Below are 50087 nucleotides of genomic sequence, written 5' to 3'. Positions count from 1 at the left end.
TGACAGTTCTACTTTGCCCAGATGAGACAGTTCTACTTTGCGCCTACATCCAAAAGTCGCATAAGATATATTATGTAAAGTAAGGCAGCCCGGGAGCAGTGGATACACTAGGTCGGCACTTGGATTCGACCGCGTCGCTCGGCTAGAACGTAGCTGGGTCAAGGGAGCGCGCCATGAACGTGCTGCAGCGGAACAACGTCAAGGTTTCGGGCAGCGGCACGCGCCCGATCGTCTTCGCCCACGGCTTCGGGTGCGATCTCAACGCCTGGCGCGGTGTGGCGCCCCGGTTCGAGGGCGACCACCGCGTGGTGCTTCTCGACCATGTGGGCGCCGGCGGCTCGGATCTCGGTGCCTACGACGCACAGAAATACTCAAGCTTCGATGGCTACGTCGACGATCTGCTGGAGGTTGTCGCGGCGCTGGACCTTCACGACGTGATCCTCGTGGGCCATTCGGCGGCGGCGACCATGGCCATGCTTGCCGCCATCCGCGAGCCTAGCCGATTCGCCTCGCTGGTCCTCGTCTCACCGTCGCCGTGCTTCATCGACGATGGCGACTACGTGGGCGGCTTCTCGCGCGACGACATCGAAGGCCTGCTCGAGGTGCTCGACAGCAACTTCCTGGGCTGGTCGCGGGCCACGGCGCCTCTCATCATGGGCAACGTGAACCGGCCCGAACTGGGCGACGAGTTGACGGGCAGCTTCTGCCGCACCGATCCCGACATCGCGCGCCGCTTCGCCCGCGTGGTCTTCCTGTCGGACCACCGCGCCGACGTGCCGCGCTGCCCCGTCCGCGCGCTGGTGCTTCAGACCCAGCAGGACATGATCGCGCCCATCGAGGTCGGCCACTACATGCACCGCCACCTGCCGCAGAGCGAGCTGGTGCTGATGGAGGCGACCGGCCACTGCCCCCATATGAGCGCCCCCGAGGAGACCACCCGCGCCATCCAGGCCTTCCTGTCGGCCTGAGCATGACCGCGCCCGAGCCGCCCGAGGAGACGCGCGAGGAGCTCTACGACCGCGCGCCGGTCGGCTATCTCGCGCTCGACATCCAGGGGCGGATCGTGCGGTCCAACGCCACCTTGGCCGGATGGCTGGGGACCACGGCGGCCGAGCTGCGGGGCCGGCCCGTGGCCCAGCTCCTCACCCCCGGAGCCCGCATCTTCTACGAAACCCATTGCGGCCCGATCCTGCGCATCGAGGGCGAACTTCGGCAGGTCGCGCTCGACCTGCGCCGCTTCGACGGCAGCCGCCTGCCCGCCCTCATCGACTGGCGCCGCGTGACAGGCGCGGACGGCACGCATCTGGGCTATCGCCTTCTGGTCGTGGACGCGAGCGAGCGACGCGCCTACGAGCGCGAGCTCCTGGCGGAGCGCGAGCGCGCCCGCAGCGCCGCCCAAGCCCTGTCGGCGCTCAACGCCGAACTGGAGGCGCGCGTGCAGGCCCGCACCGCCGAGCTGGTGCAGCTCCAGAAGATTGAGAGCCTGGGCCAGCTGACCGGCGGCGTCGCGCACGACTTCAACAACCTGCTCACCCCCATCGTCGCCTGCCTGGACATCCTGTCGCGCCGCAGCCAGCTCGATCCGCGCGGGCAGCGGCTGGTCGCCGCGGCATCGGAAGCCGCCGAGCGCGCGCGCGTGCTGGTCAGCCGCCTTCTCACCTTCGCCCGCAAGCAGCACCTGGAGGTGCGGACCGTCGATCTCACCGAATTGGTGGATGGCCTGCGTGACCTCGTGGTCCGCTCCGTCGGACCCATGGTCGCGCTCGGGATCGAGGTCGAGCCCGCCCTGCCCCCGGCTCGTGTCGATCCCGGCCAGCTCGAACTGGCGTTGCTCAACCTGTGCGTGAACGCCCGCGACGCCATGGACGGATCGGGGCTGCTCGCGCTCCGCCTTGGGTGCGCGACGGCCGAGGACCTGCACCGTTCGGGCCTGCCCGCAGGCGCCTACGTGGCGATCGAGGTGCGCGATCGCGGCTGCGGGATGACGGCCGAGGTCCTGCGGCGCGCGACCGAGCCCTTCTTCACCACCAAAACCTCGGGCCGAGGCACGGGGCTCGGCTTGTCGATGGTCCATGGCTTCGCGCGCCAGAGCGGCGGGGACCTGCTGATCGACAGCACGCCCGGCGAGGGAACCCGCGTCCGCGTCCTGCTGCCAATGGCCGAGGACGCGCCCGCCCTGCCCCGCCCGACACTGGCGATTCCCGTCCCAGCCGCACGCTCCCTGCGCGTCCTTCTCGTGGACGACGACGGCCTCGTGCGCGCCAGCATCGCCGACATGCTGCGCGAACTGGGCCACGAACTCAGCGAAGTCACCTCCGGCGAGGCGGCGCTCGCCCGGCTGGAGCTGCAGCGGCCCGACCTCCTGGTCACGGACCACGCCATGCCGGGCCTGACCGGCACGGCGCTCGCGCGCGAGGCGCGCCGGCGCTGGCCCGGCTTGCCGGTGCTTCTGGTGACGGGCTTCGCCGACGGCTCGGGGGTGGAGCCGGGTGACCTGCCGCGCCTGAGCAAGCCCTTTGGCCCCCGGGACCTCGCCGGCGCCATCGGGCTCGCGCTGGGCAACCACGGCGGGAGTTGATCTACGCCGCGAAATGATGTGCCATGGCACGGCATCGGGTGTCGGGGACCATGCAGGATCTTGTTGTCCATTTGGACCGCGTGAACAACGCAAGTTCGGTCGAGGCGCTCTGGCGGCTGCACCAGGACGCCATGGCGTCCTATGGTTTCGACCGCCTGCTCTACGGCTATACACGCTATCGCAGCGGCCGTTCGCTGGGGGACCCGCAGGACTGGGTGGTGCTGACGAACTTCCCGTCCGCCTACATGCGCCCCTACATCGAGGACGGGCTCTACGCCAACGCGCCCATGATCCGATGGGCGCTGGAGAACGATGGCGCCTGCTCCTGGTCGTGGCTCCACCAGATGGTGGCCAAGGGCGCCTTCACGCCGCCCGAGCTCAAGGTGCTGGAGTTCAACCGCAAGATGGGCATCACGGCGGGCTACACGATCAGCTTCCGCTCGGTGTCGCAGCGCGCCAAGGGCGGGATCGGCCTCTGCGCTCATCCCGGCATGCCTCAGGACGAGGTGGACGCGCTCTGGACGCAGCACGGGCCCACGATCCAGGTGATGAACAACGTGTTCCACCTCAAGCTTCTCACCCTGCCCTACAGCGGCGCGCGCCAGCTCACGCAGCGGCAGCGAGAGGTGCTGCAATGGGTGGGCGACGGCAAGACGGCGCAGGACATCGCCCTGCTGATGGGCCTGACGGCCGCGACGGTGGAGAAGCACCTCCGCCTCGCCCGCGAGGCGCTGGACGTCGAGACGACCGCGCAGGCGGTGCTCAAGGCGGCGTTCTACAACCAGATGTTCACGATCGACGCCTGAGCCGCGCGAGGTCAGGTTTCCCTGACTCGGCAGGTCGGGCCGATCGTGGCACATCCATGTCCGTTGAGAACGAGCAGCCGGCCCTGGCTAGGATGACGGATCGGGACCTCCCTGCGGCTCTGGCCGCAGCCCCGTCCACGGATTCGCCCCGCATCTGCCGCACAGGGACCGCGACGATCCGGCCGTCTGTCCCTCGGGCGGGTCGCGAGGCGGCACCGGACCACTGTCCCGGTCCGGTGCCGCCCCACTCGGGTCGTGTCAGGCGCCCGCGTTCATCTTGGCGACCTCGGCCGCGAAGTCTTCCTGCGCCTTCTCGATGCCTTCGCCCACGGCGAGACGGACGAAGCCCGTCACGGTGACGCCGGCGTCCTTGGCGGCCTGGGCCACGGTCAGGTCCGGGTTCACGACAAAGGCCTGGCCCATCAGGGTCGATTCGGCCATGAACTTCTTCATCCGGCCTTCGAGCATCTTTTCGATCACGGCATCGGGCTTGCCCGATTCCTTGGCGATGTCGAACTGGACCTGACGCTCCTTGGCGACCAGCGCCGGATCGAGCGCGGCCTCGTCCAGCGCGGCGGGGTTCGCGGCGGCGACGTGCATGGCGATCTGGCGGCCGATGCCGTTGTCGGTGCCCGACAGCGCGACCAGCACGCCGATCTTGCCCAGGCCCTCGGCGGCGGCATTGTGGATGTAGGAGACGACGGTTTCGCCTTCGATCCGGGCCATGCGGCGAAGCGTCATGTTCTCGCCGATCCTGGCGATCGCTTCGGTCACGGCCGTCTCGGCGGTCTGGCCGTTCACGTCGGCCTGACGCAGCGACTCGATATCCTGCGCGCCCAGGGCGGCGGTGGCGACGTTGCGCACGAGCGACTGGAACTCGCCGTTCTTGGCGACGAAGTCGGTCTCGGAGTTGACCTCGACGGCCACGCCCGTGCCGCCCGAGACGGCGACGCCCACGAGGCCCTCGGCCGCGGTGCGGCCCGACTTCTTGGCGGCCTTGGCGAGGCCCTTGGTCCGCAGCCAGTCGATGGCCGCTTCCATGTTGCCGTCGGTCTCGGTCAGCGCCTTCTTGGCGTCCATCATGCCTGCGCCGGTGGTCTCGCGCAGTTCCTTCACCATGCTCGCGGTGATCGTCATCCTATCCTCCTTGAACGGATTCGGGCGGGTGATGCACCCGCCCGATGTCAGTAACGCGACAGTCCCCTCGCGGGCGTCAGGCGGTCGCGCCGGCGTCCTCGAGCGTCTCCTCGGCGTAGTTCTCCATGGCGCCGAGATCGACGCCGGCGGCGCCAAGCTGGGCGCTCATGCCGTCGAGCGCGGCACGGGCCACGAGGTCGCAGTAGAGCTGGATCGCGCGGGCGGCGTCATCGTTGCCTGGGATCACGTAGTCCACGCCCTTGGGCGAGCAGTTGGTGTCCACCACGGCCACGACCGGGATGCCCAGCTTCTGAGCTTCCTGGATGGCGAGGTCTTCCTTGTTCACGTCGATGACGAACAGGAGGTCCGGAACGCCGCCCATCTCGCGGATGCCGCCCAGCGTGGCCTGGAGCTTGGCCTGCTCGCGCTCCATGCCGAGCCGCTCCTTCTTGGTCAGGCCCTCGAAGCCGCGCTCGGCGGCCTCGTCGATGGCCTTGAGGCGGGCGATCGACTGCGAGACGGTCTGCCAGTTGGTGAGCGTGCCGCCCAGCCAGCGGTGGTTCATGTAGAACTGGGCCGAACGCTCGGCGGCGTCGGCGATGCCCTTGGCCGCCTGGCGCTTGGTGCCGACGAACAGGATGCGGCCGCCGCGGGCGACGGTGTCGCGGATCACGCGCAGCGCCTCGTCCAGCATGGGGACGGTCTGCGTGAGGTCGAGAATATGGATGCCGTTGCGCGAGCCGTAGATGAACGGCGCCATGCGCGGATTCCAGCGCGCGGTCTGGTGGCCGAAGTGCACGCCCGCTTCAAGCAGCTGGCGCATGGAAAACTCGGGGAGAGCCATGTCCTGTCCTTTCCGGTTTGAGCCCTCGGCGGAGGATCAGGGTTTCCCCCAACCGGTGGACGGACGGGGATGTCTCCCCCGAACGCCCGCCTCCGCCTGCGAAGTGGGGGGGACCTAGCCATATCGCCGCCCGATTGCAAGGGCCAGAACGCCCCACCGGTGCGCGGGAGGACCGGTCGGATTGCGTATTTGGACCAAGTTGATGGGGCGGGACCGGGTTGACCCCAGGGGGCGCATGGAGGCAACTGCGGGACCATGACGCCTGCTCCCGACATCCTCTGCATCGGCTCGGTCCTGTGGGACATCATCGGGCGCACGCCCTCGCACATGCGGCTCGGGGCCGACGTGCCGGGGCGGATCACCCGCGTCCCCGGCGGCGTCGCCATGAACATCGCCATGACGCTGCGCCGCTTCGGCCTGCGCCCCGCGATCCTGACTGCGGTGGGCCGCGACGCGGAGGGAGACCAGCTCGTGGCCGAGGCGGCGCGCATGGGCCTCCTGACCGAATATGCTTACCTGTCCGAGGACTTGCCGACCGATCGCTACATGGCGGTCGAAGGCGGCAACGGGCTCGTGGCCGCCATCGCCGACGCGCATTCCCTGGAAGCTGCGGGCGACAAGATCCTGAGACCCCTGGAGGATGGGCGCCTGGGCAGCCCGGAGACGCCCTGGGCCGGGCCGGTGGCGCTCGACGGCAACCTGACGGCCGACCTGCTGGCCCGCATCGCCGTCTCGCCTCTCTTCGCCCGTGCCGACCTGCGCGTGGCCCCCGCGAGTCCCGGCAAGGCCGAGCGGCTCCTGCCCCTCCTCGGCCATCCCGGCGCGACGATCTATGTCAACCGCGAGGAGGCGGGCCTTCTGTGCCACCGCGACTTCGCCGGCTCCGAGGAGGCCGCGCAGGGGCTCGTGGCGCGCGGGGCCCGCCGGGCGCTCGTCACCGACGGGGGTCGGGGCGCCTCGGACGCCGACGGTTCGGGCGTGCTGACCCAGATCCCGCCCGAGGTGCTGGTCACGCGCGTGACTGGCGCGGGCGACACCTTTATGGCCGCCCACATCGTGGCCGAGCGCGAGGGCGCCGGCCGCGACGAGGCGCTCTCGCGTGCCCTCCGGACAGCCGCACTCTACGTTTCGGGAGACAACCCTACATGATCCCCATGATCTTCGCGCCCGAGGTGGAAAAGGCCCGCCACGAGGGCCAGCCCCTGGTTGCGCTCGAATCGACCATCATCACCCACGGGATGCCTTGGCCGCGCAACGTCGAGACCGCGCGCCGGGTCGAGGCCGAGGTGCGCGCCCACGGAGCCGTGCCCGCGACCATGGCGGTGATCGGGGGCCGGCTCCATGTGGGGCTGTCCGACGGGGAGCTGACCCGGCTTGGGCAGACCGATAACGTGGCCAAGCTGTCGCGCGCCGACTTCGCCGCCTGCCTCGCCACCGGAGGGACCGGCGCCACTACCGTCGCGGCCACGATGATCGCGGCGCGGGTCGCCGGAATCGAGGTCTTCGCCACCGGGGGCATCGGCGGGGTCCACCGGGGGGCCGAGACGAGCATGGACGTCTCGGCCGACCTCCACGAGCTCGCGCAGACCGCCGTGACGGTCGTCGCAGCCGGGGCCAAGGCGATCCTCGACCTGCCCAAGACGCTGGAGGTGCTGGAGACGCTGGGCGTTCCCGTCATTGCCGTGGGCCAGGACGAGCTGCCGGCCTTCTGGTCGCGTAGGTCGGGCCTCAAGGCGCCGCTGCGCATGGATGATCCCGCGCAGATCGCGGCCGCCCACCGGATGCGGGGTGCCCTCGGCCTGCCCGGCGGGCAACTCGTGGCGAACCCGATCCCGGATGGGGACGAGATCGCGGTCGACACGCTCCGCCCCGTGATCGAGCAGGCGCTGCGTGAAGCCAGCGAGCAGGGCATCGCTGCAAAAGCCGTCACGCCCTTCCTCCTGGGCCGGATCTTCGAGCTGACAGGGGGCCAAAGCCTCGAAGCCAACATCGCGCTGGTGCTCAACAACGCCCGCCTTGCCGCCCGGATCGCCGTCGAGCTGTCCCGGCGGCCAGCGGCCATGGGTGCTCTCTAAGCCGCGTGTTGCCGTCGGGGCCGGCGCCGGCCTAGAACCGTCCCGAACACCGAGGGTCCTGCCCATGCGCCCGCCCGAACCCGTGACTCCCCCGCCGCGCCAGCAGCACTGGCTGGTGACGCGCATTCTGGGGGCGCTGCGCAACAACTTCTTCGCGGGCGTGGTCGTCATCGCGCCCATCGGGCTCACCGTCTGGCTGATCTGGACGGCGGTGGGATGGGTGGACAACGTCGTCATGCCCTTCGTGCCGAACTACTGGCACCCCGATTCCATCATCAATCGCTGGCTCGGGCACGCGCGCGGCAGCCCCGGATGGATCGAGCTGGACATCCGCGGCGTGGGCGTCGTGGTGTTCCTCGTCTTCACGGTCCTGATCGGCTGGGTCGCCAAGGGCCTGATCGGCCGCTCGCTCCTGCGCACGGGCGAGGAGGTGGTGGGCCGGGTGCCCGTGATCCGGTCGGTCTACAACGCCGTCAAGCAGATCTCCGAAACCGTCTTCACCCAGTCCGACGCCCGGTTCGAGAAGGCCTGCCTCGTCGAGTTTCCCCGCAAGGGAATGTGGTCGCTGGCTTTCATCTCGGCCCCGCTGCGTGGCGAGATCCGCCATCGGCTCGCCGACGCCTCGGGCGAGGAGATGGTGAGCCTCTTCCGCCCGATCACGCCCAACGCCACGACAGGCTACCTGCTCTTCGTGCGCCGCTCCGAGGTCATTGAGCTCGACATGACGCTGGAGGACGCGGCCAAGATCGTCATCTCGGCCGGGCTCGTCTATCCTGGCGAGGCCGCCCCGGCGTTTCCCCTGCCAGTCGATCCCGCACAAGCCGCCGAATGATCGCCGCCTGCGTCACCGGGTTCCTCACGGGGCTCTCACTGATTCTGGCCATCGGCGCGCAGAACGCCTTCGTGCTGCGGCAGGGGCTCCTCCGGGCGCACGTGCTGCCGCTCTGCCTGCTCTGCGCCTTGTCGGACGCCGTTCTGATCGCGGCCGGTGTCCTGGGTTTCGGCGCGTTGACGCAGGCGCTACCGGGGTTGCCGCGCGTCATGGCGCTGGGCGGGGCGGCCTTCCTCCTCGTCTATGGCGCGCAGCGGCTGTGGGCCGCCTGGAAGGGCGACTACGGACTGGTCCTGTCCGGCCGTTCCGCGCCGCTCGGGGCGACACTTGCGATGGGTGCGGCCTTCACCTGGCTCAACCCCCACGTTTATCTCGACACGCTGGGCCTCGTGGGCGCGGTCTCCACACAGTTCGAAGGCTCGCATCGCCTAGCCTTCGGGCTGGGGGCGACCACCGCCTCCTTCGTGTTCTTCTTCTCGCTGGGCTACGGTGCCCGGCTCCTCGCGCCCGTGATGACATCGGCCGCATCCTGGCGCGTGCTGGACACCGCCATCGCCGCCGTCATGTGGACGCTGGCCGCAGGGCTCGTGCTTTCGGCCTGAAGCGGCCGGTCACAGGGCCGTCCAGCCGCCGTCCACGCTGATCGTGGTGCCCGTGACCTGCGCCGCCGCCTCCGAGCAGAGATAGACGGCCGTGCCTCCGATCTGCTCCACGGTGGCGAACTGGCGAGAGGGCTGGCGCGCCAGCATCACCTCGCGGATGACCGTGTCGCGATCCATCCCGTGCGTCTTCATCTGGTCGGGGATTTGCGCCTCCACGAGGGGGGTCAGCACATAGCCCGGACAGATGGCGTTGACGGTGATGCCCTGCCCGGCCACCTCCAGCGCGGCGGTCTTGGTGAGCCCCACGAGCCCGTGCTTGGCGGCCACATAGGCCGATTTGAAGGGCGAGGCGGTCAGCCCGTGCGCCGAGGCCACGTTGACGATCCGCCCCCAGCCGCGGGCCTTCATCCCAGGCAGGGCCGCGGCCGTCGTGTGAAAGGCGGAACTCAGGTTGATGGCCAGGATCTGATCCCATTTCGCGACAGGGAACTCGTCGATGGGGGCCACGTGCTGCACGCCTGCGTTGTTCACCAGGATGTCGCAGGCTCCGGCCTCGTCGACCAGCCGGCGGCAGTCCTCGCCACGCGACATGTCGGCTCGGATGTAGCGCGCCTCGATTCCGAACTCGGCGCCCAGCTCGCGCGCCAGGGCGTGGTCGCCTTCCCCATCCGTGAAGGAGTTGAGCACCACCGCCGCTCCGGCCCCGGCCAGGGCCCGTGCGATCCCGAGCCCGATGCCCGAGGTCGATCCGGTCACGACGGCGGTGCGTCCGGTCAGCGGGCGGGCGGTGTCCATGGCGCTCTCCTTCATGTCGCACTGCGGCATCATAAGCGCGCCGAGCCGGCCGGCAATGGGCGGCACACCGCCATGTCAGCGCCGCACTATCGGCAAATTTCCGCCAACGCGATTCGCTGAGACGGGAGTTGAATCGTTCGGTCCAAGCCGTTGCCTCTGTGGACAAACCGTCGCCTCAGGGAAATCCGGAACGTGGCTTGACGCGATTCGCTGCCACAGTGTAGAGCCTGCGCCACGCTTCGCGCCGCCTCTGTCGACCGGAACGGACGAAGAGGCGCAGGAATCCTGAGATTTTGCATGAACTTGGCGCCGCCAACGGGCGCGGGCACAAAAAAACGCCCGCCAAAGGGCGGGCGCTGAGTTGTTGAGGCAGGTTTCATACAGGCAAGAAACCTATCGAGCAGTGATCCCTTTATAAGCGTTCCGCTGTCGCTCCGCTAGCCAAAAGTTTGATTTCGCGGGTTCGTACGCGTAAAGCTCGCCGAACGCTCCAAGAGGCACCGGGGAGGACAGGCACCATGAAACCTCTGCTCGCGAGATGGCCGGGACCGGCCGCCGCGGCGCTGGCCCTGACGTTGGCCACCGCCACCTGGGCCGAGCCCAGCCACGGCATCGCCATGTACGGCGAGCCCGCCCTGCCCGCCGACTTCGATCACCTGCCCTATGTCAATCCCGACGCGCCCAAGGGCGGCTCCATCGTGTCGGCCGAGGTCGGGGCCTTCGACAGCCTCAATCCCTACATCCTCAAGGGGAAGGTGCCGTGGCAGCTCACCTTCCTCGTGACCGAATCGCTCATGGGCCGTTCGCTGGACGAGCCCTTCTCGCTCTACGGCCTCTTGGCCGAATCGATCGATGTGGCCCCCGACCGGAGCTGGGTCGAGTTCCAGCTCCGCCCCGAGGCGCGCTTCTCCAACGGCGACCCGGTGACGGTCGAGGACGTGATCTGGTCCTACGAGACGCTCGGCACGCAGGGCCATCCGCGCTACCAGACCTTCTGGTCCAAGGTGGCCAGCATCGAGCCCGTCGGTGAGCGTGGCGTGCGTCTGACCTTCAACACGGCGGACCGCGAACTCGCGCTTCTGGCCGGGATGCGGCCCATCCTGCAGAAGAAGCAATGGGATGGAGCCGACTTCGCCGAGGCCGATGGGCTCGACATGATTCCCGTCACGACCGGTCCCTATGTCGTCGAGTCCTACGACGCCGGACGGTCGGTCACGCTCCGGCGCGATCCCGACTACTGGGGTTCCGACCTGCCCTTCCGTCGCGGGACGATGAACCTCGACGAGGTGCGGATCGAGTTCTTCGGCGACGAGACCGCCGCCTTCGAGGCTTTCAAGTCCGGCGAGACCAGCATCGCGCGCGAGACCAACGCCGCGCGCTGGGCCAGCGACTACGACTTCCCCCGCGTGCAGGACGGCGAGGTCGTGCTGTCCGAGATCCCGCACCAGCGACCGTCGGGCATGACGGGCCTCGTGATGAACATGCGCGACCCGCTGTTCTCGGACTGGCGGGTGCGCGACGCCATGATGCTGGCCTTCAACTTCGAGTTCATCAACGAGGCGATGACCGGGGGCGAGCAGCAGAGGATCACCTCCTACTTCTCCAACAGCCCGCTCGCCATGTCGCACGGGCCCGCCGAGGGTCGGGTGGCCGAGTACCTCGCCAAGTACGAGGACGCGCTCCTGCCCGGCGCCCTCGATGGCTACGAGCTGCCCGTCAGTGACGGGTCCGAGCGGAACCGCCGCAACGTGGCCCAGGCGCTCGGGCAACTCGAGGCGGCGGGCTGGACGGTGGGCGAGGACGGCGTCCTGCGCAACGCGGCCCAGGAGCCCTTCGCCTTCGAGATCCTGCTGGAGAACGGCTCCTCCGAGACGGCCTCGATCGTGGACATGTACGTCCAGTCGCTCGAACGGCTGGGGATGCAGGTCACGGTGAACTCGGTCGACTCGGCCCAGTACAAGCAGCGGACGGACGGCTACGACTTCGACATGACCTACTTCCGCCGGGACCTGTCGCTGTCGCCGGGGAACGAGCAGAACCTCTACTGGGGCTCGGCCCAGGCCGACGCGCCCGGCGGGCGCAACCTCATGGGCGTGAAATCCCCGGCCATCGACGGCCTGATTCAGGACATGCTCACCGCCGAATCGACCGAGGACTTCACGGCCGCCACGCAGGCGCTCGACCGCGTGCTGACGACGGGGCGCTACGTGATCCCGTTCTATCAGTGGAACATGGCGCGCATCGCCCATGCGGCCGAGCTGCGCCACCCCGAGCGGCTGCCCGTCATGGGCGACCTGCCGGGCTGGGAGCCCGATGTCTGGTGGTGGGAGGACGCGCCCGCCAACTGACGCGAAGGGCGCCTCCGGGCGCCCTTTCCGTTCCTCAGGCCAGCGATGTCACCCACAGGATCGTCGCGTCATCCTGGCTCACCGAGACGACGTTGTGGCCCATCGAGGCGTCGTAATAGGCGCTGTCGCCACGCTTCATCTCCACCGGCTCGTAGAACTCGGTGTAAAGCCGGATCGCCCCCGTCAGCACGTAGAGGAATTCTTCGCCGTCGTGCCGGACCCAGCCCCCGAACTCCTCCAGCCGCCGCGCGCGCACCCGCGTCCGGTAGGGCAGCATCTGCTTGCGGCTCAGGGTCTCGGCCAGAAGCTCGTGCTCGTAGGTGGTGGTGATCTGCGCCGTGCCCTCGCCCGCCTTGGTCACCGTCATCCGCCCGTTCACCTGTCCGCGCGGCGCCGGCGTGAAGAGCTGGGGCACCGAAATGCCCAGTCCGACCGCGAGCTTCTTGAGCGCATCGTAGGTGGGCGACATCTGCCCGTTCTCGATCTTGGACAGCGTGGAACGGGCAAGCCCTGCCTGCGCCGCCGCCTGCTCCAGCGTCCAGTCGCGGGCCCGGCGCAGCTCGCGCACGCGCGCGCCCAGGTCGATGGGGGACGCATGGTCCGCCGAGCCGTCGGCGCGGGCGATGCGGATGAGCGTCTGGGGGTCCTTGGCAGCCATGCGGCGCCTCTTACACGAGCGGGTGGCCCTGCCGCAACTCAGCCCAAACGCGCCACGACGAAGCGGAAGATCCGGCCACCGCGCCGGACCTCGACGATCTCCCGGCCTTCCACGCGCCCGGCCACGTCCGGCGCCGCCCACCAGTCGCTTCCCTCCTCGGCCACGAGGATCGACCGACCCGATGGCAACGCCTCCGGGCTCATCAGAAAGACGGGAGACAGCTCGGGCGCGGCCAGGATCAGGTTCCCGGCGGCGAACTGGTCCGCCACGAGGATCGGCTGCTCCGGCGGCCCCAGCGCGTTCAGGCGGGTTGCCAGTGGCTCCCAGTCCATGCCGCGGTAGCCCGACAGGTTGGCGAAGGGCAGCGCCGCCGCGACGAGGAGCCAGAGTCCCGCCACGAAGCCCCCCAGCGCCCCGCGCCCCCGCCGTCCGAGTCCCGGCCAGAAGACCAGCACCGCCACAGGCGCCAGCGGCCAGGCGAAGGGCAGCAGCCACCGGTCCTTCATCTCGGTCATGCCCGTCGCCAAGACCAAGGCCACCACGGCCAAGATCGACAGACCCGCCGCCACGGCCAGGAACTGGGTGGCGGGCGGAAGCCGCCGGGCGGGCCGGGCGCGGAGCAGGAGCGCCGACAGGACCACGAGGATCACCAGCGCCAGGAAACCCAGTCCGGCCACCAGCAGGTCCAGAAGGCCCTGCGCCCGAGCGGCGATCGCGCCCGTCTCGATGCCGAACTTCTCGACGCTTTGCGTGCTCAGGTCCGGGTTCGCGCGCATCCAGACGGCCACCGGGGCGACCACCGTCGCCGCCACCCCGATCGCGGCGGCGACGCCACCGATCCGAAGCCGCGCCCGCCATTCGGGCAGCATCACCGCCGCCCCGAGAAGCCCCAAAGCCCAGACCGCGACGTTGAACTTGGACAGCACACCCAGCCCGACCGCAAGGCCGAGCAGCCGGTAGCTCCCCATTCCCCCCCGCTCCAGCGCGCGCAGGGCGCAGGCGGCCATGACCACGGCCATCAGCAGCGCCAGCACTGAATGCGTCAGGGCCCGCTGCGATTCCCACATCACCTGCGGCAGGAGCGACAGCGACAGCGCCCCCACTCCCGCCGTCACCGGAGGCCATTCGCGCCGCAGGAGGACATGGACCCCGATCAGCACGCCGGTCAGCAGCAGCGCCTTGAGCGCCGCCAAGGCCAGCACCGTCTCGCCCAGGAGCCGGAACATCCCCCACTGGAGCCAGAAGTAGAGCGGCGGCTGCGCCCCATATCCCCAACGAAGCTCGCGCGCATGGACTAGGGCCTCGGCCTCGTCGAGCTCCAGAGCCCGGCCGAACCGCATCCGAAGAAGCATCTGGACGACGAAGTAGCCAAGCACCACGAGCGCCCAGACCAGCTCGTATCGCGTCCAGCGCGATGCGGTGCCCTGCCTGTCCCTCGCCATGCTCCCCCGCCTTCCGCCGTCAGCGCGCCCGGCCCTGCGCCTTGGCGGCGGGCTTCGGGGTCGCGCCCGCCCCGGCCGGGACAGGCTCCTTGGGCTTCACCTTGGCGGGCTGCGCCTCGGCCACCTTCTCGGCCAGATCCTTCACGATGGCGAAGGCGCCCTTGATCCGGTCGGCCTCGGACTTCCAGTCGCGCAGGACGATCAGCTTGTTGTCCTTGATGCGCGCCTGGTCTCCCTGCGCCTGGATGTACTCGACCAGCCCCCCGGGCGAGGCGAAGCGGTCGTTGTGGAACTGCACCGTCGCCCCCTTGGGCCCCGCGTCCAGCCGGGCCACCCCGGCCCTGCGCGCCATGGCCTTGATCCGCACGACCAGAAGCAGCGTGTTCACCTCGCGCGGCAGCGTCCCGAAGCGGTCGATCAGCTCGGCCGCGAAGCCCTCCAGCTCCACCTTGGTCGAAAGTCCCGACAGGCGCCGATAGAGCCCCAGCCGCACGTCGAGGTCGGGCACGTACTCCTCGGGGATCAGCACCGGGACGCCCAGGTTGAGCTGCGGCGCCCAGGGTCCATCGGACTCGATCACGTCGCCGCCGCCGGACCGCAGCCGGTCGATCTCCTCCTCCAGCATCTGCTGGTACAGCTCGAAGCCCACCTCGCGGATCTGCCCCGACTGTTCCTCGCCCAGCAGGTTCCCCGCTCCCCGGATATCGAGGTCCTGCGAGGCCAACTGGAAGCCCGCGCCCAGCGAATCGATGCTCCCCAGCACCCGCAGCCGCCGCTCGGCCTGCTGCGTCAGCTTCTGGCGCGGCCGGGTGGTCAGGTAGGCATAGGCCCGCGCCTTGGACCGCCCCACGCGCCCCCTGATCTGGTAAAGCTGCGCCAGACCGAACATGTCCGCGCGCCAGACGATCATCGTATTGGCCGTCGGGATATCGAGCCCCGACTCCACGATGGTCGTGGCCAGCAGCACGTCATACTTGCCGTCATAGAAGGCGTTCATGCGGTCGTCGAGCTCGCCCGCCGCCATCTGCCCGTGGGCCACGACGTAGCTGACCTCGGGCACCTCGCGCTTCAGCCAGTCCTCCATCTCGGGAAGGTCGGCGAGCCGCGGCACCACGAAGAAGCTCTGCCCGCCGCGATAGCGCTCCCGTAGCAGCGCCTCTCGGACGGTGATGGTGTCGAATTCGGACACGTAGGTGCGGATCGCCAGACGGTCGACGGGCGGCGTCCCGATGACCGACAGGTCCCGCACGCCCGACAGCGACAGTTGCAGCGTGCGCGGAATGGGAGTCGCGGTCAGCGTCAGGACATGAATGTCCGACCGCATCTCCTTGAGCCGCTCCTTGTGGGCGACGCCGAAGTGCTGCTCCTCGTCGATGACCAGCAGGCCTAGGTTCGCGAACTTCGCCTGCTTGGCCAGCACCGCATGGGTGCCCACGACGATATCGACGGTCCCCTTGGCCATTCCCTCGCGCGTCTGCGTGGCCTCCTTGGCGCTCACGAAGCGCGACAGGGGCCGGACCTCGATGGGGAAGCCCCGGAAGCGCTCGGCGAAGGTCTTGTAGTGCTGCCGCGCCAGCAGCGTCGTCGGCGCGACCACCGCGACCTGCACCCCCGACATGGCCGCGACGAAGGCCGCCCGGATGGCGACCTCGGTCTTGCCGAAGCCCACGTCGCCGCAGATCAGCCGGTCCATCGGGTTTCCCGAGTCCATGTCGGACAGCACGTCCTCGATGGCCTGAAGCTGGTCGTCGGTCTCGGCATAGGGAAAGCGGGCCAGGAACTGGTCCCAGATCTCCTCGGGCGGCTCCAGCTCGGGCGCCTTCCTTAGCGCCCGCTCCGCCGCCGTGCGGATCAGCCGCTCGGCCGCGAGCTTGATGCGCTCCTTGAGCCGGGCCTTCCGCGCCTGCCAGGCCCCCGCGCCCAGCTTGTCGAGAAGCCCCTCCTCGTGCCCGAAGCGGGACAGGAGTTCCACGTTCTCGACCGGCAGGTAAAGCTTGGTGTTCTCGGCGTACTCCAGCACGAGGCATTCATGCGCCGCGCCCAGCGCCTTCATGACCTCCAGCCCCAGGTAACGCCCGACGCCGTGGTCCACGTGCACGACAAGGTCCCCGGGCGTAAGGCTGTTGACCTCGGTCAGGAAGTTGTCCGCGCGCTTCCTCTTGCGGGTCTGCCGGATCAGCCGGTCGCCCAGCACGTCCTGCTCGGAGATGACCGTCAGCCCAGGCGCCTCGAAGCCATGCTCCAGCGGCCAGACGGCCAGATGAATGCCCTGCCGGCCGACCCGGCTCCAGTCCATGACGGGGATCGTCTCGCCCGTCCCCTCGTCCTCCAGGAGCCCCATGAGCCGCTCGCGCGCGCCTTCGGAGTAGCTGGCGATCACCACCGGCCCGGCGTCGAGCCGCTTCCTCACATGGTCGGCCAGCGCGCCGAACAGCGACACCTTCTCCTGTTGCCGCTCGGGCGCGAAGTCGCGTCCCATGCGACCCCCGGCGTCGATCACGCCATAGCCGGTGGGCAGCTTGTTCGGGCTGAACTGCAGGACGCGCCGCAGCTTCACGGCGGCGGCCCAGGCCTCCTCGTCCAGGTAGAGAAGCTGCGGCGGCGCGGGCTTGTAGACGGTGTCGAGCCGGCTGCGGTCCGCCATCGCCGCGCGGCGGGCCTCATAGGCGTCCAGGATCGCCGCCCAGCGCGCCACCCGCGCCGGCGCGATCTGGTCGTCCAGCGTGATCGTGGCCTTGGGCAGGTAGTCGAACAGCGTCTCCAGCCGCTCGTGGAAGAAGGCGAGCCAATGCTCCATGCCCGCGTGCTTGCGCCCGGCGCTCACCGCCTCATAAAGCGGATCGTCGGTGCCCGCGGCGCCGAACTCGATGCGGTAGTTCTGCCGGAACCGCGTGATGGCTGCCTCGTCGAGGATGACCTCGGACACGGGCGCGAACTCCACCACTGACAGCTTGTCCGTCGTGCGCTGCGACGAGGCGTCGAAGCGCCGCGCCCCGTCCAGCGTGTCCCCGAAGAAGTCGAGCCGCACGGGCGCCGTATGCCCCGGCGGCCAGACGTCGATCAGCCCCCCGCGCACCGCATAGTCGCCGGGCTCGGTCACCGTGGGCGATTGCGTGAAGCCCATCCGGCTCAGGAATCGTCGCAACTCCTGCTCGTCCACGCGGTCGCCCACCCGCGCGGTGAAGGCCGCCTCGCGCAGCAGGTCCCGCGCCGGCACGCGCTGGGTCGCGGCGTTGAGCGTCGTGAGCAGCACGTAGCGCTCCGGCATCGCATGGACGAGAGCGGCCAGCGTGGCCATGCGCTGCGCCGCGATCTCCGGGTTCGGCGAGACGCGGTCGAAGGGCAGCGCGTCCCAGGCCGGAAAGGTGAAGACCGGCAGGCCCGGCTCGTAGAAGGCCAGCGCCGCCTGCATGGCCGCCAGCCGCCGGTCGTCGCGCGCCACATGCACAACGCAGCAGCCCGACTTGTCCAGTTCCTGAAGGATCAGCTTGGCGTCCAAGCCCTCGGGCGCGCCGCCGACGGTGATATGGTGGGGAGAGCTCGACATGCGCCGTCACCTACCGTCCCGGGTCGCGGTGTCAACGCCCGCCCCTGTCACAACCCGCGAAGGACGAGCAGGTTCTGATACATCCCGTACATGGCCGTCACGAAGATCGAGAGCATGCCGATGGCCTGCGTCCAGAAGCGGTGCCGCGCCAGCAGGCGGAACAGCGCCTCGCCATGGGGCGCGTCCCGTTCGATCCGCCGGGCGGCCCGCAGGCTCAGCGCGCTGACCAGCGTCATCGGCAGCGCGATCAGCACCACCGCCTGCGCAAGCTCCACCCCGTACCAGAAGGCGAGCATCACGAGCCCCGTGAGGACAAAGGCCACGAACCCCGCAAGCCACAGCCCCGCCACGTGCGACACGTAGAGCAGCCGGTTGACGTTGATCCGGACCAGGTCCTCGAGATCCTGCAGCGCCTGCCCGCCGTGCCGCTTGGCGCGCAGCACCATGTCGAAGGGCACGCCCAGCACCCAGTGGCTGGCCGAGGACCAGACGACCGCCAGCATGATCCAGAACCAGAGGTTCGAGAAGGACCGGAAGTCGATCACGTCGAAGAGGGTCTGGGTCCAGTCCACCGAGTCCGCCGGTCCGCCTTGTTCTTGCACCCGAAGCGTAGCCGAGCCGTCCCGCCTCGCCTAGCCTTGAGGTTGCGCCCCGATCGTGCCACGCCCTCGCCTGTGGCCCCCCTGCCGACACGAGGCGTTCCCATGACCCAGGCTCCCTTTCCGCTGACCCGCCATCGACGGCTGCGCGCCACCCCCGCGTTGCGCGCCCTGGTCCGCGAGAACACCCTGACGCCCTCGGACCTGATCTGGCCCGTCTTCCTGATGCAGGGCACGAACGAAGCGGTCCCCATCCCCTCCATGCCGGGCGTGAGCCGCCTGACCGTCGACCGCGCGGTGGAGGCCGCGCGCGAGGCGCGCTCGCTCGGCATCCCCGCCATCTGCCTCTTTCCCTACACGGCCATGGAGCACCGCACCGGGGACTGCGCCGAGGCCTGGAACCCCGACAACCTGTCGAACCGCGCCATCCGCGCCATCAAGGACGCGGTGCCCGAAGTGGCGGTGATGACCGACATCGCGCTCGACCCCTACAACATCGACGGCCACGACGGCTTCGTCGAGAACGGCGAGGTCGTGAACGACCGCACGGTCGAGGCGCTCCAGAAGATGGCCCTCGCGCAGGCCCAAGCCGGGGCCGACATCCTCGGCCCCTCCGACATGATGGACGGCCGCATCGGCGCGATCCGCCGCGCGCTGGAAGCCGAGGGATTTCAGAAGGTCACGATCCTCAGCTACGCCGCGAAGTACGCCTCGGCCTTCTATGGCCCCTTCCGCGACGCGGTGGGCGCCTCGGCCGCGCTCAAGGGCGACAAGAAGACCTACCAGATGGACCCCGGCAACTCGGACGAGGCGCTGCGCCTCGTCGCCCGCGACCTGTCCGAGGGCGCGGACATGGTCATGGTGAAGCCCGGGATGCCCTATCTCGACATCTGCCGGCGCGTGAAGGACGAGTTCGGCGTGCCGACCTTCGCCTACCAGGTGTCCGGCGAATACGCGATGCTGCGGGCGGCGGCGCTCAACGGCTGGGTCGATGGCGACCGGGTGATGATGGAATCGCTCCTCGCCTTCAAGCGCGCGGGCTGCGACGGCATCCTCACCTACTTCGCCCCTGCCGCGGCGCGGGCGATGAATGGCTGAGGCCGCGCCGCCGGCCGTGCCGGTCGGTGACAACGGAACCGGAATGGACTAACCTCGTCCCCAACGGCCGGAAACAAGGCCGGGGACCATCGGGCGGTGAACATGCACAAGATCTCCAGACGCGGATTCGTGGCGCTCGCCCTCGCGGGCGCTCTGGCGGGCTGCAACAACGGCGTGGGTGGTGGCGGCGCGGCCATCATCGATGCCCGCGTCGACAGCACGCTCAACTACCTCTACCAGACCTATCCCGGCACGCAGGACCTCGGGAACCGGGCCGCCGGCATCCTGGTCATGCCCCTCATCACCGAGGCGGGGCTGGGCCTGGGCGGGTCCTACGGCCAGGGCGCGCTGCGGGTGGGCGGCACGACGGTGGACTACTATTCCGCCGCCGCCGCCTCGGCCGGGCTCCAGATCGGGGCGCAGCAGTACAGCCATGTCCTGTTCTTCATGACTCCCGACGCGCTCGCGGGCTTCCGCGCCTCGCCCGGATGGGTCGCCGGGGCCGATGTCGAATACGCCGCGCTCGCCCAGGGCGAGGTACTGCGCGCCGACACCACGACCTCGCTCTCGCCGGTCATCGCTGTGGTCTTCGCCCAGTCCGGCCTTCGCCTGGGCGCCACGGTCGAGGGCACGAAGTACACGCGCATCATTCCCTGAGGCGCCGGGGTTCACGCAGGGCAGGTTTAAGCCTGCCCTGACCTGCCGGTGCGTCGTTAACCTCCTCGCAACCGGACCGCGCGGTGGTCGAAGGACTCGTTAACCCCCTCCTGCGAAGCTGTCCTCAAGCCGCGGCCTGCCAGCGACGCCATCTGTCGCAAGCGCGCTTTCGCGGCGTCACGGCGCGTCCGATAACCGGAGCGACAACCGAGGGGAGCGAAGCACGATGAAGACCACCACCCGAGTCGCCGTGATCGGCGGAGGCGTCGTCGGCTGCTCCGTCCTTTACCACCTCACCAAGCTCGGCTGGTCCGACGTCCTGCTGATCGAAAGGTCGGAGCTGACCTCGGGCTCCACCTGGCACGCGGCGGGCGGGTTCCACACGCTCAACGGCGACACCAACATGGCGGCGCTTCAAGGCTATACGATCCGCCTTTACCGCGAGTTGGAGGCGATCACCGGCCAGTCCTGCGGCCTGCACCACGTCGGCGGCATTACCCTGGCGGACAACCAGGAACGCTTCGACATGATGAAGGCCGAGCGGGCCAAGCACCGCTACATGGGCCTCGACACCGCCATCCTCGGACCGAAGGAGGTCGAGGAGATGACCGACGGCCTCGTCAACACCGACGGCATTATCGGCGCGCTCTACGACCCGCTGGACGGTCACCTTGACCCCTCGGGCACGACCCACGCCTATGCCAAGGCCGCGCGGATGGGCGGGGCCGAGATCATGCTCCACAACCGCGTGCTGGAGCTGAACCCGCGCGCGGACGGCACCTGGGACGTGGTGACCGAGAAGGGCACCATCCACGCCGAGCACGTGGTCAACGCCGCCGGCCTCTGGGCGCGGGAGGTCTTCGCGATGGCAGGGGTTTACGGGCCGCTCCTGCCGATGGCCCACCAGTATCTCGTCACCGACGACATCCCCGAGATCATGGCCTTCCTCGACAAGGGCCGCGAGTTCCCGCACGTGATGGACCCCGGCGGCGAAAGCTACCTCCGCCAGGAGGGCCGCGGCCTTTGCATCGGCTTCTACGAAAAGCCCTGCGAGCCCTGGTCGGTGGACGCCACCCCCTGGCAGTTCGGCCACGAGCTCCTGAACGAGGACTTCTCCAAGATCGAGGATTCGGTCGCCTTCGCCACGCGCCGCTTCCCCGTCCTCGGGCGGTCCGGCGTGAAGCGGGTGATCCATGGCCCCTTCACCTTCGCTCCGGACGGCAACCCCTTGATCGGCCCCGTTCCCGGCCTTCGCAACTTCTGGAGCGCCTGCGCCGTGATGGCCGGCTTCAGCCAGGGCGGCGGCATGGGTCTCGCCCTAGCCCAGTGGATGATCGAGGGCGAGGTGGAGCGCGACCCCCGCGGCTTCGACGTGGCCCGTTTCGGTGACTGGACGACGCCCGGCTACACGGTGCCCAAGGTCATCGAGAACTACCGGATGCGCTTCTCCGTCTCCTTCCCCAACGAGGAGCGTCCCGCCGCCCGGCCCTTCAAGACCTCGCCCATGTACGACGTCTTCTCGGGCCTGAACGCCGTCTGGGGCCAGCAATACGGCCTGGAGGTCGTCAACTACTTCGCCCTTCCCGGCGAGCCTGCCTATGAGACACCGACCTTCAAGCGCTCCAATGCCTGGGAGGCGACCCGGCAGGAGGTCGAGGCGGTCCGTTCCGCCGTGGGCATCAACGAGCTGTCGAACTTCGGCAAGTACCGCGTGACGGGTTCCAAGGCACGCGACTGGCTCGACCGCATCATGGCGGGGACCATCCCGCAGCCCGGCCGTCTCGCGCTCAACCCGATGCTGGCCGAAAGCGGCAAGATCATCGGCGACTTCACCGTCTCCTGTCTGTCCAAGCAGGAGTTCATGCTGACCGCGAGCTACGGCGCCCAGGGCTGGCATATGCGCTGGTTCGAGCGGAACCTTCAGGACGGCGTGCAAGTGCAGAACATGTCTGACATTCGCACCGGCTTCCAGATCGCCGGTCCGCGGGCCAAGGAACTGCTCGGACGCGTCACGCGAGCCGATGTGAACTCGCTCCGCTTCATGGACTGCCGCCGCATGACGGTCGGCATGGCCGACTGCCTCGTCCAGCGCGTGAGCTACACCGCCGACCTGGGATACGAGATCTTCTGCGACCACATGTCGATGCGGCACCTCTGGAACGTCCTGTCCGAAGCCGGGCGCGACCTGGGCCTGCGTCCCTTCGGCATGCGCGCGATGATGTCGCTCCGCCTGGACAAGTGGTTCGGAAGCTGGGGACGCGAGTTCTCGCCGGCCTACACGCCGCTGGAGACCGGTCTCGACCGCTTCGTCCGCTACAACAAGCCCACGGACTTCATCGGCAAGGCCCCGGCCATGGCCGAGAAGGCCTCCGGTCCGAAGAAGCGCCTCACCAGCCTCATCGTCGAGGCTTCGGACGCCGACGTGGTCGCCTGGGAGCCGATCTGGCTCGACGGCAAGGTCGCGGGCTGGTGCACCTCGGGAGGCTTCTCGCACCACACCGGCCAGTCAGTGGCGCAGGGCTTCCTGCCACCTGAACGCATCGTCGACGGCCTTCCCGTCGAGGTCGAGATCTTGGGCGAGCGCCGCCCTGCCCGCATTCACCTCGCTCCCCTCTGGGATGACGGAGGACGGATGCGCACCTGATCTTCGAGCGACACGTCGGAGGCGCTCAGGATGTTGGCGGTGCTGGTATCGCTAGGCCGTACGCTTCGTTGCGATCTCCTGCCACCGCGCCAGTTCCACGGGCTTTTCGGCCCTTGGCACGTCCGCATATCTCACCGGAATGGCCTGGGCGTCATAACCAGTCGCGAACAGGAACGGCACGCCAAGTTCCCGCAGGACATCTGCCAGCGGATACACCATCTCTCCTTGCAGGTTGATGTCGAGAATGGCCAAATCGGGGACCGGCCCCTGCTGCACGATGTTCAGCCCGTCAAGGAGCGTGGCGACAGGCCCGATCACTTTGGCACCCCGGGCCTCGAGTTCCGCACGAAGGTCGTCGGCCAGAACGTACTCGTCTTCCACGACCAGCACGCGCCGACCGTTCAATGGAGGAAGAACGGGTGTGTCTCGGGGCAGAGCGGAGTTGAACATGCAGCACCTCCCTGACCGGGTCGCCCCCTCTGCCGAGGAGGGGCTGTCTTCATGAGGCTGAAACGCGCGGCCCCTTGGTCAGGTTCAGCCCAGAAACCCAACTGGTCAAGATCAGCGGGGGCATCGGGCAGATCTCTTGACCTCCGGCTCGCGTCGTTAAGCTGGCCAAGTCCCTATCATTAACAGAGGTGGACTTGCACCTAGCGCTGGGGCTGCGTTTTCGCCTTGTCCCCGTTGGCTCGGCGACGCGCGTCCGTTCTCGGCTGGTCTGCCCCTGAAAAGTGATCCTCCCTGAAGTAGGCTTTCGGGCCAGTTGGAGGAATCAGCGAGCCGGAAGCACTCATACGCAGGATTTTGGCGTCTGTGGCGGCATCTCCACGAGAGTTTCTGTGCGGCCGGTTAGCCTCTGAAACCCTTTACTTCATGGCGCACCCGACAGGATTCGAACCTGTGACCTCTGCCTTCGGAGGGCAGCACTCTATCCAGCTGAGCTACGGGTGCCTGGGGTCGACATAGGCCAAGCGCGCGGAGACCGCAACCGCTTTCAGGCAAAGAGATCGCGGCAAAGTTCCAGGCCTGAAATCAGGGAGTCGACCTCATCCTTGCTATTATACAGACCGAACGAAGCCCGGCAGGTTGCGCCGACGCCCAAGTGCTGAAGGAGCGGCATGGCGCAGTGCGTTCCCGCGCGGACTGCGATCCCCCGCCGGTCGAGCACCGTCGAGATATCGTGGGCGTGCGCGCCCTCCATGGTGAAGGAGAAGATCGCAGCTTTGTTTTCAGTCGTACCTTGGAGTTGGAGCCAGTTGAGACCTGAAAGCCGCTCTCGCGCGTAGTCGCGCAAGGAGCGCTCGTGCGCGGCGACGTTCGACATCCCCAGTTCGGACAGGTAGTCGAGGGCTGCTCCGAAGCCGATCGTCTGGACGATTCCCGGGGTGCCGGCCTCGAAGCGCATCGGCGGGTCGGCGTAGATGACCGCGTCGCGCGTGACTTCGCGGATCATGTCGCCGCCGCCCAGGAAGGGGCGCATCTCCTCCAAACGCTCACGTCGGATGAAGATCGCCCCTGAGCCCGAAGGGCCGTAAAGCTTGTGTCCGGTAATGGCGTAGAAGTCGCAACCGATGTCCTGCACGTTCACGGGCATGTGGACGGCACCCTGGCTGCCGTCGACGAGCACGGGAACACCCTTCTCGCGCGCGCCCTCGACGATGGCCTTCACGTCGACCACGGTGCCAGTGACGTTCGAAAGCTGGGTGACCGCAACCAGGCGAGTTCGCGGGCCGATGGCATCGATCACTGCCTGGGAATCGAGATCACCGTTCGGGCTGCACTCCACCCACTTGAGCACGACACCTTGCCGCTCGCGCAGGAAGTGCCATGGGACGATGTTGGCGTGATGCTCGAGGAGCGTCAGTACTATTTCGTCTCCGGGCTTCATGCGCGGCATCGCCCAGCCATAGGCGACGAGGTTGATCCCTTCGGTCGTGCCGGAGGTGAAGACGATCTCCTCTTCGGATGGAGCGTTCAGGAAGCGCTGCACCTTGCCGCGCACGGCCTCGTACTTCTCGGTCGCGAGCGACGACAGCGTGTGCAGGCCGCGATGCACGTTGGCATATTCCTCGGCGTAGCCGCGCGTCACCGCGTCGATCACGACTTGAGGCTTCTGCGCGGAGGCCCCGTTATCGAGGTAGACCAGCGGCTTGCCGTGGATCTGGCGCGACAGGATGGGGAAGTCCGCGCGGATGCGATGGACATCATACATCGGGAGTGGCTCCGACACCGAAGATTCCGAAAAGGGCTGACAGCGCGACGACGACGATCAACGCACCCACGACGAGCGCCAGCACCGTGCGACCGAAGCCCGGAAAGCCATGAAGAATGCGCGTGAAGTTCAGGACGCACCAGAGCAGGACCACGAGGCCTGCCAGCCCCAGAAGCGGCGCGAGCGGCGGCAGGATCAGCGCGGCAACGACCTGCACGAGCTGCACCGCGATGGCCACCACCTCGAGCCAGACCACCACGAGAAGCGCCTGATCGAAGCGGCCCGTTCCGCCTAGCACCTGCCCGCCCGCCTGCAACGCCCCGGCCGACAAGACGAGCGAACACAACAGGAGCGCAGCATGGTTGAACGGGTTCAGGATCATGTCGCCCTCGGGCAGCGGGATGGCGAAGGACCCTCCCGCCAGTACGCCCAGGAGCAGCGCGTCGAGGATCGAGACTAGCGCCGCTCCCTGGAGGACGAGGCCTAGGCTCGGGCGGATCGCCAGGAGCCGCGTGGCCGCCTCGCGCGGGGTCGTGACGCTGTCGCGCAGCATGTTGAGGAGGGTCGTGCCGCTAGACGCCATGTGCCTGCGGCGCCTGCGCCGCCTCCCGATGCGAGAGCCACCAGAAGGCGGCGAAAACGGCGATCCACAAGGCCCCGATGACATTGGTCAGGGCCGAGCCGCCCGTGAAGCCCGCCAGGATGCCCGTCAGGAGTCCCAACGGCGAGGTGGCGAGCCACGACCAGAACAGCGCCAGACGCGTGCCGAAGGGCGTAGCCCGGCTCCGAAGAAGGCGGGACAGGCCATAGGTCAGCCCCGCGATGCCGTAGAACACGAGCGGCCAGATGATGAGCCAGCCCAGGAGCGCATAGGCCGCGAGGCGCGTGAAGTCGTCACCCTCGATCTGCGCCGTCCGCATCAGGCGCGGCCATTGCGCCACGAAGATCAGCCCGCAGCCCATCATCAGAAAGGCCATGGCCCGCGCCTCGTTGGGCCCGTGGGAGAGTTGCTCCCGGATCACGGGGCGCGGACCCTGCGTCAGGCTCCGTCCGATGTCGGCCGCGACCCCCATCAGCGCCGCCGCGCAAGCCAGGCTTCAAGACGGGCGGACAGATCCTCGGCCAGCCGCTCGTCGGCGATCTCCTCCAGCGCCTCGCGCAGGAAGCTCAGCGTCAGGAGATCCATCGCCTCGGGCGCAGGCACCCCGCGCGAGCGGAGGTAGAAGAGCGCCGTCTCGTCGATCGCGCCCGCCGTCGATCCGTGCGAGCACTTCACGTCGTCGGCGTAGATCTCCAGCTCGGGCTTGGCGAGGAACTGCGAACGCTCGTCGAGGAGGAGCGCCTGGGAGAGCTGGTAGCCGTCGGTCTTCTGCGCGCCGGGCTTCACGAGGATCTTGCCCTGGAAGACGCCGGTGGCGCCGTTGCGCAGGACCTTCTTGAAGACCTGCCGGCTTTCGCAGGCCTCGCCTCCGTGGGTGACGAACACGGTATCGTCGTGATGGAAGTCGCCGTCGCCGACCGCCGCGCCGGCCACATGGGCCTTGGCGTCATCACCGGTGAAGCGGACCACGATCTCGTTCCGGGTCAGCACGCCGTTGAAGGTGAGCGTGAAGGAGCGGAAGTCCGAGGCCTCGGCCACTCGGGCGAAGATATGGGTGGCCGTGCGACGGTGATGGTCCCTGCCCTGCGTGCGGACGTGAGAGACGCGCGCGCCCTTGGCGAGGTCGGCCTCCAGCACGCTGTTGAAGCGCGCGGCGGCGGGGCCGGATTCGAGGAGCGTGAGGCTCGCGCCCTCGTCCACCTTGAGGACGTGGTGGAGCATCGCGTCGGAGGTCTCGCCCTCGTGGCGGTAGATCAGGTGGATCGGACGCTCGACCGGGGCCGTCGCGTGGATCAGCACGCCGTCGGTCGCGAAGGCCGTGTTGAGCGCGGCGAGCGGGCGGGCGACGGGCGACTGGCCGTCGGTCTCCAGCGCGCCGTAGAGCCCCTGGGCCCAGTGTAGGTCGAGCGCGCCGGCCTCGGCCAAGCGCTCGATCCGCAGGCCGTCGAGATCGAGGGCGTCCGAGGTGGCGGCGTCGAAGCGGCCGTCCACGAAGACGAGGCGCAGGGGGGTCACGCCCGCGAAGGGCTCACCCTCGCCGTCCGACAGCGGCGCGGCGGGCGTGGGCTCGGGCGCGGTCAGGGTCGCGGGGTCGGTGAAGCGCCAGTACTCGTCCCGGCGGATCGGCAGGCCCATCGCTTCGACGCGGGCCAGCGCCCCTTCCCGCGCATGGCGCAGCCAGGCTCCGCTCTCGGGCAGGGTCAGCCCTTCGAGGCGCGAGGCGGTGGCCTGGAGCTTGGGGTTCGGGCGGGCGGTCATTGCGCCTCCGCCAGCAGGTCGGCGTAGCCGTTCCGCTCGACCTCGAGCGCGAGCTCGGGGCCGCCGGTCTTGATGATCCGGCCATTGGCCATGATGTGCACCACGTCCGGCGTGATGTGGTCCAGAAGGCGCTGGTAGTGCGTGATGACTAGGAAGGCGCGGCCCGCGTCGCGGAGCGCGTTCACGCCCTCGGAGACGAGGCGCATGGCATCCACGTCGAGGCCGGAGTCGGTCTCGTCCAGGATGCACATGCGGGGTTCCAGGACGGCCATCTGGAGGATCTCGTTGCGCTTCTTCTCGCCGCCCGAGAAGCCGACGTTGATCGGGCGCTTGAGCATCTCGGCGTCGATCCTGAGCGACTGCGCCTTCTGACGGACCAGCTTGAGGAAGTCGGCGGAGGAAACCTCCTCCTCGCCGCGCGCCTTGCGCTGGGCGTTGAGCGCGGTGCGCAGGAAGGTCATGTTGCCGACGCCCGGGATCTCGACCGGATACTGGAAGGCGAGGAAGAGGCCGGCGCTCGCGCGCTCCTCGGGCTCCAAGGCCAGGAGGTCCACGTCGCCCAGATGCGCGCTGCCCTCGGTCACGCTGTAGCCGTCGCGGCCGGCAAGGACGTAGGAGAGCGTCGACTTGCCCGAGCCGTTCGGGCCCATGATCGCATGGACCTGCCCCGCGCCCACCGACAGGTCGAGACCCTTGAGGATCTGCTTGCCGTCCTCCTCCAGCTCGACGTGAAGGTTCCTGATATCCAGCATCGTATTCTCCTGGCCTGTCCTGGGCCGGTCCACCTTGGGACCAAACTAGCGATTGTCAGTTAACGATCCGTGTCACCACCGTGCGGTGGGCTTAACGGAAGATGAATGTCATCCGAGGCGCACGGCTGTGCCCGAGGCCGAAACCATGAGCATGTTTCCGATCACCTCGTAGTCGAGATCCACGCCCACCACGGCGTTGGCGCCCAGGGCCGCGGCCCGTTCCCCCAGCTCGCGCAGGGCGGTGTCCCGCGCCTCGGCCAGCGACTTCTCGTAGGCTGCGGACCGGCCGCCGATGATGTCCGTCACCTGCGCGAAGAGGTCGCGAAACACGTTGGCGCCCAGGATGGCCTCGCCCACGACGATGCCGAGGTAGTCGGCGATCGGCCGGCCCTCGACCGAGGGGGTCGTGGTGAGGATCAGGCCGGTGTCGGAGGAGGACTTGTTCCAGGGATTCATCGGATGCTCCACTCAGCCATGACGGTTCCGGCCGCCCCAGCGCCACCGCCAGTCGCCGTCAGTCCGGACCTTCGAAACCCGCACGAAGATTGCGACCAGTCCTGCGCTGACGGCGAGAAAGGCAAGAAGCCGGCCCGGGACCGGGTCCTCCGAGCCGCCGAGGAGCGCCCAGGCGAGCGCGGCCTCGACCGCCAAGAAGGCGGCGACGGCCACCCACCCCTTCCAGTGGGAGGGAGTGGCGCCGTAGCCGTAGGCCTTGGGCCGGAACCAGCTCACCCGACGCTCCCCTCCAGAGAGATGGCCACGAGCTGCTGGGCCTCGACCATGAACTCCATGGGCAGGACCTGCAGGACCTCCTTGCAGAAGCCGTTGACCACGAGGGCCACGGCCTCCTCCTCGCCCACGCCGCGCGAGCGGCAGTAGAAGAGCTGGTCGTCGTCCACCTTGGAGGTCGTGGCCTCATGTTCGACGCGCGAGGAGGTGTTCTTGACCTCGATATAGGGGACGGTGTGCGCCCCGCACTTGTCGCCGATCAGCAGCGAGTCGCACTGCGTGTAGTTGCGCGATTCGGTCGCCCTGGGGTGCATCGAGACGAGGCCCCGGTAGGTGTTCTGCGCCTGCCCCGCCGAGATGCCCTTGGACACAATGCGCGACTTGGTGCGCTTGCCCAGGTGGATCATCTTGGTGCCGGTGTCGGCCTGCTGGTGGTTGTTGGCGATGGCGATGGAGTAGAACTCGCCCTGGCTGTCGTTGCCGCGCAGGATGCAGGACGGGTACTTCCAGGTGATCGCGGAGCCGGTCTCGACCTGCGTCCACATGACTTTGGCGCGATCGCCGCGGCATTCGGCGCGCTTGGTCACGTAATTCAGGACGCCGCCCTTGCCGTTCTCGTCGCCGGGGTACCAGTTCTGGACGGTGGAGTACTTCACCTCCGCGTCCTCCTCCACGATGATCTCGACCACCGCAGCATGGAGCTGGGCCACGTCGCGCTTGGGCGCGGTGCAGCCTTCGAGATAGGACACGTAGGAGCCCTTGTCGGCGATGATGAGCGTGCGCTCGAACTGCCCGGTGTTCTCGGCGTTGATGCGGAAGTAGGTCGACAGCTCCATCGGGCAGCGGACGCCCGGCGGGATGTAGACGAAGGAGCCGTCCGAGAAGACGGCGCTGTTGAGCGTGGCGTAGAAGTTGTCGGAGGGCGGGACGACCGATCCGAGGTACTTCTTCACGAGGTCCGGGTATTCGCGGATCGCCTCGGAGATCGAGCAGAAGATGACGCCGGCCTTGGCCAGCTCGGCCTTGAAGGTCGTGCCGACGGAGACGGAGTCGAAGACGGCGTCCACGGCGACCTTGCGCGGCTCCTCGCTTTCGGGGCGCTCGACGCCCGCGAGGATCTCCTGCTCCTTGAGCGGGATGCCGAGCTTCTTGTAGGTCTCCAGGAGCTTGGGATCGACCTCGTCGAGCGACTTAGGCTTGACGGCCATGCTCTTGGGGCGCGCGTAGTAGTACTGGTCCTGGAAGTCGATCTCGGGCAGGTCGAGGAGCGGCCAGTGGCGCGGCTCCTGCAACTGCACCCAGCGCCGGTAGGCCTCCAGCCGCCAGTCGAGCATCCACTCGGGCTCGCCGTTCTTCTCGGAGATGAGGCGCACGATGTCCTCGTTCAGGCCCTTGGGCGCGAACTCGGTCTCGATGTCGGTCTGGAAGCCGTACTTGTAGGCACCCAGCGAGGCAACTGCGGCGACGGTCGCCTCGTCCACGCCTTCACGCACCTCCAGGCCGTTCTCGCGGGCGTCGAGGGCGTCGGGGCGCACCTCCATCACGGGGGCTTCGTCACGATTGTCCAGAGCGGCCATCGGTCTTCCTCTCTCGTCCCGAGCGCTCAGGCGGCCCGGCTGCGTTGCTTGCGTCGTGCGGCGGAGAAGGCGTCCGCGAAGCGCAGGACCTCTTCTTCCGTCGTGTCGGGCCCGAGCGAGACGCGCAGCGCGCATCCCGAGAGCCCCTCGTCGAATCCCATGGCGCGGAGGACCCGGCTCGCCCGGACCTTGCCGGAGGAGCAGGCCGATCCGGCCGAGACGGCGAAGCCCTGGAGGTCCATCGCCATCACCTGCGTCTCGCCCTTCCAGCCCGGAGTCAGGATTAGGCTGGTGTTGGGCAGGCGCCGCGACCGGCGCCCCACGAATATGGTGTCGGGGTCCTCGGCCTCAAGCGTCGATTCTAGAATATTTCTAAGGTGGGCGACCCGCTCCCACACTCCATCGGCGAGGTCGCGGAGCGCGGCCTGGGCGGCGGCGGCCATGCCGGCGATGGCAACAAGGTTTTCGGTCCCGGCGCGGCGGCCCATCTCCTGCCCGCCGCCTGTCTGACGGGCCGCGACATGATGGCCACGCGGGACGATCAGGGCGCCGATGCCCTTGGGGCCACCGAACTTGTGGGCCGACAGGATGGCCATGCCGATGCCCGACCAGTTATGGGCGTAAGGCAGGCGACCGACCGCCTGCGTGATGTCGGACAGGGCGAGGCCGGAGGGCAGGTCCTGCACGACCCCGGTCTCGGAATTGGCGAGCTGGAGCGCGGAGGCAGCGGACTCGTTGATCGTTACCTGGCCGTCCTTATCGACGGGAAGGGTCGGGTCGCACCAGGACAGGACGGCCTCGTGCTCGACCTCGGCGGCGTGCAGGCGGCGCCCGGCCAGCGCGAGCGCGGCGGCCTCGGTGGCGCCGGAGGTGAAGACGAGATCGGACTGGCTGGCGCCCAGCGCCTCGATGATCTGGTCGCGGGCCTTCTCCACCAGCGCCTTGGCGGCGCGGCCCTCGGCATGGACCGAGGACGGGTTCCCCACCAAGTCCATGGCCGCGACCATCGCCGCGCGCGCCTCGGGGCGCAGCGGCGCGGTGGCGTTGTGGTCGAGGTAGATGCGGGACCTCACTCGTCCACGAGCTCGAACAGGGACGGCACGGCCGGGCACGGGGCGAGCTGGTTCGTCACCACGTCCGACAGGCGCGTCTGATGGAGGAAGACGTAGACATGGGCCGACAGCCCTTCCCACAGCCGGTTGGTGAGCGACTGGGCCCGGGTGCCGGAGCGGCCCCCCTGCGCGGCAGCGCCCTTGTGCATCGCGCTCACCGTCTCGTCGACGGCCTTGAGGATGTCGGCGATGCGGATCTCGGACGGGGGCCGCCCAAGGCGATAGCCGCCACCAGGGCCGCGCACCGATTCGACCAGCCCTTCGCGGCGGAGCTTGACGAAGAGCTGCTCCAGGTAGGGCAGCGAAATATCCTGCCGCTTGGCGATCTCGCCCAGGTTCACGAGCGCGCCCGGGGGCTGGAGGGCGATGTCCGCCAGCGCCACCACCGCGTAACGCCCCTTCGTGGAGAGCTTCATGCCCCAGGCCCCAATTCCGTTGACGCGCGGGATGCGCGGTTTTAACTGCATGCCGAGTGCCGGGGCCCGTTCGGGCCGCGGTTTAGAACTGTTCTAAGGTCTCCGAGGGTTTTCGTCAAGAAACCCCAGGTCGGTCGCAATCAAGGGACGCGAATGCCCGAAGTCATCTTCCCCGGCCCCGAGGGCCGGCTCGAAGGCCGCTATCACCCCCAGAAGGACCGCGACGCCCCGATCGCTATCATCCTGCACCCGCATCCGCAGTTCGGGGGCACGATGAACAACCGCGTGGTTTACAATCTGCACTACGCCTTCCACCAGATCGGCTTCACGGTGCTGCGCTTCAACTTCCGGGGCGTGGGCCGCAGCCAGGGCGAGTACGACCAGGGGATCGGCGAACTTTCGGACGCGGCGGCGGCGCTGGACTATCTCCAGTCGCTCAACACCAACTCCAAGCACTGCTGGGTCGCGGGGTTCAGCTTCGGCGCCTGGATCGGTATGCAGCTTCTGATGCGGCGGCCCGAGATCACGGGATTCGTGTCGGTCGCGCCGCCCGCGAACATGTACGACTTCTCGTTCCTGGCCCCCTGCCCCTCGTCGGGGCTGGTCATCAACGGCTCGGCGGACCGCGTGGCGCCGCCGCCCGACACCGTTGCGCTGGTGAACAAGCTGCACGAGCAGAAGGGCATCACCATCACCCACGAGGTCATCGAGGGCGCGGGGCACTTCTTCGAGGACCCCTACATGGACCGCATGATCGACTCGGTGAAGGGCTACGTGAAGCGGCGCCTGACGGAGAACACCCGCTAGATGGCATCTCTTCTGGAGGAGATCGCCGACGCTCTCGCCCGTGACGCCCTGCGCGTCTCGGAAGAGACGAAGGACGAGAACCTCATTCGGGTGATCGCGCAATTGATTGGCGAATCCTCCACCACGACGCAGGAAGCCTTCATGACCTTCGTGCGCGTGCGGCGCTCCGAGCGGCGCGCGCGCGAGCTGCTGGCCGAACGGATCGGCGCGAGCTGGCCGCTGGACGTGCTGGACGCGCCTGGAGCCGTCGCCGCTCCGGTCGTTCCGCAGGCGGCCTCGGCGGCTCATCCCGCCACGCTCCCTCCCAAGCCGTCTGCGCCTCCCGTCCAGCCGCCCAGGCCAGCAGGCATCGAAGGTGCGAGCCGGCCGGCGGGGTTCGCCGAACCGTCCGTGCCGCCGGTTCGGCCGTCGTCCGCTCTGGCGGCGCCGATCACGGGCGCCTTGCCCGAGCCAGTCGCCCCGCGTGCCGCCGCTCCGGCCGAACCGCCGCGTCCCGTTCCAGCCACGCCCGGACACAAGGGAACGCCGGGGCATGTGGCCGCCCGTCCTCCTGCGCCCGAACCCGCCGCCGTCGCGGCCCCGCTGCCCAAGCCGGAGCCGACGAACACCGCTCCGGTCGAGGAGATCTCGCCGCTGCTGCGCCGTCATCCCCTGTCGGGAGCGGCCAAGCCCGCTCAGGCCCCACCGGCACAGGAACAGGCCCGCCCGACGACTGCGGCCGCCGTCCCTCCGGTTGCGGCCCCTACGCCCGCAGACCCGGCGCAGGCGCTGGCCGCTGCCCTGGCCCGGGCGGCCTCGATGCCGCGACCGGCTGCTCCTTCTGCCGCGCCGCGGACCCCCGCCCCACCCATGGATATCGAGATGCCGGATGGCGACTGGGGCTGAGCGGGGGATGGCACTGTCGGACGACCGGCTGGCCGCGCAGATGGCCTTCCTCGTGGAGGCCGACCGGCTGAAGTCGGTGCTGCGGGCGACGACGTTGGCGGACGGCTCGCGGCGGGAGAACTCGGGTGAGCATAGCTGGCATCTCGCGCTTTATGCATTGGTGCTGGCCGATCAGGCCGGCCCCGGCGTGAGCATCGACCGGGTGGTTCGCATGCTGATCCTGCACGACCTCGTGGAGATCGACGTGGGCGATGTGCCGATCCATTCGGCGGACGGGCACGCTCATGGTTCGGCCGCGGTGCTGGCCGCCGAGCGCGCGGCGGCCGAGCGGATTTTCGGTCTTCTGCCGCCAGAGCAGGCGGCTGCGTTCCGCGCGCTCTGGGAGGAGTTCGAGGCGGCCGAGACGCCCGACGCAGTCTTCGCCAAGAGCCTCGACCGCGTGCAGCCGGTGATGCAGAACCTCGCGAGCGGCGGGGGGACTTGGACGACCTACAACGTCACGGCAGAGCAACTGGAGAGCCGGGTGGGCGTGAAGATCGCGCGCGGCGCGCCGGCGCTGTGGGATTGGGTCAGGGAAAGAACGCGGTCCTACTTCGGGTGAGGCGACGGCTGATTGCGGCTGTTCTGGCCGTGTTCCTCGCTGCGGGACAGTATTTTCTTGTTGGGTTCATTCATTCCGCTACATGGGTCGGGATGGGGACTTGGACGTCATCGGGCGACGATGCCCGACTGTTCTCCACGACCTGATCCGAAGACCGCAGGTTGACCAAGTGGAAGGCCTTGGGAGTTCGACCTTCTATCAGCCTGTGTGTTGCGCTGCTTCCGTGATCCGCCCTTGACACCCTTTCGATAATCGCCTGCCAGACCAACGGAGCGTGGATCGCGCCGACCCTGCCCCTGCTCCGCAGGATCGTTCACTTGGCCAACCCGTCCAGCTACCATGACCGACACCGCGAAGGGGATGGCGTCCTCCTTGTTGGGCCATCTGCCCTTCCGAGCGGGTCTGGTTTCCTCGCCTCCGGGCTCCTCCTGCCAAGGGGCGCCGAGCCACGTGGCTGATCCGCATACCACGGCATACCGCCTTTCCCCCTCTTCACGGATGCGCTACAGGGGCCCCCAAGCCCACATCTGGCCGAAGGCACGCCCCATGACCAAGATCAAAGTCGAGAACCCCGTCGTCGAGCTCGACGGCGACGAGATGACCCGGATCATCTGGGACTTCATCAAGCAGAAGCTGATCCTGCCCTATCTCGACGTCGACCTGAAGTACTACGACCTCGGGATCGAGGAGCGCGACCGGACCAATGACCAGATCACGGTCGACGCGGCCCACGCCATCAAGGAGCACGGCGTCGGCGTGAAATGCGCGACCATCACGCCGGACGAGCAGCGCGTTGAGGAGTTCGGGCTCAAGCAGATGTGGAAGTCCCCCAACGGGACCATCCGCAACATCCTGGGCGGCGTGATCTTCCGCCAGCCGATCATCTGCCGCAACGTGCCGCGCCTCGTCCCCGGCTGGACCAAGCCCATCGTCGTGGGCCGTCACGCCTTTGGCGACCAGTACCGGGCGACGGACTTCCGCTTCCCCGGCAAGGGCAAGCTGACGATGAAGTTCGTGGGCGAGGACGGGACCACCATCGAGCGCGAGGTCTTCGACGCACCCGCCGCCGGGGTCGCCATGGGGATGTACAACCTCGACGAGTCGATCCGCGACTTCGCGCGGGCCTCGTTCAACTACGGGCTCAACCTCGGCTGGCCGGTCTACCTGTCCACCAAGAACACGATCCTCAAGGCCTATGACGGCCGCTTCAAGGACCTGTTCCAGGAGATCTTCGACGCCGAGTTCGCGGACCGGTTCAAGGCCAAGGGAATCCACTACGAGCACCGGCTGATCGATGACATGGTCGCGTCGTCGCTGAAGTGGTCGGGCGGCTATGTCTGGGCCTGCAAGAACTACGACGGCGACGTGCAGTCGGACACCGTGGCGCAGGGCTTCGGATCGCTGGGCCTGATGACCTCGGTGCTGCTCACGCCCGATGGCAAGATCGTCGAGGCCGAGGCCGCGCACGGCACCGTCACCCGGCACTTCCGCCAGCACCAGAAGGGCGAGCAGACCTCCACGAACTCCGTGGCGTCGATCTACGCCTGGACGGGCGGCCTCAAGCACCGCGCCAAGCTCGACGACAACGCGCAGCTCATGCGCTTCGCCGAGACGCTGGAGCGCGTCACCGTGCAGACCGTCGAGGATGGCTGGATGACCAAGGACCTCGCGCTGCTGGTGGGCCCGGACCAGAAGTGGCTGACGACGATGGGCTATCTCGAGAAGGTGGATGAGTACCTCAACAAGGCCCTTCAGGGCTGACGCGTCGGGGGGCGCGGCCCGTGCGGTTGCGCCCCACAACCTTTTGGACGATGCGCAGGGACTCGTCTTCGGCACCGTGATGGCCGCGGTGGGGGTCACGATCCTCACGCATCTGGGGCTCATCACCGGGCAGACGGCGGGGCTCGCGGTCCTGCTGTCCTATATGATGGGGCTGCCCTTCGGGGCGGTGTTCTTCGCGCTCAACCTGCCCTTCTTCTGGCTGGGCTGGCAGCGCATGGGACCGGCCTTCACGGCCAAGACATTCCTTGCCGTGGCGCTGGTGTCGGGGCTGTCGGTCGTGGTGCCCGGCTGGATGGGTTTCGCACAGCTGAATCCGGTCTTCGGAGCGGTGCTCACCGGGCTCTGCTCGGGGGCGGGCCTGCTTGCGCTGTTCCGGCACGGGGCGTCGCTGGGCGGCGTGGGGATCGTGGCCGTGATGATCCAGGACCGGACGGGGTTCCGGGCCGGCTGGACGCAACTCGGCTTCGACGCCCTTCTCTTCGCGGCGGCCTTCCTCGTGCTGGATCCGGCGACCGTGATCCTGAGCGCGCTGGGCGCCGGGGTCCTGAACCTCGTGATCGCGATCAACCACCGCCGCGACCGCTACGTGGCCTACTAGCTCGCTGGGAACAAAGCCCCGGCCTTTCCGTTGCCGCATCACATGCGCGCGAGGCGCCCGGCCCCGCGCGCCCGGAATGGAAAGGCCACACATGCACGGGATCATCTACCTCATCGGCCTCGTTGTCGTCGTCCTCGCCATCCTCTCGCTGCTGGGGCTCGGCTGACCATGGTGGAGAGAAGCACGTACGTCACACCCGACTCCGGCGGAGGGCCCACCCACTACGTCGACTGGCCCGCCATCTTCGCGGGCGCTGTGGTCGCCACTGCCATCGGCGTCGTCTTCGCGGGCTTCGGCGCCGCGCTGGGGCTGTCCGCCATCTCGCCGCAGAGGGGCGAAGGCAACGGCACCCTGTCGCTCGTCCTGACGGGCATCTGGGCCCTGGTGACCATCCTCGTCTCCTACGGGATCGGCGGCTACGTCGCGGGGCGGATGCGCCGCCGCTTCGATGGCACGACCCCCGACGAGGTCAGCGCCCGCGACTCGATCCATGGCATGGTAGTCTGGGGGCTGGGGGTCCTGATCGGCACGTGGATCGCGAGCAGCCTCGTGGGATCTGCCGTGAACACGGCGGGCAACGTCGCTCAGGGCGCGGCACAGGCGGTGAGTTCGGTCGCGCAAGGAGCGGCCAACGTCGTCGGCGGAGCGGCCTCGGCCGCGGGTGGCGCTGCGGAATCCGCGACGGACGGTGGCGAGGAAGGCGGGCTCGACCTGTCGGGCTTCGATCCGATCGAGGCGATCAACAACCGTCTGTTGCGCGGCACGGGCGAGAGCATCGATCCCGACGCCGCATCGGAAGTGGGCCCGGTCGTGCGGGACGTCGTCTTCGAGGTGGCGCGCACGGGCGAGCTTGGCGAGGATGATCGCCAAGTGCTGGTCGAGGAGATCGCGGCGAACTCCACGCTGTCGGAGCAGGAGATCAACACGCGGATCGACCAGGCGGTCGAGCAGGCGACGCAGCTTCGCGACGAGGCGCAGCAGCGGGTGGAGCAGGCGGCACAGGCGGCGCGGGACGCGGCGGATGCCGCGCGGCGGGCGGCGGTGCTGACGGGCTTCCTTGTCACGGCGGGCTTCGCCATCGCTCTGGGCGCCGCGATGTACGGCGCGGGCCTGGGCGGTCAGCACCGCGACGAAGGGCGCATGCTTTACCTCTTCCGCAGCTACTGATCCGTGCCTATATGACGCACGGGAAAGGGGGTGGCCTGCCCGGGCCGCCCCCTAGCCTTTTCTGCGACTGCATTGTATCGCCGCCCCGTTCCCCGAAAGAGAGCCCCATGGATATCCGCAACATCGCGATCATCGCGCACGTCGACCACGGCAAGACGACGCTTGTCGACCAGCTTCTCAAGCAGTCCGGCGCCTTCCGCGACAATCAAGCCGTCGCCGAGCGGGCCATGGACTCCAACGACATCGAGCGCGAGCGCGGGATCACCATCCTTGCCAAGTGCACCTCGGTCGAGTGGAAAGGCACGCGCATCAACATCGTCGACACCCCCGGACACGCCGATTTCGGCGGCGAGGTGGAGCGCATCCTGAGCATGGTGGACGGGGTCTGCCTTCTGGTCGATGCGGCCGAGGGGCCGATGCCGCAGACCAAATTCGTGACCTCCAAGGCCCTGGCGCTGGGGCTCAAACCCATCGTGGTGCTCAACAAGGTGGACAAGCCGGACGCGGACGCCGACCGGGCGCTCGACCAATGCTTCGACCTGTTCGCGGCGCTGGGCGCCAATGACGAGCAGCTCGACTTCCCGCACATCTACGCCTCGGGCCGTTCAGGCTGGGCGGACCTGGAGCTGGACGGGCCGCGCGAGAACCTGGATGCGCTGTTCGACCTGATCGTGCGCCACGTGGAGCCGCCGCGCCAGTTGGCCGCGCGCGAGCAGCCCTTCCGCATGCTGGCCACGACGCTGTCGGCTGACCCCTTCATCGGGCGCATCCTGACGGGGCGCGTGGAATCGGGCACGCTGCGCGCGGGCGAGACCGTCAAGGCGCTGTCGCGTTCCGGAGAGAAGCTGGAGCAGTTCCGCGTCTCCAAGATCCTGGCCTTCCGCGGCCTCACCCAGCAGCCCATCGACGTGGCCGAGGCCGGCGACATCGTGACGCTGGCCGGCATGTCCAAGGCGACCGTGGCCGACACGATCTGCGACCTGTCGCTCGACATCCCCCTGCCCGCCCAGCCCATCGATCCGCCGACCATCTCGGTCACCTTCGGCATCAACGATTCGCCGCTGGCGGGCCGCGACGGCAAGAAGGTCCAGTCCCGCGTCATCCGCGAGCGCCTGATGAAGGAAGCCGAGGTCAACGTCGCCATCAAGGTGACCGACACCCCCAGCGGCGACGCCTTTGAGGTCGCGGGCCGGGGCGAGCTCCAGATGGGCGTGCTGATCGAGAACATGCGCCGCGAAGGCTTCGAGCTGTCGATCTCGCGCCCCCGCGTGCTTTTCACGACCGAGAACGGCGTCCGCATGGAGCCCGTCGAGGAAGTGACCATCGACGTCGATGACGAATACACCGGCGCCGTGGTCGAGAAGCTGACGGGTCCGCGCAAGGGCGACCTCGTGGAGATGCGGCCCGCCGGCGCCGGCAAGACGCGGATCATCGCGCATGTGCCGTCGCGGGGCCTCATCGGCTATCAGGGCGAGTTCCTGACCGACACGCGCGGCTCGGGCGTCCTGAACCGCATTTTCCACGGCTGGACCCCCCATAAGGGCGAGATCCAGGGCCGGCGCCAGGGCGTCCTCATCTCCATGGAGAACGGGACGGCCGTGGCCTACGCGCTGTGGAATCTGGAGGAGCGGGGCAAGATGTTCGTTAACCCGCAGGACCCGGTCTACGAGGGCATGATCATCGGCGAGCATTCGCGCGACAACGACCTTGAGGTGAACCCGCTCAAGGGCAAGAAGCTCACCAACGTGCGCGCCTCGGGCACGGACGAGGCGGTGCGTCTGACGCCCCCGGTCATCATGTCGCTGGAGCAGGCCATCGCCTACATCGACGACGACGAGCTGGTGGAGGTCACGCCGAGCGCCATTCGCCTGCGCAAGCGCTTCCTCGACCCGCACGAGCGCAAGCGGCAGGCCAAGGCGTCCTGACGGAACGCTTGGACGGACGTTGACCTATCGTTAACCTCCCTGAGGCAAGATCAGGGAGGTTCACGCGTGCAGGATGACCTGTCGTCGATCGAGGACGCCATCCTGAAGGCGGCCATAAACCCGGCGGCCTGGTCATCGGTCATGGCTGCCTTCGTCAGGTCCTTTCCGGGATGCCGCGCATCTCTGCTGGGGCACGACATGCAGATGGCCCAAGGCCTTCCAGCCGCGCAGGCGGGCTATGACGTCGCCTGCGTGCAGAGCTACTATCGGCATTTCCATACCATCAATCCCTTCGCGCCGGCCTGGGCCGGCCTGCCGGTGGGGCGGGTGGTGGACTCGAGGGAGGTCGTTCCCGAGGCCGACCTGCTGCGGACCGAGTTCTACCAGGACTGGCTTCGTCCCCAGCAGGACCTTCGCTCTACGGTGGGCGCGGTCGTGGCCCGGGATTCCGGCCGCCTGTTCCTGTTCAGCCTGCACATCGAGCATCGCGTGGCGGAGGTCATGGCCGCGCAGGTCCTGACCGCTGCCGTGCGGCTGCAGGGCCTCATGCGGCACGCCCTGGAGGTGAACCGGATGACGCTGGGCCTTCGGCTCGATGCCGAAGCGTTGCGTCATGGGATCGAGCCGTCCGACGCGGCCGTTCTTCTGCTCGGCGCGGATGGCGTCATCCTCCACGGCAATCGCAGGGCCGAGACGATGCTGGAAGAGGGTGACGTCCTGCGCCGTGATCCCGCGGGCCGCCTGCGAATGATGCGGGAGGTCGAGCGCATGCGGATGGAGGCGGCGCTGCGGCTCCGTCCCGGAGGCCCGCTGTCCTTCCCCGTTGGCGGGGCCGGTCACGAGATGCGGGTCGTTCCGCTACGGCCCGGCAGCCTCGGGGACCTACGGATGCCCTTGCTGCTTGATCGGAGCCCGGCGGCGCTCGTCGTCATGCGGCCTTCGAGACGCGACCGGGACGGAACGATGCAGGTCATGCAGGCCCTCGGGCTCACCCGCGCCGAAGCGGAAGTGGCTTTGGCCCTGGCCGAAGGCGCCACGGTTGCGGAGGTGGCGGAAACCCGAAGGGTCTCGGTCCAGACTGTCCGCAACCAAGTGAAGTCGGCGCTGGGCAAGACCGGCTCTCGGCGGCAGGCCGATCTCGTGAGGGAGGTGATCACCTTGCATCGGCTCTGAGTCGCCCCGCCGGATCACTCCGACGGGGCGCTCGGCAGGAGCCGTTCGTGACCCCATGACTCGTGACCTGACCTGCCGAAGCCGGCCGCCGGTCCCGGTACGTCCGCCCAAGCGGGCGAATGAAAAGAAGGAACACGGCGAATTGATGGGGAAACGGTAACGGTCTGCTGCCTGCTGGCATGACCCATCCGGGCCATGAGCGAACGGTAAGCCACGGAATTCAGTTCTGAGGGCGAGCGTGGCCGGGTGCCGGTCCGACCCGTCCTTGCGGCTCGGATGACAGGCCGGCACAGCGAGCCTGGCCCGTGGGACATAGTTCGAGCAGAACGCACCGCTCACAGGCCGGGTTGCGGAAATAACAGCACCGCTGGCCGTGGAGCATGAGCACTTCGTGGTGATCATAGACGGCCTGGGCGTCCCAGTCCGGGGGTAGGAGCGCGGCCAGCGCGGCGTGTGACGGACCCACGTCCAAAGTACTCGGGATCAGTCCGGTGCGCTGGGCCACCCGGTGATGGTGGCTGTCGACGGGGAGCGCAGGCCGGCGCAGGCGGCTGAAGGACAGCACCGCCGCGCTGGTCTTCGGGCCGACGCCCGGAAGCGCCTCCAGCCAGGCGCGCGCCTCGGCCACGGGCATCGCTTCGAGAAAGTCGAGCGACAGGTGGCCATGTCGTTCGCTGATGGCGCAGAGGACCGACTGGATACGGGGCGCCTTCTGCTCGGGCCAGGTGACGCCGTGGATCAGGCGCTCGACCTCGGGCGTGGGAGCGTCGCGCAGGGCGGCCCAGTCCGGGTAGTGGACGCGCAGGGCCTGGAAAGCGCGACCCGAGTCGCGGTTCTTGGTCCGGTGCGACAGGAGCGAGGAGATCAACTCGCTCAGAGGGTCATGGTCGTGGAAATAGGCGATGGGGCAGCCGTACTCCTCGCAGAGGCGCCGGTGGATCTCCAGCGCCTTGCGGGTCAACTCTCCATGGTCGGGTGCGAAGCGGGCCATGGAACGGCAAGCCGCAGCGCCCCGACCCGGTTCCCGCCCTCTTGAAATCCGGAAGCCGAACGGCACCGGCCCGCGGTCATTCGCTCAGTTCGACCACCACGAGGTCGCGGGTCGCCGCGTCCTTGGCGTGCTCCAGTGCCGCCTGGTATTCCGCCGACTCGTAGCAGGCGACCGCCGCTTCGAGGCTCGGAAAGCGGGCCACCACGTTGCGCGGGCGGTCTGTGCCTTCGAGCTGCCGGTAACGCCCCCCCCGCGCGATGAAGACGCCACCATGGGCCGCGATGGCCTCGGTGGCGAGCTTGGCGTAGCGGCCATAGGCCTCGGCGTCGGTCACCGTGACATGGGCGATCCAGAGAGCGGCGCTCATGCGGAGACTCCCTCGATCACGGCCTCTGCGGCCTTGATGGCGGCTTCGGCATTGGCCGCGCTGGCCGCGCCCCCCTGCGCGAGGTCGGGGCGCCCGCCTCCGCCCTTGCCACCGAGCTCCGACACCGCGGCGCGGAGGATATCGACGGCCGAGAGCTTGCCCGACAGGTCGGAAGTGACTCCGGCGGCCACGGCGGCCTTGCCCCCGTCCTCGGTGATCAGCAGAACGGCGCCCGAGCCCATTTCGGCCTTCATGCCGTCGATCAGCGCCGGAAGCTCCTTGCCGGTGACGCCGGACAGGACCTGCGCCCGGAAGGGAACCCCCCCAACCTCGCGCGGAGCCTGAGCTTCGCGGGCCGGGCCGCCGAGCGCCCGCTCGCGGCGAAGCTGCGCCACCTCGTTCTGGAGCGCGCGACGCTCGTCGAGAAGCGCCTTTACGCGGGCCGCCACCTCGGGCAGCGGCGCCTTGAGAAGGCCGGCCACGTCCTGAAGGGCCTTCTCGCGGGAGCGGAGATGGTCGAGCGCGGCCTGCCCCGTCAGCGCCTCGATCCGGCGCACGCCGGCCGACGAAGCGGTGTCGGACAGAAGGACGAAAGTCCCAATATCGCCCAGGCGGCCGACATGCGTGCCGCCGCACAACTCGATCGAGTAGTTCCGGCGATTGAGGCCTTCCGCAGCCGTCAGGGGCTCGCCCATGAATACGACCCGGACCTCGTCGCCATACTTCTCGCCGAACAGGGCCTGCGCGCCGAGCGACCGGGCGTCGTCGGGCGACATGACGCGGGTCTCGACGGCACCGTTCCGGCGGATCAGCTCGTTCACCTCGGCTTCGACCCGGCGCAGCTCCTCGGGCGACAGCGCCTGACCGTGGGAGAAGTCGAAGCGGAGCCGGTCATGGGCGTTGAGACTGCCGCGCTGGGCCACATGCTCGCCCAAGGCGGAGCGGAGCGCCTCGTTCAGCAGATGCGTGGCCGAGTGGTTCGCGCGGATGGCAGAGCGGCGGTCGTGGTCCACCACCAGCCTAGCCGGCTGGCCCGTGGTCAGCGTGCCCTGGATGACTTCGGCGTCGTGGATGACGACACCAGCCGAGCGCCGCGTGTCCGTCACGCGCGCCGTTCCAGTATCGGTCGAGATCGTCCCGGTGTCGCCGACCTGACCACCCGATTCCGCATAGAATGGCGTCTGGTTGACGACGATCTGCACGCGGGCGCCCTGCTCGATGAGTTCGACGGGCGCACCTTCGACCACGAGCGCCTGGATCTGCCCCTCGGCGCTTTCTGTGTCGTAGCCCAGGAACTCGCTCGCGCCGTTGGCCTCGGCGAGGTCGAACCAGATGCGGGCGTCCTTGGCCTCGCCGGAGCCGGCCCAGGAGGCGCGAGCCCGGGCCTTCTCCTCGGCCATGGCTGCGTCGAAGCCTGCGAGGTCGACGGACCGACCCTTCTCGCGCAGGGCGTCCTGTGTGAGGTCCACCGGGAACCCATAGGTGCTGTAGAGCCGGAAGGCGGCCCCGCCCGGCAGTTCGGCGCCCTCGGGCAGACCGTTCAGCTCGTCCTCAAGAAGACGCAGGCCCCGGTCGAGCGTCTCGCGGAACTTGGATTCCTCGCGCCTGAGCGTGTCGGTGATGAGCGCCTGGCCGCGGGCGAGTTCCGGGTAGGCTGCGCCCATCTGCTGCACGAGAGACGGCACGAGGCGGTGCATCACAGGGTCCTTGGCCCCGAGCATCGCAGCATGGCGCATGGCACGCCGCATGATGCGGCGCAGCACGTAGCCCCGCCCCTCGTTCGAGGGGAGCACGCCGTCGGCGATCAGGAACGAGGTCGAGCGCAGGTGGTCGGCGATCACTCGATGGTGGATCTTGCCGGGCCCATCGGGGTCGCTGCTGGTAGCGTGGGCGCTGGCCTCGATAAGGGCGCGCATCAGGTCGGTGTCGTAGTTGTCGTGCTTGCCCTGAAGGAGCGCGCCGATCCGCTCCAGCCCCATGCCGGTGTCGATCGACGGACGGGGCAGCGCCTCGCGCGAGCCGTCCTCATGCTGCTCGAACTGCATGAAGACGTTGTTCCAGATTTCGATGTAGCGGTCGCCGTCTTCGTCGGGCGAGCCCGGAGGGCCGCCGGGGATGGAGGGGCCGTGATCGTAGAAGATCTCGGTGCAGGGGCCGCAGGGGCCGGTCGGTCCCATCATCCAGAAGTTGTCGTTCGTGGGAATGCGGATGATGCGGTCGTCCGATAGGCCCGCGACCTTCTTCCAGATGGCCGCGGCCTCGTCGTCGGTGTGGTAGACGGTGACCAGAAGGCGATCGCCGTCGATGCCGAAGTCCTTCGTCAGCAACTCCCAGGCGAAGGGGATCGCGCTTTCCTTGAAATAGTCGCCGAATGAGAAGTTGCCCAGCATCTCGAAAAAGGTGTGGTGCCGCGCGGTGTAGCCCACGTTGTCGAGGTCGTTGTGCTTCCCGCCGGCACGCACGCATTTTTGGGCGGTCGTCGCACGGCTGTAGGGGCGCGACTCGAGGCCGGTGAAGACGTTCTTGAACTGGACCATGCCCGAGTTCGCGAACATCAGCGTCGGGTCGTTGCGCGGAACGAGCGGAGAAGAGAGAACGATCTCGTGGCCGTTGCGGGCAAAGAAATCGAGGAAGGTCGAGCGGATATCGGCGAGGCTGGTCATCGTAGGTCCCCGGAAGCGGCCTGCGAGGCATACTCCCCGGTCTTCCCGCGGTCCAGTGGGTCCGGCCCCGCATCCACGAGGATGAGATGGTCTGCGTCCGGACTCCCGGCGGCTGAGGCGGGCCGGAGTGGTCCGCCCATGCGGCTCAGGCGGCGCCAAGCGTGTAGGCCGTTCCGAGCAGGGGGAAGAAACGCAGCGCCGAACTTGGCCCACACAGCTTTCAGGGCTGGAGCCAAAGACCACGCGCGGCAGCGGGCGGTTAGTTTCAATTGAACAGGTCGTCGGTCATGCCAGCTCCTCCTCGCGTTCCATCTTTCGTGAGGACCCCTGGTCGGGCCCACGACATCCGCTGGCCGAAGGGTCCCACAACGGGAGGGTCCTTGATCAACGACGACAATGGCCACTCTCACCAGGGGCTAAGCCCGAGCTTGTGGATCACCTGCTCATACATCCGCCGACAAAGCGGGCGCGGCAGAGCGCCAGCCATGATCGTATTAGGGGGTCACGACCGCACCGGCCGCGATCCCCGCACCGTTTTGGACGGTTCGAAAGCGACACAGAACCGTGAGCCGGTCGCCGATCCACATGTCCCACCCGATGGGGAGAGCCTTGCTCAAAGACTTCACGATGCTGTCGCAGGCCAGGAAGCCGAGCGTACTTCATAGAGAATAGGATGCAGCACCGGCCGGTCGCCTGGATGTTCGAGCCGCAGCACAAGGAGTTGCGCCAAACCTAAGAGTAATCGCCAACGATCGTTCCGGCTGGGAGCACTCCAGCGGTGAGAACCGAGCCGTGTCTATAATGGCCGACCGTAACTGAATGGCGCCGGTGAAGGATGTCGCGCCAAGTGACCGAGTGCATCGGACCTCCCTTTAGGCGCTCTCAAAGTTCGCGACAGAGCGGACGCATCGCGCCGCTAGAGGCGCCGTCGCGCGACTGTGCCCGGAGCGCGGCATCCGCATGCAGGCTGACGATCGGCTCAGGATGCATGTGAGGTACATCGTGCCCCGACGATCAGCGTCAAAGCGCTCGCCCCGCCTTTGCTCTGCCTGCCGTAGTGATAGCTCGTGCCGTACGCGCGTGGCGGTCCGCGCAAATCAACGATCCTTTCAATGCTGATCAGGCCCGATCAAGGTGTCTACATTTGTTCTGAGCGACGACAAATCCTTGGCTGCCTACGCCAAGGCATGAACGCGAGCGGGCGGAGCCCGGAAGCTCCGCCCGCCATTGTGTCCCCTTGAGGCAGGGCTCACATCTCCACGAGGTCGCCGTCCTCGTCGTGTCCCTCGCCCGACACCGAGAAGTCGAGCCCGTGGGCCGCGCGAATCTTGTCCTCGATCGAGTTCGCCACGTCGGGGTGATCGCGCAGGAAGGTCTTGGCATTCTCCCGACCCTGCCCGATGCGTTCGTCGCCATAGGAGAACCAGGACCCCGACTTCTCCACCACGCCAGCCTTGACGCCGAGGTCGAGGAGCTCGCCGGTCTTGGAGATCCCCTCCCCATACATGATGTCGAACTCGACCTCCTTGAACGGAGGAGCGACCTTGTTCTTGACCACCTTCACGCGGGTCGTGTTGCCCACCACCTCGTCGCGATCCTTGATCGCGCCGATGCGGCGAATGTCCATGCGCACAGAGGCGTAGAACTTGAGCGCGTTGCCGCCCGTCGTCGTCTCGGGCGAGCCGAACATGACGCCGATCTTCATCCGGATCTGGTTGATGAAGATCACCATGCAGTTCGAGCGCGAGATGGAGCCCGTGAGCTTGCGCATGGCCTGGGACATCAGACGCGCATGGACACCCACGGACGAGTCGCCCATGTCGCCCTCAAGCTCGCTCTTGGGCGTCAGCGCCGCGACCGAGTCGACGACCACGAGGCTGACCGCGCCCGAACGGACCAGCGTGTCCACGATCTCGAGCGCCTGCTCGCCGGTATCGGGCTGCGAGATCAGCAGCTCGTCCAGGTTCACGCCCAGCTTCTTGGCGTATTGCGGATCGAGCGCATGCTCGGCGTCCACGAAGGCGCAGACGCCGCCCTTCTTCTGCTCCTCGGCCACGACGTGAAGCGTCAGCGTCGTCTTGCCAGAGGATTCGGGCCCGTAGATCTCGACGATCCGACCCTTGGGCAGGCCGCCGATTCCCAAGGCGATGTCGAGGCCCAGGGAGCCGGTCGAGGTCGCCTCGATCTCGGGCAGGGCATTGCCCGCGCCGAGCTTCATGATCGAGCCCTTGCCGAACTGCCGCTCGATCTGCTGCAGCGCGCTTTCCAGGGCCTTCTGCTTATCCGCCGTCTTCTTGTCGGTCATCGTGAGGAGGTCTGCCACTGCCATGTTCGGCCCCTTATCCCATGGCCGCCCCATGGCGGCAATCGAAGTCTTGTTCACGTCTTGTTCCAGAACCGAGATATAGGACCAAAGCGTGAACATTTCAACCTGGAACGCATGAGCCTACGATAATCCGCTCAAGGTTAACGAAGCGTTACCAGGGCGGTCTTTGCGTTCTGCAACTTACTGTTTACGCGCATCTTTCCGCGCTAGAGAGCCAGGACGAGGTCCGCGCGCAGACCGCCGAGGTCCGCGCTCGTGCCCAGGCGCAGCTGGCCGCCATGAGTGCGCGCGATGTCGGCAACGATGGCGAGGCCCAGGCCCACCCCCGCACGGTCCTGGTTGCGCGCCGGATCGAGGCGGACGAAGGGCCGCATCGCTTCCTCGCGCTGCTCGGGCGGGATCCCGGGACCGTCGTCCTCGACGGTGACTCGGATCGTCCGTTCGCCGAAGCCGAGGCTCACCCGAGCCCGTGTCCCATGCGAGAGGGCATTGCCGAGCAGGTTCTCGATCGCCCGCCGCAGCGCGAGCGGCCGCATCGGAACCGGGCCGGGGTCGGTTCCCTCCACCGCGCTCAGGTCGACGGGCTGGCCGGTGCGCCGGTAATCCTCGACCACCTCGCGCACCAGAAGGGCGACGGCCGTGGGTTCCTGCATGTCGCCGGCATCACCCCGCGCGAAGGCCAGGAAGGCGTCCATCATCCGGCTCATGTCGTCCACGTCACGGATGAGGTCGGCCGCCTCGGGGTCGTCGAGCAGCGACAGCCCGAGCCGGAGCCGGGTGAGCGGCGTGCGCAGGTCATGGCTGATCCCCGCAAGCATCGCCGTGCGGGCCTGGGCCTGCCTCTCGATGCGGTGGCGCATGTCGAGGAAGGCCGTCCCGGCGGCGCGAACCTCGAGCGCGCCGGCGGGACGGAAGGGAACCACCCGCCCGCGCCCATAGGCAGTGGCGGCGCGCGCGAGGCGCTGGATCGGACGGACCTGGTTGCGCAGAAACAGGTAAGCCACCGCCGTCAGAACCAGCCCGAGCACCAGCGTCAGCACGACGAGCTGGTGCGGCGCGGCGGCGGCGACGCGGCGCCTCGAGAACTCCACGCGCATTCCGCCGTGCGGGGTGGACAGCCAGATCGCCACCCGCCGCGGCTCGTGGACGGCAACCGCACGCAGGTTCGGAAGAGCCTCGCGGAGCGTTTCGGCCATGACGCGGCCGGACAGGTCCCAGGCCGAAAGATTGTCGGCGGTGGGCGGACGGGCGGGCAGCGTGGTCTCGATCTCGAGCGGCCCGCCGACCTCGCGAGCGCGCTCCTGCGCGGCAGCTAGGTCGGGCTCGGCGGCCACGGCAGCGGACAGGACGCGCAATTCGAGCAGGAGCGATCGCGTCATCTGCCGGGTCACGTCCTCGTAGTAGCGCTGCACGAAGCCCACCGAGATGGCGAGCTGCAATGTTACCACCGGCAGCAGCAGGATCAGCGCGGCCCGCGCGATCAGGGACCGGGGCATTCTGTCGTGAAGCCATTCGCGGATCATGGACGAAGACTAGAGCGCCCTAGTCCGGGCGGGAAGGCTTGGACCCAGACCTGGCGCGCGGCTAAACTGAGTTATGAAGCCTGAGGAGGACGCATGGGAGCGCAGGCCGATCGGACCGCCCGGTTCGGGCCGGACCTCGTGCGGGTGCTGGCGGGCAATCCGTCGCCCTTCACGGCGGAAGGGACGAACACTTGGATCCTCGGCAACGAGGCGCCCTGCGTCATCGATCCCGGCCCCCAGATGCCTGGCCATCTGGAGGAGATTCGGGCGGCCCTGGGCGGGCGGCGCCCCGTCGCCATCGTTGTCACGCACGCCCATCTCGATCATTCAGCCCTGGCGCCCCTGCTGGCCGCGCGGACGGGAGCGCCGGTGCTCGCCTTCGGGGACGCCCGGACCGGACTTCGTCCCGCGCGGGACGGGCTGGGCGGAGGAAGCGGCGTGGACTGGGCGTTCCGGCCCGACCGGCGCCTGCGCGACGGGGACGTCGTCGAGGGGCCTGGCTGGCGGCTGGTGGCCCGGCACACTCCGGGCCACATGGGGAACCACCTCTGCCTCGACGACGGAAGGCGGCTGTTCTCGGGCGATCACGCGATGGGTTTCGCGTCCACGGTGATCTCGCCGCCCGAGGGAGACATGGGCGATTACATCGAGTCGCTGCGGCGGCTGACCGCGCTGGGGTCGCGGCGCCTCCTGCCCGGGCACGGCGCGCCGGTGGAGGACGGGCTGGGGCGGCTGCGCGGGCTGCTTGCGCATCGGTTGGCCCGCGAAGCGGAGGTGCTGACGGCGCTGGAGGCTGGTCCCTCGACGTCGGCCGCCCTGGCCGACCGGATATATCGGACGGTTCCCGAGGCGCTTCGCGAGGCAGCCCGGCGCAACGTGCTGGCGCATCTTCTCGATCTGGAACGGCGCGGGCTGGCCTTCGCGGACGGCCCGGTAGCCATGACCGCCTCTTTCCGTCGCGTCGCCTGAATTCCTGGCCCTGCCCCTCTGGACGCCACCTAACACCACAGTTATAGAGCCCCCGTGTTCCGGCGTAGCTCAGCGGTAGAGCAGTTGACTGTTAATCAATTGGTCGTAGGTTCGATCCCTACCGCCGGAGCCAAAATCTTCCCAAGCTGTTGAGATGGCAGGGTTCTCGCTCCCCGGAGTCGGAGGCCCCCTCTCAGGTGCACATCCCGGTGCACTCCGCGATGCACATTCTGGTGCACAAAGGCGGAAGAACATGGGATCCACGCGTCCAACCCAGAAGCACCTCGAGCGTCGGGGGAGCACCTTTTACTGGCGACGTCGATGGCCCCGCCCACGGCTCGCTCGGGACCCCATCGCGATTTTTCCACTGGTGCTCTCCCTTCGAACGGACGTCCCCCTCGATGCGAGGATCCTGGCCGCCGGCGTTGTTGCGTAACCCATGAGCGAGGGGGCTCGCGCGGCGGGTCTGCCTGCTTATCTGGGCGGCCATG

43 protein-coding genes and 2 tRNA genes are annotated in these 50087 nt (G+C 68.3%); 21 read left to right on the top strand and 24 right to left on the bottom strand.

Translation table 11 applies throughout. The annotated features are described in order from the left end of the window. Positions 1-173: 173 nt before the first annotated feature. From FHG71_RS15445 to FHG71_RS15435, 3 genes are read left to right on the top strand one after another with little or no spacing between them, the layout of a single operon-like run. Entirely contained in the window at positions 174-968 is a 795-nt protein-coding gene (locus FHG71_RS15445) for an alpha/beta fold hydrolase (protein ID WP_139082596.1), read from the top strand. A gap of 2 nt (positions 969-970) precedes the next feature. Continuing rightward, positions 971-2578 (top strand): PAS domain-containing hybrid sensor histidine kinase/response regulator, encoded by a 1608-nt coding sequence (locus tag FHG71_RS15440; protein WP_139082595.1) that lies wholly within the window; start codon positions 971-973, stop codon positions 2576-2578. A gap of 23 nt (positions 2579-2601) precedes the next feature. Continuing rightward, the gene (locus FHG71_RS15435) at positions 2602-3384 is read left to right on the top strand and encodes a LuxR family transcriptional regulator (protein WP_246045472.1); all 783 of its coding nucleotides are present in this window, start codon (positions 2602-2604) and stop codon (positions 3382-3384) included. 258 nt (positions 3385-3642) lie between these two features. On the opposite strand, the gene tsf is transcribed toward FHG71_RS15435, so the two are convergent. Both tsf and rpsB read right to left on the bottom strand, forming a co-directional pair. Continuing rightward, complete coding sequence (gene tsf, locus FHG71_RS15430) at positions 3643-4521, bottom strand: translation elongation factor Ts (protein ID WP_139082593.1); 879 nt, start codon at positions 4519-4521, stop codon at positions 3643-3645. A gap of 76 nt (positions 4522-4597) precedes the next feature. Further along, positions 4598-5365 (bottom strand): 30S ribosomal protein S2, encoded by a 768-nt coding sequence (gene rpsB, locus FHG71_RS15425; protein WP_139082592.1) that lies wholly within the window; start codon positions 5363-5365, stop codon positions 4598-4600. A 255-nt stretch (positions 5366-5620) separates the two neighbouring features. Here rpsB and FHG71_RS15420 point away from each other — a divergent pair, with 255 nt between their 5' ends. The 4 genes from FHG71_RS15420 to FHG71_RS15405 all read left to right on the top strand — a co-directional run bounded on the left by FHG71_RS15420 (position 5621) and on the right by FHG71_RS15405 (position 8874). Beyond that, a complete protein-coding gene (locus FHG71_RS15420; RefSeq protein ID WP_139082591.1) occupies positions 5621-6514 on the top strand; it encodes a PfkB family carbohydrate kinase in 894 nt (297 codons plus the stop codon). Further along, complete coding sequence (locus FHG71_RS15415; protein WP_139082590.1) at positions 6511-7440, top strand: pseudouridine-5'-phosphate glycosidase; 930 nt, start codon at positions 6511-6513, stop codon at positions 7438-7440. The genes FHG71_RS15420 and FHG71_RS15415 overlap by 4 nt, the downstream gene beginning before the upstream one ends. Positions 7441-7504: 64 nt before the next feature. Next, positions 7505-8272 carry a DUF502 domain-containing protein gene (locus tag FHG71_RS15410; protein WP_139082589.1) on the top strand — a complete coding sequence of 256 codons (768 nt, stop codon included), beginning with the start codon at positions 7505-7507 and terminating at the stop codon, positions 8270-8272. Next, positions 8269-8874 (top strand): LysE/ArgO family amino acid transporter, encoded by a 606-nt coding sequence (locus tag FHG71_RS15405; protein WP_176559444.1) that lies wholly within the window; start codon positions 8269-8271, stop codon positions 8872-8874. The genes FHG71_RS15410 and FHG71_RS15405 overlap by 4 nt, the downstream gene beginning before the upstream one ends. 9 nt (positions 8875-8883) lie before the next feature. Here FHG71_RS15405 and FHG71_RS15400 read toward each other — a convergent pair whose 3' ends face one another. After that, on the bottom strand, positions 8884-9669 hold the full coding sequence (locus FHG71_RS15400; protein ID WP_139082588.1) for a 3-hydroxybutyrate dehydrogenase: 786 nt from the start codon (positions 9667-9669) through the stop codon (positions 8884-8886). A 518-nt stretch (positions 9670-10187) separates the two neighbouring features. Between FHG71_RS15400 and FHG71_RS15395 the strand changes: the two genes are divergently transcribed. Then, positions 10188-12017 (top strand): extracellular solute-binding protein, encoded by a 1830-nt coding sequence (locus FHG71_RS15395; protein ID WP_425467365.1) that lies wholly within the window; start codon positions 10188-10190, stop codon positions 12015-12017. A 34-nt stretch (positions 12018-12051) separates the two neighbouring features. Here FHG71_RS15395 and FHG71_RS15390 read toward each other — a convergent pair whose 3' ends face one another. The 4 genes from FHG71_RS15390 to FHG71_RS15375 are packed head-to-tail and all read right to left on the bottom strand — an operon-like array spanning position 12052 to position 18236. Then, positions 12052-12675: a helix-turn-helix domain-containing protein gene (locus FHG71_RS15390; protein ID WP_139082587.1), complete on the bottom strand. Its 624-nt coding sequence runs from the start codon at positions 12673-12675 to the stop codon at positions 12052-12054. Positions 12676-12713: 38 nt separating this feature from the next. Then, positions 12714-14117, bottom strand: a complete 1404-nt coding sequence (locus FHG71_RS15385; protein WP_139082586.1) for an ArnT family glycosyltransferase — start codon at positions 14115-14117, stop codon at positions 12714-12716. A 19-nt stretch (positions 14118-14136) separates the two neighbouring features. Then, positions 14137-17664, bottom strand: coding sequence for a transcription-repair coupling factor (gene mfd, locus FHG71_RS15380; protein ID WP_139082585.1), 3528 nt, complete (start codon positions 17662-17664; stop codon positions 14137-14139). Between the two features lie 47 nt (positions 17665-17711). After that, positions 17712-18236, bottom strand: a complete 525-nt coding sequence (locus FHG71_RS15375; RefSeq protein WP_139082584.1) for a component of SufBCD complex — start codon at positions 18234-18236, stop codon at positions 17712-17714. Between the two features lie 132 nt (positions 18237-18368). On the opposite strand from FHG71_RS15375, the gene hemB reads away from it, so the two are divergent. From hemB to FHG71_RS15360, 3 genes are all read left to right on the top strand, one after another. Continuing rightward, positions 18369-19361 (top strand): porphobilinogen synthase, encoded by a 993-nt coding sequence (gene hemB, locus FHG71_RS15370; protein ID WP_139082583.1) that lies wholly within the window; start codon positions 18369-18371, stop codon positions 19359-19361. A 102-nt stretch (positions 19362-19463) separates the two neighbouring features. Continuing rightward, positions 19464-20018, top strand: coding sequence for a lipid-binding SYLF domain-containing protein (locus tag FHG71_RS15365; RefSeq protein ID WP_139082582.1), 555 nt, complete (start codon positions 19464-19466; stop codon positions 20016-20018). A 226-nt stretch (positions 20019-20244) separates the two neighbouring features. After that, positions 20245-22662, top strand: a complete 2418-nt coding sequence (locus FHG71_RS15360) for a GcvT family protein (RefSeq protein ID WP_139082581.1) — start codon at positions 20245-20247, stop codon at positions 22660-22662. A 51-nt stretch (positions 22663-22713) separates the two neighbouring features. Here FHG71_RS15360 and FHG71_RS15355 read toward each other — a convergent pair whose 3' ends face one another. The 12 genes from FHG71_RS15355 to iscR all read right to left on the bottom strand — a co-directional run bounded on the left by FHG71_RS15355 (position 22714) and on the right by iscR (position 31819). Beyond that, positions 22714-23112, bottom strand: coding sequence for a response regulator (locus tag FHG71_RS15355; RefSeq protein ID WP_139082580.1), 399 nt, complete (start codon positions 23110-23112; stop codon positions 22714-22716). Positions 23113-23536: 424 nt separating this feature from the next. Then, a tRNA-Arg gene (locus FHG71_RS15350) sits at positions 23537-23613 on the bottom strand. Between the two features lie 43 nt (positions 23614-23656). Then, positions 23657-24874: a cysteine desulfurase gene (locus FHG71_RS15345; protein ID WP_139082579.1), complete on the bottom strand. Its 1218-nt coding sequence runs from the start codon at positions 24872-24874 to the stop codon at positions 23657-23659. Further along, positions 24867-25457, bottom strand: a complete 591-nt coding sequence (locus FHG71_RS15340) for a YIP1 family protein (RefSeq protein ID WP_139082578.1) — start codon at positions 25455-25457, stop codon at positions 24867-24869. The genes FHG71_RS15345 and FHG71_RS15340 overlap by 8 nt, the downstream gene beginning before the upstream one ends. Beyond that, positions 25447-25947: a hypothetical protein gene (locus FHG71_RS15335; RefSeq protein WP_139082577.1), complete on the bottom strand. Its 501-nt coding sequence runs from the start codon at positions 25945-25947 to the stop codon at positions 25447-25449. The genes FHG71_RS15340 and FHG71_RS15335 overlap by 11 nt, the downstream gene beginning before the upstream one ends. Further along, entirely contained in the window at positions 25947-27233 is a 1287-nt protein-coding gene (gene sufD, locus FHG71_RS15330; protein ID WP_139082576.1) for a Fe-S cluster assembly protein SufD, read from the bottom strand. The genes FHG71_RS15335 and sufD overlap by 1 nt, the downstream gene beginning before the upstream one ends. After that, positions 27230-27985: a Fe-S cluster assembly ATPase SufC gene (sufC, locus tag FHG71_RS15325; RefSeq protein ID WP_139082575.1), complete on the bottom strand. Its 756-nt coding sequence runs from the start codon at positions 27983-27985 to the stop codon at positions 27230-27232. The genes sufD and sufC overlap by 4 nt, the downstream gene beginning before the upstream one ends. 108 nt (positions 27986-28093) lie before the next feature. Next, positions 28094-28405 carry a heavy metal-binding domain-containing protein gene (locus FHG71_RS15320; RefSeq protein ID WP_139082598.1) on the bottom strand — a complete coding sequence of 104 codons (312 nt, stop codon included), beginning with the start codon at positions 28403-28405 and terminating at the stop codon, positions 28094-28096. 48 nt (positions 28406-28453) lie between these two features. After that, complete coding sequence (locus FHG71_RS15315; RefSeq protein ID WP_139082574.1) at positions 28454-28717, bottom strand: hypothetical protein; 264 nt, start codon at positions 28715-28717, stop codon at positions 28454-28456. Next, entirely contained in the window at positions 28714-30255 is a 1542-nt protein-coding gene (sufB, locus tag FHG71_RS15310) for a Fe-S cluster assembly protein SufB (RefSeq protein WP_139082597.1), read from the bottom strand. The genes FHG71_RS15315 and sufB overlap by 4 nt, the downstream gene beginning before the upstream one ends. 62 nt (positions 30256-30317) lie before the next feature. Next, complete coding sequence (locus tag FHG71_RS15305; RefSeq protein ID WP_139082573.1) at positions 30318-31364, bottom strand: cysteine desulfurase family protein; 1047 nt, start codon at positions 31362-31364, stop codon at positions 30318-30320. Then, positions 31361-31819 carry a Fe-S cluster assembly transcriptional regulator IscR gene (iscR, locus tag FHG71_RS15300; protein ID WP_139082572.1) on the bottom strand — a complete coding sequence of 153 codons (459 nt, stop codon included), beginning with the start codon at positions 31817-31819 and terminating at the stop codon, positions 31361-31363. Before iscR ends, FHG71_RS15305 begins: the two co-directional genes overlap by 4 nt. A gap of 153 nt (positions 31820-31972) precedes the next feature. Between iscR and FHG71_RS15295 the strand changes: the two genes are divergently transcribed. The 8 genes from FHG71_RS15295 to FHG71_RS15260 all read left to right on the top strand — a co-directional run bounded on the left by FHG71_RS15295 (position 31973) and on the right by FHG71_RS15260 (position 40757). Then, positions 31973-32626: an alpha/beta hydrolase gene (locus FHG71_RS15295; RefSeq protein WP_139082571.1), complete on the top strand. Its 654-nt coding sequence runs from the start codon at positions 31973-31975 to the stop codon at positions 32624-32626. Continuing rightward, on the top strand, positions 32627-33511 hold the full coding sequence (locus FHG71_RS15290; RefSeq protein WP_139082570.1) for a hypothetical protein: 885 nt from the start codon (positions 32627-32629) through the stop codon (positions 33509-33511). Between the two features lie 7 nt (positions 33512-33518). Beyond that, positions 33519-34112, top strand: coding sequence for an HD domain-containing protein (locus tag FHG71_RS15285; protein WP_139082569.1), 594 nt, complete (start codon positions 33519-33521; stop codon positions 34110-34112). Between the two features lie 546 nt (positions 34113-34658). Further along, a complete protein-coding gene (locus FHG71_RS15280; protein WP_139082568.1) occupies positions 34659-35873 on the top strand; it encodes an NADP-dependent isocitrate dehydrogenase in 1215 nt (404 codons plus the stop codon). Further along, a complete protein-coding gene (locus FHG71_RS15275; protein ID WP_139082567.1) occupies positions 35842-36492 on the top strand; it encodes a YitT family protein in 651 nt (216 codons plus the stop codon). Before FHG71_RS15280 ends, FHG71_RS15275 begins: the two co-directional genes overlap by 32 nt. 171 nt (positions 36493-36663) lie before the next feature. After that, positions 36664-37659, top strand: coding sequence for a hypothetical protein (locus tag FHG71_RS15270; protein WP_139082566.1), 996 nt, complete (start codon positions 36664-36666; stop codon positions 37657-37659). Between the two features lie 107 nt (positions 37660-37766). After that, complete coding sequence (gene typA, locus FHG71_RS15265; RefSeq protein ID WP_139082565.1) at positions 37767-39584, top strand: translational GTPase TypA; 1818 nt, start codon at positions 37767-37769, stop codon at positions 39582-39584. A gap of 66 nt (positions 39585-39650) precedes the next feature. Then, positions 39651-40757 (top strand): helix-turn-helix transcriptional regulator, encoded by a 1107-nt coding sequence (locus FHG71_RS15260; protein WP_139082564.1) that lies wholly within the window; start codon positions 39651-39653, stop codon positions 40755-40757. Positions 40758-40977: 220 nt separating this feature from the next. Here FHG71_RS15260 and FHG71_RS15255 read toward each other — a convergent pair whose 3' ends face one another. From FHG71_RS15255 to FHG71_RS15235, 5 genes are all read right to left on the bottom strand, one after another. Continuing rightward, positions 40978-41748: an endonuclease III domain-containing protein gene (locus FHG71_RS15255; protein WP_139082563.1), complete on the bottom strand. Its 771-nt coding sequence runs from the start codon at positions 41746-41748 to the stop codon at positions 40978-40980. A 76-nt stretch (positions 41749-41824) separates the two neighbouring features. Then, positions 41825-42115, bottom strand: coding sequence for a DUF1330 domain-containing protein (locus FHG71_RS15250; protein WP_139082562.1), 291 nt, complete (start codon positions 42113-42115; stop codon positions 41825-41827). Beyond that, a complete protein-coding gene (gene alaS / locus FHG71_RS15245; RefSeq protein WP_139082561.1) occupies positions 42112-44778 on the bottom strand; it encodes an alanine--tRNA ligase in 2667 nt (888 codons plus the stop codon). Before alaS ends, FHG71_RS15250 begins: the two co-directional genes overlap by 4 nt. A gap of 1249 nt (positions 44779-46027) precedes the next feature. Further along, positions 46028-47107, bottom strand: a complete 1080-nt coding sequence (recA, locus tag FHG71_RS15240) for a recombinase RecA (RefSeq protein WP_139082560.1) — start codon at positions 47105-47107, stop codon at positions 46028-46030. A 203-nt stretch (positions 47108-47310) separates the two neighbouring features. Then, positions 47311-48600 (bottom strand): ATP-binding protein, encoded by a 1290-nt coding sequence (locus FHG71_RS15235; protein ID WP_246045471.1) that lies wholly within the window; start codon positions 48598-48600, stop codon positions 47311-47313. Positions 48601-48720: 120 nt separating this feature from the next. Here FHG71_RS15235 and FHG71_RS15230 point away from each other — a divergent pair, with 120 nt between their 5' ends. Together FHG71_RS15230 and FHG71_RS15225 are read left to right on the top strand one after the other, a co-directional pair. Further along, entirely contained in the window at positions 48721-49596 is an 876-nt protein-coding gene (locus FHG71_RS15230) for an MBL fold metallo-hydrolase (protein ID WP_139082558.1), read from the top strand. Between the two features lie 58 nt (positions 49597-49654). Continuing rightward, positions 49655-49729 (top strand) — tRNA-Asn (locus FHG71_RS15225). Positions 49730-50087: the final 358 nt, after the last annotated feature.

This window comes from Rubellimicrobium roseum (genome assembly GCF_006152145.1).
GTDB classification, from domain to species: Bacteria; Pseudomonadota; Alphaproteobacteria; order Rhodobacterales; family Rhodobacteraceae; genus Rubellimicrobium; species Rubellimicrobium roseum.
The sequence above is the reverse complement of the archived record's forward strand: the minus strand, read 5'-3'. Positions and strand labels throughout refer to the sequence as shown.

Coding starts and splice junctions, on each gene's coding strand:
- FHG71_RS15445 (WP_139082596.1), top strand. CDS start 174: ATGAACGTGCTGCAGCGGAACAACGTCAAGGTTTCGGGCAGCGGCACG.
- FHG71_RS15440 (WP_139082595.1), top strand. CDS start 971: ATGACCGCGCCCGAGCCGCCCGAGGAGACGCGCGAGGAGCTCTACGAC.
- FHG71_RS15435 (WP_246045472.1), top strand. CDS start 2,602: ATGGCACGGCATCGGGTGTCGGGGACCATGCAGGATCTTGTTGTCCAT.
- tsf (WP_139082593.1), bottom strand. CDS start 4,521: ATGACGATCACCGCGAGCATGGTGAAGGAACTGCGCGAGACCACCGGC.
- rpsB (WP_139082592.1), bottom strand. CDS start 5,365: ATGGCTCTCCCCGAGTTTTCCATGCGCCAGCTGCTTGAAGCGGGCGTG.
- FHG71_RS15420 (WP_139082591.1), top strand. CDS start 5,621: ATGACGCCTGCTCCCGACATCCTCTGCATCGGCTCGGTCCTGTGGGAC.
- FHG71_RS15415 (WP_139082590.1), top strand. CDS start 6,511: ATGATCCCCATGATCTTCGCGCCCGAGGTGGAAAAGGCCCGCCACGAG.
- FHG71_RS15410 (WP_139082589.1), top strand. CDS start 7,505: ATGCGCCCGCCCGAACCCGTGACTCCCCCGCCGCGCCAGCAGCACTGG.
- FHG71_RS15405 (WP_176559444.1), top strand. CDS start 8,269: ATGATCGCCGCCTGCGTCACCGGGTTCCTCACGGGGCTCTCACTGATT.
- FHG71_RS15400 (WP_139082588.1), bottom strand. CDS start 9,669: ATGGACACCGCCCGCCCGCTGACCGGACGCACCGCCGTCGTGACCGGA.
- FHG71_RS15395 (WP_425467365.1), top strand. CDS start 10,188: ATGAAACCTCTGCTCGCGAGATGGCCGGGACCGGCCGCCGCGGCGCTG.
- FHG71_RS15390 (WP_139082587.1), bottom strand. CDS start 12,675: ATGGCTGCCAAGGACCCCCAGACGCTCATCCGCATCGCCCGCGCCGAC.
- FHG71_RS15385 (WP_139082586.1), bottom strand. CDS start 14,117: ATGGCGAGGGACAGGCAGGGCACCGCATCGCGCTGGACGCGATACGAG.
- mfd (WP_139082585.1), bottom strand. CDS start 17,664: ATGTCGAGCTCTCCCCACCATATCACCGTCGGCGGCGCGCCCGAGGGC.
- hemB (WP_139082583.1), top strand. CDS start 18,369: ATGACCCAGGCTCCCTTTCCGCTGACCCGCCATCGACGGCTGCGCGCC.
- FHG71_RS15365 (WP_139082582.1), top strand. CDS start 19,464: ATGCACAAGATCTCCAGACGCGGATTCGTGGCGCTCGCCCTCGCGGGC.
- FHG71_RS15360 (WP_139082581.1), top strand. CDS start 20,245: ATGAAGACCACCACCCGAGTCGCCGTGATCGGCGGAGGCGTCGTCGGC.
- FHG71_RS15355 (WP_139082580.1), bottom strand. CDS start 23,112: ATGTTCAACTCCGCTCTGCCCCGAGACACACCCGTTCTTCCTCCATTG.
- FHG71_RS15345 (WP_139082579.1), bottom strand. CDS start 24,874: ATGTATGATGTCCATCGCATCCGCGCGGACTTCCCCATCCTGTCGCGC.
- FHG71_RS15340 (WP_139082578.1), bottom strand. CDS start 25,457: ATGGCGTCTAGCGGCACGACCCTCCTCAACATGCTGCGCGACAGCGTC.
- FHG71_RS15335 (WP_139082577.1), bottom strand. CDS start 25,947: ATGGGGGTCGCGGCCGACATCGGACGGAGCCTGACGCAGGGTCCGCGC.
- sufD (WP_139082576.1), bottom strand. CDS start 27,233: ATGACCGCCCGCCCGAACCCCAAGCTCCAGGCCACCGCCTCGCGCCTC.
- sufC (WP_139082575.1), bottom strand. CDS start 27,985: ATGCTGGATATCAGGAACCTTCACGTCGAGCTGGAGGAGGACGGCAAG.
- sufB (WP_139082597.1), bottom strand. CDS start 30,255: ATGGAGGTGCGCCCCGACGCCCTCGACGCCCGCGAGAACGGCCTGGAG.
- iscR (WP_139082572.1), bottom strand. CDS start 31,819: ATGAAGCTCTCCACGAAGGGGCGTTACGCGGTGGTGGCGCTGGCGGAC.
- FHG71_RS15295 (WP_139082571.1), top strand. CDS start 31,973: ATGCCCGAAGTCATCTTCCCCGGCCCCGAGGGCCGGCTCGAAGGCCGC.
- FHG71_RS15290 (WP_139082570.1), top strand. CDS start 32,627: ATGGCATCTCTTCTGGAGGAGATCGCCGACGCTCTCGCCCGTGACGCC.
- FHG71_RS15285 (WP_139082569.1), top strand. CDS start 33,519: ATGGCACTGTCGGACGACCGGCTGGCCGCGCAGATGGCCTTCCTCGTG.
- FHG71_RS15280 (WP_139082568.1), top strand. CDS start 34,659: ATGACCAAGATCAAAGTCGAGAACCCCGTCGTCGAGCTCGACGGCGAC.
- FHG71_RS15275 (WP_139082567.1), top strand. CDS start 35,842: ATGAGTACCTCAACAAGGCCCTTCAGGGCTGACGCGTCGGGGGGCGCG.
- typA (WP_139082565.1), top strand. CDS start 37,767: ATGGATATCCGCAACATCGCGATCATCGCGCACGTCGACCACGGCAAG.
- FHG71_RS15255 (WP_139082563.1), bottom strand. CDS start 41,748: ATGGCCCGCTTCGCACCCGACCATGGAGAGTTGACCCGCAAGGCGCTG.
- FHG71_RS15250 (WP_139082562.1), bottom strand. CDS start 42,115: ATGAGCGCCGCTCTCTGGATCGCCCATGTCACGGTGACCGACGCCGAG.
- alaS (WP_139082561.1), bottom strand. CDS start 44,778: ATGACCAGCCTCGCCGATATCCGCTCGACCTTCCTCGATTTCTTTGCC.
- recA (WP_139082560.1), bottom strand. CDS start 47,107: ATGGCAGTGGCAGACCTCCTCACGATGACCGACAAGAAGACGGCGGAT.
- FHG71_RS15235 (WP_246045471.1), bottom strand. CDS start 48,600: ATGCCCCGGTCCCTGATCGCGCGGGCCGCGCTGATCCTGCTGCTGCCG.
- FHG71_RS15230 (WP_139082558.1), top strand. CDS start 48,721: ATGGGAGCGCAGGCCGATCGGACCGCCCGGTTCGGGCCGGACCTCGTG.